The following is a 44462-nucleotide window of genomic DNA, read 5'->3' on the forward strand; positions in this document are numbered from 1 at the left end:
CTCCTCGCGCCCGCCGGCTGGCTCGCCGCCGGCGCCGCCGACGCCGACCGGCAGCAGGCCGCCGAGGAGGCGCCGCCGGTCTGGACCGCCCCCGCCCCGGCCGGCAACGGGCCGAGCCTCAGGTCGGAACTCGTGTCCGCGGGCTACGAAGACCTCGTCGGCGCCGTGGTCGACCTGCCCTCGTTCCTCCCCGGCGACGACGAGGTCGACGAGGCCTGCCCGACCGAGGAAGCGGTCGTGGTCCCCGGCTGGGCCGACACGCCCGACGAGACCGGTGCGGTGTTCCTGAAGGAGTACGCCACCGTGCGCTTCACCGAAGGCGGGGAGCAGTTCCCGCTGGCACTCCTCGGATGCGACCACGGCGACGGCACGGCGTTCCAGGTCGTGGCCCTCAGCCACGTCGACGGGCAGTGGTCGACACTCGCCCAGCTCGCCGCCACCCGGGCCGACGGCGCCGTGCCGGCGTGGGCCGCACCGGCGATCGGGCTCGATCCGGGCGTCACGATCGGCTTCACCGAGCGGTACGACCCCGGAGCGGACGACCTCGACTACTGGTTCGAGTCCGTCACCCTCGACGCCGAAGGCGAACCGGTGCGCACGCCCGTCGACGGCTTCGACGCCGAGGGCTACGCCGACCTCGACGTCACCATGGCCGCCGCGGCCACCGACGAGCCCGGCGTCTGGGACCTCACCGCGACCGTCCGCAACGACGGCCCCAGGGACGCGACCGGCTACGAGGTCTACCTGTGCGTTCGTTCGAGCCAGTCGTACATGGACATCGGGCTCCCCGACTGCGACGGCGGCGAGTGCGCCGACACCGGCGACGGCTGCCCCGACGACCGGGAACCCGCCGCGGTCGTCGACCTGCCGGTCGGCGAGCACGCCACATACGAGTGGACCGTGGCGATCGACCTCGACCGGTGGCAGGCGTACCTCGACGCGCTCGGCGACGCGGTGCTCGTCTGTCCGATGTTCCAGGTCGACGTCCAGAAGGACACCGACGACCCCGCGATCCCGCGGGCGTTCACCAGGGCGACCCTGCACGCCGAGTTCCTCCCGTAAGGCCCTGCGCCCCAACGCGATCCGAAGCGCCCCCGCGGGCCGTGCCCGCGGGGGCGCCGCCGTGCCCGCAAACTGTGAACTAGAACTCCACAACGGAGTGCGTCACTCCCGGCCCGGCGCTCGTGTATCTGATGCGGACCCCCAACCCGCAGCACCGTATCCGAGGAGCCCCTATGACGCCCACCCGCGACAGCTCTTCTCCACCGATGGAGGGAGGCGCCGCGGCGCAGCTGCTGCCCATGCGCGCCAGCCTCGAGTTCGACGACTTCTACGCCGCCAACGTCCGGGTCATCACCGGCCAGATCTACGCCTACACCGGCGACCGGGCGGAGGCCGAGGACCTGGTGGCCGAGGCGTTCTGCCGCGCGCTCGCGCGCTGGCGGAAGGTGCGCGAGTACGAGAACCCCACGGCGTGGGTGCGCCGCGTGGCGTGGAACCTCGCCACCAGCCACCTGCGCCGCCGCGGGGTCGTCCAGCGCTTCCTCAACCGGCAGCGCGAGACCCACGAGCAGGCGCCCGACGGCGACCGCGTCGACCTCATGCGCGCGCTCGCCGGCATCGGCCCGCACCACCGCAAGGCCGTGATCCTCCGGTACATGGCGGGGTTGACCGTCGCGGAGATCGCAGAGCAGGAAGGCGTCGCCGAAGCCACCGTCCGCTCCTGGCTGACCAGGGGGAAGGCCGCACTCGCGGGCCGACTCACCGTCCAAGACGAGATGGAGCAGCGATGAGCACGCCCGACGACACGCTCTTCGAAGAGGCGTTCGGCGAATTCGCCCACGCCGCCGAACTCATGGTCGACCCGGTCGACTCCGCCGTGATCCACGGCCGGGTGCGCCGGCGCCGGACCACCAAGGGCGCCGTGGCCGCCGCGCTGGCCGCGCTCATCGTGGCCGTGCCCGCCGCCTGGTGGCTCCAGGAGTCCAACGGCGACGAGGTGGACCCGCCGCCGGCGGAGGAGACCACCGGCGAGACCACCGAGGAGGAGACCTCCCCGGTCGACACCGGCACCGGCTCCGGCGAGGTCCCGCAGGGCCAGGAGACGGAGTCCGAGCTGATCCTGCCCACGTTCAACGAGCTCGTGGGCGCCGAGATCGAGCTGCCGGAGTTCTTCCCCGGCGCGGGGTCCCTCAACGACGCCTGCCCGACCGCGCCCGCGACCATCGGCACCGCCGAGGACAGCGGGTACGGCGACGGCAGGATCCGGCTGCTGAAGCTGGTGCAGGTGCGTCTGGAGGAGGACGGCCCGCTCGAAGCGGTCGCGCTCTTCGGCTGCACGCCCGGGGACGCGCTGGTCACCCAGGCCGTGGCGATCGCCGGCGACGGCGAGGGCGGCTGGGACGCCACCGAGGAGGTCGCCCTCGGCGACTCGAACTCGTTCCCGCTGGTCGACATCGCCCCCGCCGCGGTCACCGGGCTCCTCCTGCTGGTCACCGAGCCGCACGGCACCGACCATTCGGGCCCGCTCGACTACGACATCTTCCGGTACCGCACCGGCGCGACGCTGGAGGACGTCACCGCCACCGCCTACCAGTGGGGGATCACCGACCTCGGCGTCGAGGTCGAGAAGACCGACAACGGCGACGGCACGTGGACCGCGGCGGTCACGGTCACGAACAACGGCGACCACGAGCCCCAGCCGTTCGACCTGGAGCTGTGCGTCGACGAGGGCCTCAGCGTGGAGGGCGCCGACGACATGGCCGTGTGCCTGGACGGCACCACGGTCGCCGAGCGGTACGAGACGCTCGCCCCCGGCGATGCCGTGACCACCGAGTGGACGGTCGAGGCGGGTCCGGTCGACGAGTGGAGCGGCGACGCGCAGGTCGGCGGCGCGTACTTCGAGGCGCGGGTCAGCACGGACATGTACACCGTCGACACGTTCGCGTTCGACTTCGACGTCTCGAACAACTACGCCAACATGGTGATCCTCCCCGAGGAGGTCGACGCGGGGGCCTGACCGGGAACGCCGGAGCGGGCCGGGGCAGATGCCCCGGCCCGCTCTTGTCAGCGCTGTTCGACGGTGCCGTCGTCCGGCCGTGTCGGCGGCCGTGCCGCCGTCCGGCCGTGTGCCGCTCTACCCGAGGGCGACGCCCGCCTGCTCGAAGTCCTCCAGGGCCTTCGCCCGGGTCTCCTCGGCGACGGCGGCCGTGTAGTCGATGAGCACGGTGGTCGCGAAGCCCTCGGCCGCGGCGTCGAGGGCGGTGGCGCGCACGCAGTGGTCGGTGGCGATGCCGACGACGTCGACCGCGTCGACCTCGCGGGCACGCAGCCACTCCGCCAGGCCCGTCTCGCCCGCGGAGCCCTCGAACCCGGAGTACGCGGCCTCGTAGGCGCCCTTGTCGAAGACCGCCTCGGCGAGCGTGTGGTCGAACCCGGGGTGGAAGCCCGCGCCGGCCGTGCCGACGACGCAGTGCGGGGGCCAGGAGTCGCGGAAGTCCGGCTCGGCCGAGAAGTGCAGGCCCGGGTCGATGTGCCAGTCCCGGGTGGCGACCACGTGGTCCCAGCGGCCCGGGGCGGCCTTGATCAGCTCGGTGACGGCCGCCGCGACCGCCGCGCCGCCCGCGACGGGCAGCGACCCGCCCTCACAGAAGTCGTTCTGGACGTCTACCACGATCAGTGCCCGGCTCATGTCAACGATCCTAGTGACGCGGGGCCGCGACCGGTAGTGCAGGGACGCGACTGCGCGCGATTCGTGACCCGGGGAGCGCGAAAGCCCGCCGGCCGGAGCCGACGGGCTGTCGTTCGCAGGTCGCGGGCTAGTGGCCCTTGACCTCCTTGACCAGGTGTCCCCACTTCTCGTCGAAGACGGGGCGCTCCGAGCGGATGCGCGGGAGGCGGTCGAAGTTGCGCAGCGGCGGCGGGCAGCTGGTCGCCCATTCGAGCGAGCCGCCGTAGCCCCACGGGTCGTTGGTCTCGACCACGCGCCCGGCCTTCCAGGACTTGAACAGGTTCCAGATGAACGGGAGCGTCGACAGGCCGAGGACGAACGCGCCGATCGTCGAGATCATGTTCAGCGTCGTGAAGCCGTCGGACTCGAGGTAGTCGGCGTACCGGCGGGGCATGCCCTCGGCGCCGAGCCAGTGCTGCACCAGGAACGTGGTGTGGAAGCCGATGAAGGTCAGCCAGAAGTGGACCTTCGCGAGGCGCTCGTCGTACATGCGCCCGGCGACCTTCGGGAACCAGAAGTACACGCCGGCGTAGACCGCGAACACGATCGTGCCGAACAGCACGTAGTGGAAGTGCGCGACCACGAAGTAGGAGTCGGAGACGTGGAAGTCCACCGGCGGGCTCGCGAGCAGGACGCCCGACAGGCCGCCGAGGAGGAACGTGACCAGGAAGCCGATGCTGAACAGCATCGGGGCCTCGAAGGTCAGCTGCCCCTTCCACATGGTGCCGATCCAGTTGAAGAACTTCACGCCCGTGGGGACCGCGATCAGGAAGGTCATGAGCGAGAAGAACGGCAGCATGACCGCGCCGGTCGCGTACATGTGGTGGGCCCACACGGCCATCGACAGGCCCGCGATCGCCAGGGTCGCGGCGACGAGCGTCTTGTAGCCGAAGATCGGCTTGCGGCTGAACACCGGGAAGATCTCCGAGACGATGCCGAAGAACGGCAGCGCCACGATGTACACCTCAGGGTGCCCGAAGAACCAGAACAGGTGCTGCCACAGGATCGCCCCGCCGGTCTCGGCGTCGAAGACGTGCGCACCGAGGGTGCGGTCGGCCATGACGGCGAGGAGCGCGGCGAACAGGATCGGGAAGACCAGGATCATCAGCAGGCTGGTGATGAGGATGTTCCAGGTGAAGATCGGCATCCGGAACATGAGCATGCCCGGCGCGCGCATCGTCACGATCGTGGTGATCATGTTGACGGCGCCGAGGATGGTGCCCGCACCCGAGATGGACAGGCCGACGAACCACATGTCGGCGCCAATCCCGGGGGAGTTCACGGCGTTCGACAGCGGCTGGTACGCGAACCAGCCGAAGGACGCCGCGCCGCCCGGCGTGATGAAGCCGGCGACCGCGAGGGTCGAGCCGAGCAGGTACAGCCAGTACGCGAAGGCGTTCAACCGCGGGAACGCGACGTCCGGCGCGCCGATCTGCAGCGGCACCAGGTAGTTGCCGAACGCGAACACGATGGGCGTCGCGAACATCAGCAGCATGATGGTGCCGTGCATCGTGAACAGCTGGTTGAACTGCTCAGAGGACACGATCTGGAGGCCGGGGTGGAACAGCTCGGCGCGGATCAGCAGGGCCAGGATGCCGCCGATCGCGAAGAACGCGAACGACGTCACGAAGTAGAGCAGGCCGATCTGCTTGGCGTCGGTCGTGCGGAGTGTGCGGGCGAGCCAGGAGCCCTTGGGCTCGCGGCGCACCGGCCACGGACGCGCGACGATAGGCGTCGGCTCAAGCTTCGGCTCAACCGTGGTCACGTGTGGGCCTCCAGATTCATTTCCAGGTAGCGAACGCAGCATAGCCCCGCGAAACGCCGCCGACGCGGAGGGGCGCAGCCCGTGCGGCGTGGCGGAGCGTGATCGCCCGGTGATCGTTCGGTGGTTGTCGCAGGTCCGATACGCGGAGCGTCACAGCGACGGGAGTCCCCGCGCGGGCCGTCGATGGGCGCGGCCCCGCGCGGGTGAGCAATCTCCTACGGCGCCTAGAGGCCGCGGGCGTCGGGCTCGAGCGCCGCGTAGACGCGCTTGACGAGCAGGGCGGTCTCGTAGCCGACCTGGCCGAGGTCGCAGCCGGCGTTCGCGAGGACCGCGAGCTGGGCCCGGTCGCCGACGGCCATGAGCAGCAGCACGCCCTCGTCCATGTCGATGACGGACTGGCGGATGCGGCCGGCGTCGAGGACCTTCGCGGCCCCCGTCGTCAGGCTCGCGAGCCCGGAGGTGATGGCGGCGAGCTGGTCGGCCCGGTCGGTCGACAGCCCCCTCGAGGCGGCGATGGCGAGGCCGTCGACGGACACCGTGAGCGCCTCGGAGACGTCCGGCACCTTCTCCACGAAGGAGGTCAGGAGCCAGTCGAGTTCACCGACGTTCTTGTCCTTGCTATCCATCTCGCTGCTTTCTATTGGCGTTGTTCGTGCGCGGCGGCCGCCGCGATGCCGGAGGCGAAACCGGCGAGCCGGTCCCGGATCTCCGCCGGGTCGAGATCGGCGCCGCCGCCCTGCCGGGCAGTGGGGACGGAGCCGGGGAGCAGTCGGGAGCCCGGCGCGCGACGGGGCAGTTCGGCGCCGTTGGTCCTGCCGGAGTTTTCGAGTGCTCGGTTCACCTTCCTGAAGGTAACATCCAGCGTCTCGGGAGCGGGGCCCGCAGGGGCCTGCACCGGCTTGCCTCCGTTGAGTGTTCCCCCAGCTACGGGGCGTGGCTCGGGGGCCGGACCGGCCTTGCGGGGGCGCGGCACGATCGGCTCGACGGCGCTCGGCGCGGCCGTCTCGGCGCCCGTTCCGGTCACCGGCAGGTTCGCGGCGCGGGCCGACAGGGCCAGGCGCGCGGCCGACCCCGTCAGGTCCGGCGACAGGCCCACCGGGTCCTCCGCGTGGGCGCTCGCCGGGATGCGCACCAGCGCCAGCGTGCCCTTGCCCATCGTCGAGTGCAGCTGCACGCTCACCGAGTGCTCGGCGGCGAGGCGACCCACGACCAGGAGGCCCATGGTCGCGGTCAGCTCCGAGTTCAGCTGGGTCGGCTCGGCCAGGCGGCGGTTGATCGCGGCCATCGGCTCGGGCGCGAGGCCGATGCCGTCGTCGGCGATGGAGATGACGATCTCCGAGCCCGAGCGGCGCGAGGTCACCCGCACCGACTGCGTCGGCGGCGAGTACGCGGCCGCGTTGTCGAGCAGCTCCGCGAGGATGCGCACCAGGTCGCCGGCAGGCTTCGTCTCCAGCCGGACCGACACCTGGTTCTCGACCAGGACGCGGCCGGCGTCCTCGATCTCGGCGACCGCGTCGCGGAGGATCGTGTCGAGGTTCGCCGGGTGGTTGTAGCGGCGCTGCGGGTCGCCGCCCGCGAGCAGGAGCAGGTTCTCCTCGTTGCGGCGCATGCGCGCGAGCAGGTGGTAGACCGAGCGCCACTCGTCGGGCACCGCGTGGTCCGGGGCCTGGTCCACCAGGGACTCCATGACCTGCTGCTGGCGGCGGATGAGGCTCTGCCCGCGGCGGGCCAGCGTCTTCATCATCGCCTCGACGTCGATGCGCAGCAGCGCCTGGTTCGCGGTCTGGCGCAGGGCCTGGTGGTGCGCGGCGCTGAACGCCTCGGCGAGGCTGTCGAGCTCGTCGGAGTACCGCGAGTCCGAGGTCTGCACCGTCTGGCGCTTCGCGGTCTGGAGCAGCCGGTCGACCTCGTCGGCGTTGGCGGCCTGCGACACCGCGGCCACGGTCTTCGGGAGCGTGTCGTACGCGGCGGTCAGGGTCGCCTCGCGGACGCCGTCGACGCGGAGGCTGATGCGCCGCGCCAGCATCGCCGCGGAGATGATCGACGTCAGCGCCAGCACGATCACCAGCGCGAACGTGGTGAGGAGCGTGCGCGAGGACGCGTCGCGAATCGCCTCGACGTCGTCCTGCATGGCGTCGAGGACCGACTGCTGCGTGGTGTCGAGGGCCGCGACGATCGCGCCCTGCGAGTCCGAGAACTCCTTGGGGCTGATGGTCGGCACGTTCCCGCGGGCGTAGATCCCGAAGGACAGCTGCGCGAGTCCGACCGCGTCGGAGTCCATGGCCGCCTTGTACACCGAGCTCGTGTCGCTGGAGGCGTTCGCCTGGAACTCGGCGATCTGGCGGTCGAAGTTGCCCGACAGGTACGCGGCCTCGGAGAGCTCGGCGCGCCCGACCACGACCGCGTCGGCCTCCTTCAGGATCACCAGGTCCGTGGACACGGCGAACTGGATCTCGGCGGCGATGCGGCTGGCCTGCATGAGGGCCGCGAGCGAGTCGAGGTGCGCGGCGACCTCGGCGTCGTCGACGAGGCGGGGGAGGATCGCGGCGATCGCGACGATCTTGTTCGCGACGTCGCGGTAGATCAGGTAGGCGTCGGCGACGTCGTCGTCCTCGAAGCTGGCGTCCCCGGCGGCGAGCCGGTCGAACGCGGTGCGGGCCGTCTCGAGGTCGTCCGCCTTGGCGAACAGGGACTCGAGGTCGTCCTCGAGGTCGGGGAAGCGGGCGGTCACCGACGGGGTGCTCTCCTCGAGCCGGTCGAAGGCCCAGTCGGTCTCGCGGCGGGCGACCGCGGAGTCGAACGCGCCGCCGCCGCCGTTGATCACCGACTGCACCAGGGGGCCGGCCTCGAGCCGGTGCGCCTCCAGGGCGTCGTTCAGATCGGCGGAGAGTCCGGCGAGCACCTCGGCGTCGGTCGCGTTCTGGTACTCGTCCCAGACGCTGACCGTCTGGAACAGCCCGAGGACCAGCATCCCCATGAGCGCCGCGGCGATCGGAAGCATCAACTGCATCCGGATGGGGAGACGACTGGTGCGCTGCCGGGCTTTACGGGACATCTCGGGGGGCGTCCTTTCTGGGGGCGACGATCCGCGCTGCGGCGTGCTGGACACCATCTTCGCTTGTCGTCGGAGGGGCTGTTGAGGCGGGGCTCACCCCACGAGGGGGCGCGCCGATGGGTACCGGTATAGCCGTTTTCGTGCACGAAGAGCCAGCGACGCGGCGAAAAGCACCGGTCCGACGCGGCCCGTGTACATGGCGATCGTCAGCAGCCACACGGAGGGTTCGGACAGGTCGTAGGTGATGCCGGTGGACTGGCCGACGGTGGCGAACGCGCTGGTCACCTCGAACATGATCGCGGTGATCTCGATGTCGGGTTCGAAGCGCTGCATGAGGAACACGCCGAACGCGTTGCACGCCACGTAGACCAGGGCGACCGCGAGCGCCTCGCGGATGACGGGCGGGTCGATGCGGCGGCGGAACGCGGTCACGTCGGGCTCGCCGCGCACCTCCGCCCAGATCACCAGGAGCAGCAGGAAGAACGTGGTGACCTTGATGCCGCCGGCGGTCGAGGCGGCGCCGCCGCCGATGAACATGAGGATGATCGAGGCCAGCTGCGAGTCCTCGCGCATGGCCCCGATGTCGATCGAGTTGAAGCCGCTGGCGCGGACCACCGACGACTGGAAGAACGCCGGCAGGATGCGGTCGTACCAGGGCCACTGGCCGAACGTCGCCGGGTTCGACCACTCGAACGCCAGATAGAACGCCCAGCCGCCGAGGATGAGCACGGCCGAGCCGACCAGGGTCAGCTTGGTGTGCACCGACCACTGGTGGCGGCCCCAGTGGCGCCGCGTCATCTCGAAGATCACCGGCATGCCGAGGCTGCCGAGGATCGACCCGAGCGCGATCGGCACGCAGATCCACGGGTCGGTCGCGTAGCTCATCATCGAGTCCGAGAACAGCGCGAACCCGGCGTTGTTGAAGGTGCTCACCGAGTGGAACACCCCGTACCAGACCGCCTCGCCGAGCCCGAAGTCCAGCGAGGAGAACCGGATCGCGAGCGCGAGCGCCACGATCGCCTCCACGACGAACGTGAACGCGATGGTGCGCAGCAGGATCGCGCGGAAGTCGCCGAGGTTGAGGGCCTGGCTGATCTCCATCCGGGTCGCGAGCTTGGTGCGCAGCCCCAGCTTGTGGGTGACGAGCAGGGCCATGAGGACCGCGCTCGTCATGATGCCGAGGCCGCCGATCTGGAACAGCAGCATGATGACGAACTGCCCGAACCAGGACCAGTGGACGGGCGTGTCGAGCACGGCCAGGCCGGTCACCGACACCGCCGAGGTGGACGTGAACAGGGCGTCCGCGAACGAGGTCCGGTCGTCGCCGAGGTGGGCGACGGGGAGCATGAGCAGCAGGGTCCCGGCGACGATCACGCCCATGAACAGGAGCGGGATGAGGCGGCCCGGGTGGCGGAAGAACGCCTTGACCTTCGAGATCATGTGGTGGAGGCGAACGCCTCGACCTTGGTCGTGGCCCCGGAGACGATGAGGGTGTCCCCTTCGGAGACGACCGTGTCCGGGGTGGCGTACGTGAAGTCCTCGCCCGGCTGCTTGACGCCGACGACGGTGACGCCGTACTTCGAGCGCAGCCGCGACTCGGCGAGGGTCCGGCCCACGGCCTCCGTGGGGGCCTTGGTCTTGACGATCGCGAAGCCGTCGTCGAACTCGATGAAGTCGAGCATCTTCCCGCTCACCAGGTGCGCGACCCGCTCGCCCATGGCCCATTCGGGATAGACCACGTGGTGGGCGCCGGTGCGGTGCAGGATCTGGCCGTGCTTGGCGTTGATGGCCTTCGCCCAGATCTCGCGGACGCCGGCCTCCTCGCAGGCGAGGACGGTGAGGACGCTCGCCTCGATGTCGGTGCCGATCGCGACCACGACGTGGTCGAACTCGCCGATGCCGAGCTGCACGAGGACCGCCGACTCGGTCGAGTCGGCCTGCACGACGTGCGTGAGCGTCTCGGAGGCGCGCTGGACGATCTCGGGGCGCTCGTCGATGGCGAGGACCTCGTGGCCCAGCCGCGTGAGCGACTCGGCGACGGCGGACCCGAAGCGGCCCAGGCCGATCACCGCGATGGACTCTTCGGGGAGGTTCTCGCCCCGGCCGAACAGGTTCATCCGCTCATCCCTTGGCCTGGATCAGGTGCTGACACGACGTCTGATTGTGCCACCCGCCCGCACCCCGCGGGTGCCGCGGCCGCGCTCCGGGCAAAAGAATGAGGAGGACGGTCGATAACCCCTCATGACCGCCCCCCTCGAACACCCCTAACACTCTCCAAGGATGGAGGAGACTCCAATCCTACTCTGCGAGCACGGCCCTGAGGAAGTCCTGAGTGCGGGCTTCTTGCGGCTCCGAGAACATGGCGTCGGGCGCCCCCTGCTCGACGATCCGGCCGCCGTCGAACATCATCACGCGGTCGGAGACGTCCCTCGCGAAGCCCATCTCGTGGGTCACGCACAGCATCGTGATGCTGGTGGTGTCGGCGACGTCGCGCAGGACCGCGAGCACGTCGGCGACGAGCTCGGGGTCGAGGGCGCTGGTGACCTCGTCGAGGAGGAGGACGTCGGGGTCCATCGCCAGCGCGCGGGCGATCGCCACGCGCTGCTGCTGGCCGCCGGACAGGTGCGAGGGGTACTCGCCGGTCTTCTCGGCGAGGCCCACGAGCTCGAGCAGGTCCCTCGCCTTCGCCTCGGCCTCCTCCTTGCCGCGTCCGGCGACGTGGACCTGGGCCTCGGTGACGTTGCGCAGGACGTTCATGTTCGGGAACAGGTTGAACTGCTGGAAGACCATGCCCACGCGCGAGCGGCGCTGCCGCAGCCACTTCTCGTTCGCCGGGACCAGGGCGCCCTTCTTCTCCATGTGGGAGTAGGGCTTCCCCTCCAGCCACACTACGCCGCCCTCGCGCTCGGGGTCGGCCTTGGGCGTGACCTTCTCCAGCGTCATGAGCAGCCGCAGGATCGTGGTCTTGCCCGAGCCCGAGGGCCCGATGAGCGTCACGCGCTCCCCGGGGTCGACCCGGAAGCTCAGCTCGTCGAGGACCAGGAGATCGCCGAAGGACTTGTCGACGCGGTCGAACTCGATGATGGGCTCAGTAGTTTGACTTTGCAAGGCGGTTCTCCAATCTGCGCATCGCGACCGCGACCGGGTACGAGGCGGCGAGGAACAGCAGCCCGGCGAGGGTGTAGCCCTCGACCGCGCCGGTGTAGTGCTGGCCCTGGAAGGCCCGGGCCTCCGCGATCATCTCCATGACGCCGATGATGAACAGGGTCGGCACCTCTTTGAACATGGCGATGATCCAGTTGCCGACGGCCGCGGCCGAGCGGCGGAACATCTGCGGCAGGACGATCGCGCCCCAGACCCGGTGGCCCGGGAGGTTCAGCGCCGTCGCCGCCTCCCACTGGCCCTTGGGGATCGCGTCGATCCCCGCCCGGTACGACTCCGAGGTGTAGGACGCGTAGTGGAGGCCCAGCACCGTCGAGCCGACGGCGAAGGCGCTCCAGTCGGGGTTGATGTAGAGGCTCGTCGCCGTCCAGACGATGAGCACCTGCACCAGCAGGGGGGTGTTGCGGATGAACTGGAAGACCGCGCCGAGCGGGCGCCGCAGCCACACCGGGCCGTTGCGCTCGCCGACCGCGACCAGCAGTCCGAGGACGACCGCGATGATCCCGGCCACGAGGGTGACCTGGAGGACCACGAGGAAGCCGTCCCAGATGGCCGGGAAGATCTCCCGGAGGGTCTCGTTGCTCCAACCCGTCTGCATCAGTGGACGCCTCCCGCCGCCACGGTCGGGGCCAGGCGGCCCTTCACGGGCTTCGTGTCGATGCCGAGGCCGCGCTTCGCGCGGCGCTCGAGCGCCCGCATCCCGGTCCAGATGAGCCAGGCGAGCACGAAGTAGATCACCAGGACGACCGCGTAGTGCAGCAGCCGGTCCTGCCCCGGCTGCTTGCCGAGGAGCCCGGCCAGCCAGGTGATGTCGAGGACGCCGATCACCGACACCAGGGCCGAGGCCTTGAGCAGCATGATCGCGAACGCGCACAGGGAGGGGATCATCTCGGGCCACGCCTGGGGGAGGACCACGAGCCGCATCTTCTGGAGCGGGGTGAGGTTCAGGGCGGTGGCGGCCTCGAGCTGGCCTCGCGGGACCGCGGCGATCGCGCCGCGCACCACCTCGGAGGAGTAGGCGCCGTAGTTGCAGCCGAGGGCGATGATCCCGGCGACGATCAGGTAGTCGAACTGGATGCCCAGCACCACCGGCATCGCGAACGCGAACCAGAACAGCTGGACCACCACCGAGGAGCCGCGGAAGAACTCCACGAACGCCCGCGCCGGGGTCCGGATCGCGAGGTGCCGCGAGCCCGTCATGAGCCCGAGGCCGAACGCCAGCACGAGGGCCAGCGCCGCCGACGCCACGGTGACGCCGATCGTGACCAGGAGCGGTTCTCCGTATCGGGGGAGTGATTCGATGACCGCTTGCAAGTCCATGTCCCGCCTCCTACTGGTAGGTGTCCGGGCAGAGGTCCTCGGCCGTGAGGCCCTCCGGGTGGTTCTCGTCGACCGTGAACCCGTACGGGGCGGTCAGCTCCTCCCACGTGGCGGTGTCGGCGAGGAGCTTGTCGAGCTCCTCGTTGACCGCGTCGCGGAAGTCGGAGTCGGACGGTTGGAACACGGCCGCGCCGGCGCCGATGATGTCCTCGCCGGTGTCGGGGTCGACCAGCCAGAACCCGTCGGTGACCTCGACCTCCGGGTCGGACTCGGCCGCGAGGCGCAGGTTCGCGCTGGTGAGCGCGATGGCGTCGCAGCGGCCGGCCTTGAGCTCGAGGATGAGCGAGTCGAGGTTGGCCTGGACGTTGATGCGGTCCTCGCCGAAGGTCTTGTCGGCGATCTCGTGCTCGCTGGTGCCGTTCATGACGCCGACGACGCCGTCGGCGCCGGCCATGGTGTTGAAGTCGGTGTACCCGCCGGGGTTGCCGGCGAGGGTCATGAGGGCGTCGGGCATGACGTAGTCGGGGTTCGCGAACGCGACCGCCTCGCAGCGCTCGGGCGTGATGTACATGCCCGCGATGACCATGTCGTGGTTGGTGCCCAGGCCGGTGATGAGGGAGTCCCACTCGGTGAGCTTCCACTCGATCTGGTCGGCCTTGACACCAAGCTGTTCCAGCAGGTGGACCTGGGTGTCCACCGACTGTCCCGTGACGGCCCCGTCGTCGCCGGTGTAGGCGTAGGGGGCTTCGTCGGCGTAGGCGACGCGGATGGCGCCGCCGTCCTGGGCCTGCTTGAGCAGGCCCCCCTCACCGCCGCCGTCCGTGCGCGAGCATGCCCCCAGTGCGAGGGCCGCCGCCCCGGCTGAGCTGCCGAGGAGCAGATGACGGCGGTTCAGATGCAGTTCGTTCGACACGTTGGTCGCCTCCTGAGTCGGGCTCGGGGTGTCTTGCCGACCCTAACGTTCTATTGTAAGTTTGTCGACAATCAGATTATCGACGTTCGGTAACGATAGCGCACGCCGGCCGGAGCGACCCGCGAGACGGCCCGGCCGCCGGGCGCAACCGGGTCCCGACATCGAACGTGATGTACGGGTCGGCAGTAAGATGCTGCCCAGAAGCGACAGAGGGAGATCGGACAGCAGTGACGACTCGCAGCAGCGGACTGAGCGGGCTCGAAGGCGGCCGCCAAGTGGGGCGGCTCGCCCCCGTGCGCCGCGCCTCGACGGTCGACCTCATCGCCGAGCGCCTCCGCGAAGCGGTCGTCGACGGCTCCCTCCCGCCCGGCACCGTCCTCGGCGAGGCCGAACTCGCCTACCAGCTCGGCGTCAGCCGCGGCCCCCTCCGCGAGGCCATGCAGCGCCTCACCGCCGAAGGCCTCCTGGTCATCCCGCGCCGCCGCGGCCTCGCCGTCCGCACCATGACCGCCGAGGACGTCCGCGACATCCACTGGCTCCGCGCCCGCATCGAGCCCGAACTCGGCCGGCGCATCCTCACCCTCCCCGCCGCCGAGCGCCGGACCGTCCTCGCCGAGCTCGGCGCTGAGGTCAAGCGCATGCAGCGCGCCCTCCGCAAGGACGACGCCCGCGCCCTCGGCGACGCCTACCTCGACTTCCACCGCGTCCTCGCCGTCTGGGGCGGGTCCCTGCGCCTCGCCCGGATGCTCGGCACCCTCCTCATCGAGACCCGCCTGTGCACCTTCTCGATGTTCGAGCACTTCGAGGTCCACCGCGACCTCGTCCCCGAGCACGTCGCGTTCGTCGAGGCGCTGGCCGCCGAGGACGGCGAGCGGTTCGAGCTGCTCGTCCAGGCCCACCTCGAAGCCGAGGTCCGGCGGCTCCTCGCCGAGCCCGAGGCGTCCACAGAGGACGGTGCCGACCGGCTCCTGGCCGAGACCCCGGACGAGCCGCAGCCGCTCGACCGGCTCGACCTGCCCGAGGGGCTCTGAAAACCCCTGCCGCCCAGCAGCGATCGACTGGCGTAAATTTTCTGACTTGGCACATTCCGTTGGTGGACTGTGCGTTATGCGACCTATATAAATAAGGCTCCCCAGTCCGGACAAAATTCGAGACGGAGCCGAAAATGTCCCACCCCCGGCGAATCTCCACAATGGCGGCGGTGCTCACCGCCGCCGTCGTGTCGGTGCTGGCGCTGACCAGCGGTGCCGCCCAAGCCCAGACGATCGAGTACGTCGCCCTCGGCGACTCCTACGCCTCCGGCGTCGGCACCCGCTCGTACCTCGACGACGGCAGCGGCTGCTCCCGCTCCGCGTCCGCCTACCCGTCCCTGATCGCCGCGGAGCTCGGCGCCGACCTCGAGTTCGCGGCCTGCGCGGGCGCCAAGACCGGCGACGTCCTGAACAACCAGCTCGGCGCCCTCTCCTCCTCCACCGACCTGGTGACGATCACCGTGGGCGGCAACGACACCGGCTGGGCCGGGGTGGTGCAGCGGTGCGCGTACCCGTACCCGTGGACCTGCGACGCGCAGATCGACGCGGCCGAGGCCTACATCAAGAACCAGCTGCCCGCGAAGCTCCACGCCGTCTACGACGCGATCGAGACGGCCGCGCCGAACGCCGAGGTGATCGTCCTGGGCTACCCGCGCCTCTTCAACGGCGAGCAGTGCAACGCCATCACCCGCATCAGCCCCGGTGAGCAGTCCCAGCTCAACGCCGCCGCCGACCTCCTCGCCACCACCATCGGCGCGGCCGCCGGCAGCCACGGCTTCGACTACATCGACGTGCGCGACGCCTTCGACGGCCACGCGGTCTGCGACGACACCGAGTGGGTCAACGGCATCTCGTACCCGATCGCCGAGTCCTACCACCCGAACACCGCCGGCCAGCGCGACGGCTACTTCGACCTGCTGAACGACCTCCTCTGATCCGGACACGGCAAGGGCCCCTGCGGGAATCCCGCAGGGGCCCTTCGATGCGCAGGGGCCGCCTTACTCGCCGCCCAGCACCATGCTCTGGTCGCAGATCTTCCAGACGCCGTCTTCCTTCGCCATGTCGACCGTGTCGGTGGTCTCGTCGCGGGTCTCGCTCCAGCCGGTCACGTTGAACTCGTCGTCGAACTCGGGCTCCATGTAGGTGAAGCTCATCGAGTAGTCGACGGTCGCGGTGTCGCCCTCCTCCGTGGAACCGGTGACCTCGTACTGGAAGTCCGGGTCGACCTCCGGCGGCGCCTCCATCCCCATGTCCTCGTAGGCGCTCGGGTCGAAGCCCTCCTCGATGAGGGTCGCCAGCTCCTCGACGGAGGCCTGGGCGTCTGCGCACACGAACGCGCCGAGGTCCTCCACGACCGCGGCCGCGCCCTCCGCGTCGGAGTTCATCGCCGCGTCGAACAGCGCGGTCATGGTCTGGAGGAAGTTCTCCGCCACGACCTCGGGGGAGTCCCCGGCCGAGGGCGCGTCGCCCGCGCCGGAGCCCCACGGCTTGAGCACGAGGAGCACGATGGCGATGACCAGGACGAGCGCGCCGCCGCCGATGCCGAGGATCAGCGGGGTCTTCGACTTCGGGGCCGGCGGCAGTGCGCCGTACCCGGGCTGCTGCTGCCCGTACCCCGGTTGCTGTCCATAGCCGGGCTGCTGCCCGTAGCCCGGCTGCTGGGGCTGCTGGCCGTAACCCGGCTGCGGCGACCCGTAACCGGGCTGCTGTCCATAGCCCGGCTGCTGTCCGTACCCGGGCTGCTGGGGCTGCTGGCCGTACCCCGGCTGCTGCCCGTAGGGCTGTTGCTGATTGGGGTCGAACCCCGGCTGCTGCGGCGGGTAGGCCATGACGCTTCCTCGTTTTGTCGGGAGTGTGTCGCGCCAGGCTAACACGGGTGCACCATCCCTGAATCCCCAGAAAACGCCAAAGCTGCCGAGGACTGGGAAGTCCCCGGCGGCTTCGAGCGTCACGAAGCGTCAGCCTCCGGCCTCGGCCGACGGCGACTCCGATTCGTACACCGGTACCTCGGTGTCGTCGGCGTACATCTGCTTCCGGGCCTCCCGCGGGTTGAGCGCGTTGCCCTCGGGAATGAGGGTGATCATCTCCACGGGTACCGACACCGGTTTGACGTCCGTGTACCCGAGCATCTGCTGGGTCGAGTCCGTGATGCCGTCGTCCACCAGGCCGTGGCGGATGCCCTGGTCGCTGATCATGTACGTGAAGCCCTGGATCGTCGATCCCTGGTCGGTGAGGCTGTCGGCGAGCGCGGCCCGCCCCTGCGGCAGGACCGTCTGCGCCTGGAGGTTCTCCACGTCGGAGAAGATCTCGCCGTCGATGAACTCCACCGACTCGGCCGGGCCGGTCAGCTCCTTCGGAGCGTCGCTGTACATCCCGATCTGCAGCTCGTTCGAGTCCCGGTCCTGCGCCTGCGGGTCGTACACCGCGCACACCGCCGGGCGGGGCGAGTCGTCCGTCCAGAGCTCCTCGCTCAGGTCGGCGTCCGGGTAGCCCCGCTCCAGGTACTCGGCCTCGGAGCCGATCTCGCTGCGGACGGTCGGGTCGACCTCCGCGGTCGCCCCGTACTGGGATTCGAGCAGCAGCGCCATCGTCGGCGTGATGCGCGCGAACTCGTCCCCAGCAGGCGTCTTGAGCAGGGTGAACAGGTCGTTGCCGGACAGCACGGGCTGGCCGTAGTCGATGAACACCTCCTCGACGTCCCGCACCCCGGAGGGCTCGCCGAAGCCGTCCTCGACCTCCGGCGCGATGTTCGGGCCGTCGGGGATCGTCACGAGCATGCTCTCGTTGAGCGGCATGGCGTCACCGATGCTCAGCCCCAGGTCGCTGGCGAGGGTGGTGGCGGTGGCCGTGTCGGACGCGATCAGGTGCTTGTGGCCGTTCCACAGCAGGTAGTACGTGGGGACCTCGCCCTCCTCCTCCTTGACCGCGGTCTTCGCCAGCATCCAGTGGTCGTCGCCGAGCCACACGTCGGGGTCGGGCAGGTCCTGCACGATGAGCTGCGTGAGCTGGAAGCTCGCGGTGCCGCCGTCGGTGCGCGGCATCGAGCAGGTGTTCCAGTTCTCGTTCTGCAGCAGCTCCTCGGGGTCCGGCGGCTGCGCCGGGACGCTGAGGATGCCGATCGTGAAGCTGCCGCGGGGGATCCCCGCGATCGAGGACGCCTTGAGGTCCTGGACCGGCGGCTTGCCGTCGGAGCCGGGCTTCACCAGTAGCAGCGCCGAGGTGTAGTTCGCGACCTCCCAGAGCTTCGGCTGGTCCGGATCGTCCGCGTCCGCAGGGGGGTTGCCGCTCTTCGTGGTGTACACGTAGACGGCGTTCGACCCCTTGATGGTGATGATGTGCCCGATCTCGGGCAGTGCGTTGCCCTTGTTGAACAGCGTCGCGATCGCGAAGCCGCCGAACACGAGCGCCAGCACCATCACCGACACGAAGATCGACAGGCCGATGCGGCGCAGCGGCCGCTCGATCGAGTCGGGGTTGGCCAGCACCAGCGCCTGGTTCATCCGCGAGGTGATGAACTTGTGGGCGTCCACCTGCTCGCGGCGGGAACGCATCTGGGGCATCGGATTTCGCCTCTCGGGTCGAAGGGGGGTTCGGGGCTAGCCTCGCAGGGACAGCGCGATGTCGTACAGGCCGCACACCCAGCCGACCAGCGGCAGGATCGACACGATGAGCAGCGCCTCGATGATGTCGAGGCTGCGGCCCCAGGTGGGGGCGATCTTCTTGCCCGCCACGGCCAGGCCGTAGACCATCGCGATGAGCGTCAGCAGCGTCAGGGCCCCGAGGATCACCGTCAGGCGCATCAGGATGTTGCCCTCGCTGGCCACGAAGATCGCGGCGAGCGTCGCCGTCAGGCCGCCCATGCCGCCAGTGAGCATCACGATGCGCGCCGGGCGGTCCTCGATCGTGCGGGCGCGGCTGAGCAGCACCAGCGACAGGATCGTGGCGAGGATCAGGCCCGGGATCGTGCCCGAGAACGCCAGCGCGATCGCCGACACCAGGCCGGTGACGGCCGCGAAGGAGTACAGGGCCTCGAGGTAGTTCCCGGCGTGCTCGGAGAGCTTCAGGATCCGCTTGCCGTCGATGGCCTCGGTGTCGCCCTCCTTCAGCTCCTCCGTGGTGGTGGGGAGCGTCGGGGTGGGCACGGTCGCCATGGTCAGCGACAGCCGCGGCGCGGCCGGGAGGATCACCAGCGCCAGCGGCGCGGCGATGCCCGCGGCCGTGGCCGCGGTCCCGCCCGGGATGATCTCCATCAGCGCGGTCGAGACGCCGAGGACCACCGCGCCGAGGATCGTCACGATGAACACCGGCGCGGACGCCATGTCGCCCACCGCCACCATCGCGAGCACGCTGAACAGCAGGATCGCCGCGGCCGCGATGAGGACGTGCGGGCCCTCGAGCTCGAACACGCTCCGGTCGCGGGCCGCGATGAGGAGGCCGCCCACGCCGGAGTACAGGACGGCGGTGACGCCGAAGTACGTGGCGGCCCGGGAGTCGCCGACGGCGCGCGAGAGCAGCGCCGAGGCGCCCACGAGGACGATCGCGACCGAGAGGCCGACGATCGCGCTCGCGAGGTGGCCGGTCAAGAGGATCGCGATGGCGCCGACGCCGAGGGCAGTGGTGCCGACCCCGACGCTGAAGCGCTTGGTCGCGATGTGGTCCCAGCGGTTGCCGCGCTGCTCGGTGGCGGTGGCGACGGCGTCGATGACGTCGTCGAAGACGATCTCGGGCTTCGCCGCGTCCGCCGGGTTGAGGTAGAGCATCTCGCCGTCGGTGATCGCGAGCTGCGAGCACGAGTGACCGGTGTCGAGGGGGGCGTCGCCGAGCCGGGACAGGATCCAGCCGCCGTTGTCTCCCGCCTCGTCGATGTAGTACTCGCCGGCCTGGTGCAGGATCGTGGGCAGCAGGTCGGAGAGGGGGATGTCAGAGGGCAGTGCGAGGTCGATCCTGGTGCGTGGACTGACGATCGTCACCCTGGAGAGAGTGGCCGACTTGGTGCTCACCGCGCGAACCTCCGGGTCGGGTCGGAATCGGGGGGACAGTAAGAGGATAAATCCCGCATGCAACGACGGGTGTACCGGCCGAGTGGCGATGCGGTTCTACCCTGTTAGTGCGATACTCGACAGAGCGCACTTATATCTTTTATACGGCAGCGACCAAGTTACGGCTAGCACGCGCCGCCGTGGTAGGCGCATCCCCCGGTGAGTACAAGGACCCTCTGTGACGACCAAACTCTTCCGCAGGCCGCCGCGCAAGCGCGGGCCGCAGGCACCCCGAGGTGACATCCTCCTGGAGTCGCCGCCGGACATGCCCGATCCGCAGCCGAAGAACATCTCGCAGTATCTGATGATCCTGCCGATGCTCGCCGGCGCCGCCGCCATGGCGATGATGATGATGACCCGTGTCGGGACCGGCGCCACCCAGTCGGCCGGCAGCAACACCATGCGCATCGCCATGGGCGCCATGATGGGCATCTCCATGGTCGGCATGATGGCGACCAACATGGGCGGGAACCGGGCCGAGAAGAAGGCCGAGTTCAACGCCGACCGGCGCGACTACATGCGCTACCTGAACCAGGTGCGCAGGCGCGCCCGCAAGGGCGCCGAGCGCCAGTGGCGCGCGGCGCGGTGGCGCCACCCGGACCCGAAGGCCCTGTGGTCGCTCGTGGGCTCCCGCCGCATGTGGGAGCGGCGCGCGAAGGACGACGACGCGCTCGACGTGCGCGTCGGCATCGGCAAGCAGCGCATGACGATGAAGCTGGTGCCCCCCGAGACCAAACCGGTCGAGGACCTCGAACCGATGACCTCGATGGCGCTCAGACGCTTCGTCGCCGCGCACTCGAACGTGATCGACATACCCCGGTCGATGAAGTACACCGAGGCCGCGCGGCTGGTCCTGCGCGGCGAGCGGCAGACGGTCATGGACAACATCCGGGCCCAGCTGGCGCAGCTCGCCGTCCTCCACTCGCCCGACGACGCGATCATCGCGGTCGTCGCGGACAACGAGCGGATGCCCGAATGGCACTGGATGAAGTGGCTGCCGCACCTCCAGCACCCCACCGCCGAGGACGGGGCCGGACCGGTCCGCATGTTCTTCAACACCACCACCCAGCTGGAGAACTCGCTGCGCGACCAGCTGTCGAGCCGCGGCGCGTGGTCGCCCGGCGCCACCGTGGGCGAGGGCCAGGCGCACCTGGTCGTCATCCTCGACGGCGGCGAGGTCGACCCGACCGGCATCATCGCCGCCGACGGCATGGCCGGCGTGACCGTGTTCGACTTCTCCGGCTACCTGCCGCGCAAGCCCGGACCGCAGGTCAAGCTCTACGACGTCACCGACGAGGAGATCTACACCGACCAGGCCGGCCGGCGCCGCGTGCTCGGCAAGCCCGACTCGCTGTCGTACAACCAGGCGGAGGGCATCGCCCGCTCGCTCGCCCCGTGGCGGCTCACCCTCAAGGGCGCCTCGGGCGCGACGGAGTCCGGCGACGAGGACGCCTCGCCGATGGCCGCCCCGTCGAGCCTGGCGGAGATGCTCGGCTTCAACGACTCCGCGGCGCTCGACCCGGCCGTGCACTGGCGCGAGAAGCCCGTCAAGGACTACCTCAAGGTCCCGATCGGGCCCGGGCCGGACGGCGCCATCGTCGACATCGACTTCAAGGAGTCCGCGGTCGGCGGCATGGGCCCGCACGGGCTCCTCATCGGCGCCACCGGCTCCGGCAAGTCCGAGGTGCTCCGCACCATCATCGGCTCGCTGATCGCCACGCACTCCTCCGAGGAGCTCAACTTCATCCTCGTCGACTTCAAGGGCGGCGCGACGTTCGCGGCCCTCGACGAGCTGCCGCACGTCTCCGCGGTCATCACCAACCTCGCCGACGAGATCGAGCTGGTCGACCGCATGGCCGACGCGCTCGAAGGCGAGCTGGTGCGGCGCCAGGAGGTGCTGCGCGCGACCGGCAACTTCACCAACCGGTGGGAGTACGAGAAGGCGCGCAAGGCCGGGCAGCCGATGGATCCGATGCCGACGCTGCTCATCATCGCCGACGAGTTCTCCGAGATGCTCGTCGCGAAGCCCGAGTTCATCAACCTGTTCCTCCAGATCGGCCGCATCGGCCGCTCGATCGGCGTGCACATGCTGCTCGCCTCGCAGCGGCTCGAAGAGGGCAAGCTGAAGGGCCTGGACACGTTCCTGTCGTACCGGGTCGCGCTCCGCACGTTCTCCGCGCAGGAGTCGCGCACCGTCATCGGCTCGGGCGCCGCCTACGAGCTGCCGCAGGCCCCCGGCCACGGCTACCTCCAGGTCGGCACCCAGGACCTGGTGCGCTTCCGCGCCGCCTACGTCGGCGGGACGTACAAGCCGCCGAAGCGGGTCGCCTCGCGCGCCGAGCGCATCGCGGCCGTCCAGCACAAGGTGCAGCGGTTCCTGCCCGGCTTCGTCGAGCTCCCCCCGGAGCCCGAGGTCGAGGAGGAGCCCGAGGAAGAGGTGGTGGAGCCCGACGTCGAGGACGAGAACGAGAGTCTCTCCGACCTCGAGGTCATGGTGAACAACTGCCTCGGGATGGGCCGCCCGGCCCACCAGGTGTGGCTGCCGCCGCTCGCCGAACCGCCGACGCTCGACCAGCTGCTCCCGCCGCTGGAGGCCGACCCGGTCCGGGGCCTGTCCCCGAAGGGCTTCTCCCTCAACGGGAAGCTCCACGCCGTCCTCGGCGAGGAGGACCGCCCGTTCGAGCAGCGGCGCAGCCCGTTCATCGTCGACCTCTCCGGCGCCCAGGGCACCGTGGCGATCGCCGGCGCCGCCCAGTCGGGCAAGTCGACGATGCTCCGGTCGATGATCGGCTCGCTCTCGCTGCTGCACACGCCGCGCGAGGTCCAGTTCTTCTGCCTCGACTTCGGCGGCGGCACCCTGCGCGGCATCGAGGACCTCCCGCACGTCGCGGGCGTCTTCGGCCGGCAGGAGGAGGAGGGCGTGCGGCGCACGATCCAGGAGGTCACCACCATCCTGGACGAGCGCGAGGCGTTCTTCACCGCCAACAAGATCGACGGCATGGGCTCGTACCGGCGCATGAAGGAGCAGGGGCGGTTCCAGGAGGACCCGTTCGGCGACGTGTTCCTCGTCGTCGACAACTGGATGACGCTGCGCGAGGACTTCGACCCGTTCGTCGACCAGGTCCGCGCCATCGGCAACCGGGGCCTGGCCTACGGCGTCCACGTCATCGTCACCTGCACCCGCTGGGGCGACATCCGCATGAACATGCGCGACATGTTCGGCCTGAAGCTGGAGCTGAAGCTCTCGGACAACATGGAGTCCGAGATCGACCGCAAGGCGGCGGCGAACGTGCCGAAGAACCGCCCCGGCCGGGGGCTCTCGCTCTCGAAGCTGCACATCCTCGCGGCGGTGCCGCGCGTCGACTCGATCCGGGACGGCGACGACCTCCAGCCCGGCGTCGAGGACTTCGTCAAGAAGGTCAAGCAGGCGTGGCGGGGCCAGCCGTGCCCGCCGGTGCGCCTGCTCCCGAAGCAGCTGCACGTGGCCGACTTCCTCAAGGCGGTCGACCGCTCCAAGCCGGGCATCCCGATCGGCCTCAACGAGGCCGGCCTCAAACCGGTGTACCTCGACTTCCAGAACGAGCCCCACATGCTGGTGTTCGGCGACTCGGAGTCGGGCAAGACGAACCTGCTGCGGCACATCGCGCGGCAGATCCAGGCGACGTACACCGCCGACGAGGCCAAGATCATCATGGCCGACTACCGGCGCGGCATGCTGGAGGAGATCCAGAAGCCGACGCTGCTCGACTACGCCATGGCCGGCAAGCACTTCGAGGGCTCGGTGAAGAACCTGAAGGGGCCGATCGAGAAGCGGCTCCCCGGGGACGACGTCACGCCCGCGCAGCTGCGCGACCGGTCCTGGTGGACGGGTCCGGACCTGTACCTGATCGTCGACGACTACGAGATGGTCGCCCAGCGGGTGAACCCGCTGACGGCCATCCAGGAGCTCATCCCGGTCGGGCGCGACATCGGCTTCCACGTCATCATCGCCCGCCGCGCCACCGGTGCCGCGCGGTCGCTGATGGACCCGGTCGTGGGCACGATCAAGTCGCTCGAGTCCCCCGGCCTGCTCATGAGCGGCAAGCGGGAGGAGGGCGCGATCTTCGGCAAGCTCCGCCCCAGCCCGCAGCCGCCGGGCCGCGGCACCCTGGTGCGCCGCAAGGACGGCGAGCAGCTCATCCAGACGACGCTGCTCCCCCCGAACGGACAGGCCTAGTACGAGAGCCGCAGGGCCGCCCTCCCGGTGCAACCGGAGGGCGGCCCTGCGGCGTACTACGCTCGTACCGGCGCGAATCCCCCTCGCGCCTCCGCACACCGAAGGCCCGCATGAACCCACTGCTCACGCCCCCCGGCGTCGACTCCGCGCCGCTCGCGACCCGGAGCCGTCCGGCGTGGCCGCCGCTCGGCGTCCTCGCCCTCCAGGCGCTCCTGCTCGCCGAAGCGGTCGCCGTCGTCGCGGTCTGGCTGTGGAGCTGGCGCGGCGTCCAGGCGTACGCGTGGCCCGGCGTCGACAACGGCCTGGCCGAACGCGGGATCTCCTACCTGCTGGTGCTCGCGCCCTCCGTCCCGGTGAACGTGCTCGCCGCGATCTGGCTCGGCCGCGGCGGCCGCCGCGCCCGCCTCTACCTCGCCGCCGCCGGCGCGCTCGCCCTCGTCCAGGTCGTGCTGCTGCTGACGCCCTCGGCGATGCCGGTGCGCGAGGCCATGACCGACGGGGCCGCGAACGTCGGCATCGCCCTGCTCACCGCGACCGCCCCGATCCTGTTCGCCGGCGCCGTCCTCGCCGTCACCGCGAAGGCCCGCGCCTGGCTCGGGGCCGAACCGGACCGCCCGCGCGGCCGCATCGCCGGGATCGAGACCGCCGTGTGGTCCCTCGCGCTGCTCCTCGCCGTCGCCGCCGGCGCCGAGGTCCGCCAGTGGGCCCTCGCCGCCGCCGAACCGGGGGAGCCGCGCGGCGAGTACACCGAGGCCGGCACCTGGCAGCGGCTCGAGGACGCCGCCGCCGAGACCACCGGCGCGCTGCCCGCGTTCTCCGGGTTCGCCGCGCGCACCGTCGACGTCGCCGCCTGCGGCTACCACACCCCGGCAGGGCTCGCGACCTACCGGTACACCGTCACGTACGAGCTGCGCGCCGCGGACTTCGCCGCCTACGAGGCCGCCGTGCGCGCCCGCTGGGCCGACGGCGACTACGAGCTGACCTACGACGGCGCGACCCTCGACGGGGTCCGCCGCATCACCGCCGAGCGCGCCGACGAGATCGCCCTGGGCTACACCGGCGGCGACGCCCCGGCCCTGACCCTCGCCAGCGGCTGCGTCGAACGCGTCGGCGAACCCGAGTGCGTGCCGGCCCAGGGGGAGCCCACGACCGACCGCGTCCTCGGCATCGCCTGCCGGGAGTTACAGCCCCGAGTAGTCCGCCTCGCCGTCCTCGACCGCGCCCTTCGGCACGCCCTCGGGGAAGTACGCGCCGACCAGGTCGCCCTCCCCGCCCGGCTCGATCCCGCCGGCCGGCGGCACGTACTCGATCTCGCCGGGCTCGCTGCGCAGCACGCAGCCCGACTGGACCACCAGGCCCACCACCCCCGACACCCGGTACCAGAGGTTCAGGCCGTCCTCGGTGAGCGCCTCCACGTTCCGGTCCACCCGGCCGCTCGCCAGCGCCACCGAGTCGTCGCGGTGCACGTCCAGGCCGTCGGCCTCCCACTGCCCGCGCAGCGCCTCCGCGTACGTCTCGCGCACCAGCGGGTCGCCCCACAGCGGCTCGGCGAACATGTACGAGATCTCCACGCCCACATGGTCGGCGTCGTCGATCCCCTCGTGGCTGCACGGCAGCTCGTGCCAGGTCCTGGTGGCGAAGCCGGGGAAGTCCGGCAGCGCCGCGACCGCCTCGGCGGCGGCGGCCTCCATCGGGGCGTACACGTCGGCCTGCGCGGCCAGGTCGGGTTCGGTCATCGAGCATCCTGCGAGCAGTAGTGGGACAGCGAGCACGGCACCGGTTCTCACCGGACGCCGCTGGTCTGACCGGTGACGATATAGGCCATGTTGTCGCGGGCGACGTTGCGGGGATGGCCGTTGTCGCCGTCCCAGTAGGCGGAGTGGTTCTCCGCGTTGTCCTTCCACAGCTCCTCGATCCCGTCGGCGTCGCGCGTGGCGTCGCTCTGGAAGGTCCGGCCGCCGAACGCGTCCGAGACCGGGTCGGTGCCGTGGATGAGGTCGTCGTGGTCGGAGGTGAAGTACCCGACCGCACCGCCGATGAGCCCGCCCACCGGCCCGCCGATCAGCCCGCCCGCGCCGCCGCCCACGATCGAGCCGATCGTGTCCTCGCGGGCCCAGCCGATGATGTCCTCCTCGTTCCTGGTGGCCCACACCCGGTCCGGGTCGATCCCCAGGTCGGACGCCGAGTCGACGCCCACCCCGGGGGAGCCGACGAACACCATGTCGTCCACGTCCAGTCCGGCGTCGCGCGCGGCGATGCCGACGGTCGTCGACCCGTACGAGTGGCCCGCCATCGTGACGTGCGACCGCCCGTCCTCGTCGACCGCCCGCAGGCCCGAGGCGAACGAACTCAGGTCCTTCGCCGCGTCCTCGGCGTACTGCTTGTCCATGGCCTGCGGCACGATGTCGTCGGGGGCGTCGTACCCGAGCCACAGCACCGACGCGGTCGACGCGCTCGGGTCGGCCCAGTACGCGTCGCCCGCCATGAGCTGGGCCCGGTCCAGGTCCCCGGTGGCGTTCCCGAGGTCGGCTCCGGTGCCGGGCACCAGGACCGAGACGTTGTCGGCGGTGTCGGGGTTCCCGACCGCGACGATCGCCCGGCCGTCCTCCGCGGAGGAGTACCCGAGCAGGTAGTGGTCGAGCGCGGGCCCGCCGGCGCCGACCTGGTACGGCTCGTCGATCCGGTCCCGCAGCCGGGTCAGGTCCTCCTGCGTGCCGCGCAGGCCCTCCAGCCGCTTCTGGAGGTCCTCGTTGCCTGGGTCGGCGGCGAGCCGGTCCTCGACGGCCTCGATCTCGCTCTCGCGCCGGTGCAGCTCCCCGTCGAGCAGGGTCCGGTTCGCGGTGTCCCTGACCCCCGTGGGGATCCCGTCGACCTGCGCCAGCAGCTCCGGCCGCGCCTCCAGCAGCCCCTGCTGCTCGAACGGCGACAACCCGTCCCACCACGCGTTCACCTCGGCCGGGCTCGCGTCCCGGTCGAGCATGTCCTGGAAGTCGTCCGCGAGCGCGACCCCGCCCGCGAGCTCGGCCCGCTCGTCCGCGTCGGTCGTCCCCGCGATCGCCGCCACCGCGGCGTGCAGGGTCTCGTCCGCCTCGCGCACCGCGTCGAGGATCGCCTCGATCCGCTGCTCGAACGCGGCCGCGTCCGCGGCCGAATCGGCCGTCACATACCCGTCGGCGTCCACCGACAGGCCCTCGGGCAGCGCCGAGAGCAGCTCCACGAGCTCCTCCTGCCGGTCCTTGAAGACCGTCACCGCGTCCTCGATCGCCGCCGCGATCCGGCGGCACTCGCCGGCACGCTCCACGGTGTCGTCGCCGATGAGCTTCACCCGCGACCGCACCTCCTCGGCCACGGTCCCGGTCCACTGGGCCTCGCCGATCTGCCTGCGCCGCAGGTCGTCCAGATCCGACTCCCGCTCCTCGAGCCGCCCGGCCTGGGCCCGCCACTGCTCGCCCACGGCCTCCAGCGGCCCGAAGTCCGCCTCGCGCAACGCGCTGTACGTGACACTCATGGCCTACTCCGGCGCCGGCGTCGTGCGCGAGCCCGGATCGACCGGGAACACCTCGGGATCGGCGTACTGCGCGAACATCTCGGCGGTCATCCCGTCGAGGTCCACGTGCTGCACCGAGTACACCGCCAGGAACGACCCCAGCTCCTCCACCCGGCCTCGCAGCCCGGGCACGATCGCGCCCTCCCACCGCTCGACGGCCTGGGCCACCTCGTTCACACCGGTGAAGGCCCCGGTGTCCACCGAGCCCGCCAGCGCGCCGCCCTCACTGGCGACCTGTTTGAAGTCCTCGTACATGCCGTCGGAGGCCGCGAACATCGAAACGCCCCCCTGTTTGATCTCATCTGGATCCAATGACAGATCAACCATGTTGTGTCCCAGGGGAAGAGGCGTGGACAGGGCGGGGTGTGACCGATGGGGCGCTCACGGGGGTCCAATCTCTCGTGTGCCGATCAACACACAGCGTACAAATCCCTGGCAAACCGCCGATAGTGGTGACGCACGGATCGTCCCGACCGTTATCGGATTGTTATGAAGGGATCGCGATCCTCCGTGTCTCGCGGGGCTGAAACAGGTCCGGTATGTTGTGGGGCAGAGCGGACAGCGCTGTAACGACCGGCACACAGAAGGGGTCCAACCCTATGGCCATACCTCTCACGCCAACCCCCGCCGAACCCCGGTCCCCACACCGCGGCCTCCGCGCCGCACTGGGCACGGGCTTCGCCGCGCTCGTGGCCGTCGGGGCTGTTGCGGTCACTCCCGGTGCGGCGCTGGCTCAGGACACGACCTTCTACGACGAGAACGGGTGGGTCCCTGATCTGATCGGGGCCCCCGCCGCGTGGGAGACCGCGAGAGGTGCGGGCGTGACCATCGCGATCATGGACACCGGCGTCGCCGATCACCCTGTGTTCGAGGGCAAGGACGTGCTTCCCGGGTTCTCGCTCCTGTCAGGGGAGACCGACGGCCGCACGGACGTGGACGGCCACGGGACTGCTGTGGCCGCCGGCGTGCTGCTGGCCGCGCCCGAGGCGACGATCATGCCGGTGCGGTTGGACTCCGGCTCCACGGACTTCGGCGGTGCTTTGGGCGAGGCCGAGTACGGTGCTTTCCGGCGCGCCGCCGATGAGGGCGCCGACGTGCTCGTCGTTCCCTGGCACATCACCGGTGAGGCCTTCGAGGAGGACCTGGAGACCATCCAGTACGTCATCGACAAGGGCGCCATCGTCGTCGCCTCCTCGGGAAACGAACCCGGTGAGCAGATCGGCTTCCCCGCCTCCACTCCCGGGGTCGTCGCGGTCACGGGCGCGGACGAGAACGGCGACTTCCTCTCCGCCACCAGCACCACCGGGCCCGAAGTGGTCCTGTCGTCCCCGGCAGACGAGATGACGGTGCCGGTGCCCTCGACCGGAAGCCTTGGAGGGGACTCCTCCGGATACAGCGTGGTCACCGGAGGCACCTCCATGGGTGCGGCCGTTGCGGCCGGCGTCGCGGCGCTGACCTGGTCCGCTCATCCCGACCTCGACGCCAGCAACGTCATTCAGCGGCTCATTCAGACCGCCGGAGACGGCAGCGGCACGCGGGGCGGCGACACGGGCTTCGGCCTGGTCGACGCCGACCAGGCGGTCAACGCCGGCGACATCGAGCAAGTGGACGAGAACCCGCTCGGATACCCGATGGGCGAGGCGGGCGCCAGCGGCGCCACGCCCGACGACCCGACCTCCGAGGCCCCCGAGGAGGAGCAGGAGCCCGGAGCCGTTTCCGGTGGCCCCTCGACCTCGGCCGGCGGCAACAAGGAATCGAACCTGTCAGGCATGATCGTGGTCGCCGCGGCGGTCGTGCTCGTCGGCGCCGCGATCGCGGTGTGGCTGGTGCTCCGAGGCCGCGGCCGCAAGGCCGCGCAGGCGCAGCAGCCGGGGTTCAACGCGGGCAACGACCCGACGCAGGTCGGCTACCAGCAGCCCGCGCCCAACCCGACCTACGTCCCGCCCATGGGCGGCGGACAGCAGGGGTACGGCGGCCCCCCGCCGGGACAGCAGGGCTACAGCAGCCCGCCCCCGGGATACGGCCAGCCGGGCCACCAGGCCGAGCCGAGCCCCTGGCGACCGGGCGACCCGAACCAGCGCTAGACGTCGCAGGGCCGCAGCCGAACGGCTGCGGCCCTGCGAATTTCCAACCCGGACATGAAGGAGGGGCGAGCGGCTCTGCCGCTCGCCCCTCTTCGATTCTCGAGAGCCGTCCGTCAGTCCTCGTCGAGTTCGTCGTCGCTGACGCGGTTCCGGCCCCAGTCGACGTCGTCCTCCCGCAGCCAGGTCTCCCTGGTGTAGGTCTCGTCGTCATCGTCGTAGTAGCCCGACCGGGAGCCGCCACGACCGCCGGCGCCGCTCCCGCTGCCGCCGCGGCCGCCAAGGCCGCCCGGACGGTTGCCGCCGCCGCTGTTCAGGCCGCCGCGACCGCCGGTGCCCGAGCCGGAACGGCCGCCCGTGCCCGACGAGGCGCCGGCGCGAGCGGGGCTCGAACCGGTGCCGCGACCCGGCGTGCCGCCGGTTCCGCGACCAGGCGTGGTGCCGCTGCCGCCGCCCACCGGAGTGGTGCCGCGCGCGGGACCGAAGAGCCCGGCGCCGGCGGCGATGGTGGCGCCGCCGCCCCCGCCGCCACCCATGCTGGGCGTGAATCCCGCGCCGCCGCCCGTGGGGACGGTGGCTCCGGCGAGACCACCGGCAAGATCGCCGTCGGTGTCGTCGTACGAACCGGGGGTCCAGCCGCTGTCCACCGGATCGAGGTCGTCGTCGGTGCCGACGATCCCGTCCTCACCGGCGGTGTCGTTGCCGCCCGGGGTGTCGTTGGGGGAGTTGCCGATGTCGTTCGAGTTCGAGAGCGCGTCCTCGGCGAACACGCCGCCGGTCGGCTTCTGGTACGTGGAGTTGCCGGGCATGTCGCTCGGGGGCGGGGGCGGCGGCTCGCTGAAGTCCTCTTCCTTGGCCTTCGCGTACCGGTCGCCCAAGTCCGCCACGATCTTCGCCATCAGCTCGTGGCGCCCGTCGACGTACTCCTCGTACTGCCGCTCGTACTGGGTCCTCTTGGCCTCGTACTCCGGCTTGGTCTTGTCGATGCTGTTGCTCTCGAGCCAGTCGTCGTAGTTCTCGGTCGAGCTCGGGTAGAGGTCGGCGCCTTGAGCATCGGACTGTGCGGTCTTGAGCAACTGGGCGAGCGCGGGAATCTTGAGCTCGCCGTACGCCTTCATGCCGTCTTCGGAGACGATGCTGTAGTCCTCGACGACACCCATGCGGTACTCGAACTCGTCGGAGGCGGAACCGGTCCACTGCGTGCGGAGCGACCGCACGTGGACGACCATCTCCTCCCGGGCGGCCTTCATGCCGCTGGCGGCGGTGACCCAGACCGAGGCGCCCTGCTCGACGGCCCAGTCGTCACCCTCGTTGAGCATGTCCCACAACTGCTCGTGGGTGTACGTGCTCTTGTAGAAGTCCTTGCCTTTGCCGGCCATCTTCAGCTCCTTCCTAGGGGTTCTTGACTGGGCTACAACAGGTCGGGCTTGTCGTCGTCACCCGCCGGCTGGTCGCCGGCCGGTACGTCGCCTGACTCGTCCGCGTTGTCGGTGCGCGCTTCGTTCACCTCGGACTCGGTAATGCCGCCGCCGCGCGAGTCGAACTCGCTGCCGATGCTCGCGACGCTCGCAGTGACGTTGCCGTCGGACTCGAGGTAACCGGTCTTGATGTCCTCGCTGATGACTTTGCCGGTGTTCAGACCGTGCGTCACGCGGTCGAGCTGCTCGGCCCGGGAGGGGTAGAAGACGGACTTGTACGCCTCCGCGAGCTCCTTGGCGTCGTCGAACCCGCCGAACGGGAGGTTCACCGTGTCGACGTCTCGCAGGCTGCTGGCGCTCATGTACTCCGGGTTGGCGTTCTCGCGCATGCGAACGACCGACCCGCCCAGCACCTGGCTGCGGTAGAACTCGAGGTCGGTGAGCGTGAGGCCCATCTGGGAGATGAACTCGTCGAAGGACTCCTCGGTCATCTGGAACCGGGTGCCACTGGAGTCGGTAACTGTGTAGGAGCCGTCCCTGTTCTGGACCGCACCGCCACCCATGTCCTCGGGAAGCAACGTCATCACCTCGATGGGTTGAGATTCGTCAGGGGGTATGGTCGGGGCGCTCGCGAGACGTCACGCCGTGCGGTGGGCACGCGGCTGCTCCGATCTGTGCTCCTCCCAGCATACCGATGCACCGCAATCCGGACGCCGTTGGCGGCACGGCATGGCACGAACGGGGGAGACCGGGACACAAGGGAGCCCGTCCGGACCGCGCGACCTGTGGTGAGACCCGGCGGCCCCGTGGCCGCCGGCCGCGGCGGCTCGCCCCTTTCGACCCGACTACCCCAGGGGTCGCCCTGGTTGCCCCGTTCGCCCGAGGTGGCACTAAGTGGGGATACACGGGCTCCGTCACTACTAGTAAACTCGGAACCGCACCGCCAACCCGGTGAGTTTGCACGGACGGGTTATGGTGACTGCGGAATCGATGAAAAACTCACTGGGATACCCCTGACGGCCTAGATCTCTCGGCCGCAGCCCCCGGTTCAATTATCAGGAGGTGTACCGATGGTCCAAATGGATGCCGACACAGTCCACCAGGCTGCCGTTGACACGTTCAACACCAAGCAGGACGTCGACGGGGTCCTCGCCGACCTCAAGTCGCTGGTGGAGAGCCTCATCGAATCGTGGCGGGGCGCCGGCTCCACCGCGTTCAGTGGTGTCATGGAAGTCTGGAACACGGAGTCCGCCGACCTCATGGAGGCGCTCCAGGGCATCGGCGAGATGCTCGACTCCAGCGGTACGGCCGCCACCGAGACCGACGAGACCGACGCCAGCTCCTTCGCCAACCTGCTCTGACAGAGACCCCCGATACCCCAAGGAAAGAGGTGACCACATGGTGATCGCACTTAACTACATCGAGATGGAAGACGCCAGCCAGCGCATCCTCGCGGGCTCGCAGTCCATCAACGACTCTCTGAGCGACCTCGGCAACAAGCTCGACGCCCTCGACTGGGAAGACGAAGCTGCCGTGGCGTACCAGGACAAGCGGGCGGAGTGGACCCAGTCCCTCCAGAAGCTGAACGAGATCCTGGAGGCGGTCGGTAACGCCGTCAACACCGCGAAAGAGAACTACCAGAACACCGAGGCCGCCAACAAGGCGAAGTTCGCGTAACGAACGAGCCGACGGCTTCAGTTTTCTGCGAAGACCCGGGAAGATCCCAGCGATCACCCGGGTCTTTTGCCGTCTCCTCCCCGGGACCGCCGCCAAGGCTGGCACCCTCGGAGGGACCCGCCGCCCGGGTTGAATCCTCGAGGAAGTTCGCGTGAACTACAGCGGGGGTGGAGGCCGATCGGCCTCCACCCCCGCTCAATGCGTCTTAACCCGCTCGCGAGCAGCACGCTTGGAGAGCGACCCCTACGTGATGTCCGTCTTCACCAACACTCGCTCAGGGTCCCGCGTCCCGGCCCGCCAGCGGCGCTTGCGGCCCTTCGGGATGATCGTGCGGAGCACCAGGACGAGGACGACCAGCACGATCGAGCCGCCGACACTCGCCCAGGCGATGGTCTTCTCCAGGCCCAGCGGGTCGTAGTCGACGTCGAGCGCGCCGATCTCCTGCCGGTCGCCCTCCGCGAGCGGCAGCCCGGCGGAGGCGTCCTCGGTCGGCACGGCCTGCACCTCCGTCGAGGTCACCTCGGACTCGTCGTACGGCGCCGTCAGCGCCTCGGCCACGTTCAGGACCCCGTAGCCCTGGTAGATGTTGAAGCCGTCCGGCGGGTGGATCGCGGTCTCCTGCAAGCGGGCCTGGATCCACTCCGGCGTCGCCTCGGACCCGAACTCGCCCTTCAGGAGCGCGGCCGCACCGGCCACGAACGGGGACGCGAAGCTCGTGCCCGACGCCTCCTGCCAGTCGCCGCCCGCGTAGGGGAACGCGAGGTTCTGGCCCGGCGCGAGCAGGTCGATGTTCTCCCCGAAGTTGCTGTCCGCGTACCAGTTCCCGGACGGGTTGTGCGCGCCGACCGCGAGCACCCCCGGATAGTTCGCCGGGAAGAACGTCTGCTGGTCCGCCTCGATGGAGGTGTCGTCCATCTCCTTGTTCTCGTTGCCCGTCGCCCCGACCACCACCACGCCGGCCGCGAGGGCCGCCTCGACCGCGGCCTGGAGCTCATCGGTGTGCACCACCACGAGCGACAGGTTGATGACGTCGGCGCCGTTCGCCACCGCGTCGTTGATCGCGCCCGCGGTGACCCGGCTCTTCTGGTCGTCGCCGCCTTCGTCCTTCGCCCCCGAGAACACCCGGATCGGCAGGATGTTCGCCTCCGGCGCGACCCCGACGAAGTCGTTGTCGCCGACCACGCCGCCCGCGGCGATCGCCGCGACCGCAGTGCCGTGGTAGAACGAGTCGCACTGGCCGTTCCCGTCCGGGTCCCACCAGTCGTAGCCCGGCAGCAGCCGGTCGCCGAACACGTCGGACCGACCGGCCTCCACGCCCGAGTCGATGATCGCGATCGTCACCGGCTGGCCCTGCTTCTCGCCCCGCTCGAACGTGCCCCGGTTGTACTGCTGGGCGTCGTCGAGGCCGATGAAGTTCTTCGCCCACGGCCGGGTGTTCAGCGGCTCGCCGCCGCCCTCGAGCGGCACGCAGTCGAACTGCTCGTCGGCCAGCGCATGTTCGAGGGTGAACTCGGCGTGCGCGGGAGAGGTCGCCAGCAGCACCGTTCCGGCCGTCGCCATCGCGACCGCTGCGGAATAGAGAGGAATACGCGGGAGGAATCGCACCCGCACAGTCTAACGCCGCAGCGCCAAAGGGCCGGTGCGCCGTATACCGGCGCGAAACACCGCAAGGGCGGGGGACCAAGAGGTGGACTCGTCCGCTTACGATAGGTACGACCACTCACCTTCATGATGGAGACGTCGCCAATGACGATGCTTCAGGGGCAGCAGCAAGCACGCGGTACCGCGTCCGTGCAGGCCCAGCAGCAAGGCGGCCCTGTCGCCGGCGAGTCGGTCGTGTTCACGACCCGCTCATCGGGCCGGCTCGGCCCGCTCACCGTCGCCCAGCTCATCGCCGTGGAGCTCGCGCTCACGATCGCGTTGGCGTGCTTGGCGTTCGGGATGATCGCGCTGGCCGCCGGAGGCGGCGTGGCGCTCATCGTGCTGATCGTCGTGTTCTGGCGCAAGGGCGACTACTGGTGGTACCAGACCTGGCCGCTCAAGTCCCGCATGCGCCGGCGCATCCGCGCCCTCGACCCCCAGCAGCTCACCGAGGTCCTCCACCGGATCGCCCCCGACCTGGGCATCACCGGCGTCGAGGACCGCGACGAGAACGTCGGCATCGGGCACGACAACGGCGGCTGGTTCGCGGTCATCGAGATCGGCTCCACCGACGAGGGCACCAAGGCCGTCCCGCTGGAGCGGCTCGAACGCCTCTTCGACGAGACCTCCGTGCCCGTCTCCGCCGTCCAGCTCGTCGGCCACACCACCCCGGTCGGCCTGGCCGCCTATGACAACAGCCCCTCCTCGCGGTCCTACCGCGAACTCCTCGGCGACTACCCCGCCGTCGTCCACCACAAGGCCTGGCTCGCCGTGCGCCTCGGCGCCCGCGACGCCCGCGAGGCCACCGCCGAGCGCGGCGGCGAGGTCGACGGCGTCTACAAGGCCCTCGCCTCGACCGCGCAGCGCGTCAGCAAGCTCCTCGGCAACGTCGGCGTCCCCAACCGCATCCTCGACGCCGAAGGGGTCCGCGAAGCGGTCCAGCAGTCCCTCGGCGTCGCGTTCGCACCCGTCCCCGGGGAGCGGACCGCCGAGGAGTGGAACCACTGGTACGCCGACGGCCTGCGCCACGTCGCCTACCGGATCACCAAGTGGCCCACCGACGCCGTGGCCCTGCACCGCACCGTGGACGCCCTCTCCGGCGTCCCCGCCGCCTTCGTGACCGTCTCGACCGTGGTCACCGCCGGCGCCAACGGCAAGGTCAACCCGGACGGCCGGGTCACCGGCCGCCAGCTCGCCGTCGACGCCATCGTGCGCCTCGCGCTCGACCAGGCGTCGTGGGAATCGGCGCAGAACCAGCTGCTCAACGTCGCCGACCAGCTCGGCGTCCGCCTGCAGCGCCTCGACGGCGAGCACGGACCCGCCGCCTACGCATCCGCTCCGACCGGAGGAGGACCCCGATGACCGACCGCGGCAACGTCTACGGCGGCGGCACCTACCAGGGGGGCTCGTACCAGGGCGGGAACTACCGCCCCGGCGGTCGCCACTCCGACGACGATGACGACCAGCGCCCGGTCGACGACGACCAGGGCGGCACCCTCAACGTGCCCCGCGCCGGCCAGCCCCCGGCCTCCCCGCCGCAGGCGCCGTCGAGCCCGTCCGGGCACCCGCAGGCCCCGGCCTACGGCCGCCCGCCCGGCCAGACCGGCCAGCAGCCCGCCCAGCCCGGCGGCGTCTACGGCGCCCGCCAGGGCCAGCAGCCCCCGCAGCAGCCCGCGGCCCGCGGCGGCGCGCAGCCCCCGCACCCCGCCCAGGCCCCGCAGGGCCCGCCCTCGCAGCAGCAGCGGCCCCAGCAGCCGCAGTACCAGACCCCGCGGCCCCCGGAGATGCGCCCGCCGCAGCCCCCGGGACCCCAGGGCCAGCCGCCGTCCTCGCCGCCGCAGTACCAGCAGCAGCGACCGGTCGCGCCCCCGCCCGCGACGCCGCCCCAGGGCCAGCCCTCGCAGCAGCAGCGCCCCCAGCAGCCGCCGTACCAGCCCCCGCAACCGACGTCCCCGCAGCAGCGCCCGGCCCAGCCGCCCGCCGCCGCCCCCGTGTCGGCCGCCCCGGTCTCGGCCCAGCCGGTGTCCGGCCAGCCCGTCTCCGGCAGCCCGATCTCGGGCGGACCGATCTCCGGCGGCCCCGTCTCCGGCCAGCCGTACTCCGCGCAGCCCGCGAGCGCCCAGCCGTACTCGGGCATGCCCTACTCCGGCGCCGCCCCGATCACCGGCGGCCCGATCAGCTCCCTGCCGACCTCGGCCGGCCTGTTCGGCGTCTCGCAGGTCTCCGCGGGCCCCACCGAGGGCACCGTCTACGGCCTCCCGGTCACCGACCGCGCGGTCGAGACCGCCCGCGACGCGGGCAAGCCGATCGAGCCGGTCAAGTCCGTCTCCCAGATCCCGACCGCCCGCGCCCTCGAGCTCATGACCTCCGCGAGCCCGCCCGCCGGGCTCGTCATCGGCCGCGACGCCGAGCAGGTCCCGGTCGTGGCCCCGTTCTTCCGGCCCGAGGAGACCCGCATCAACCTCATCGGCGGCGTCTACCTCGCCCGCCTGCTGGTCTTCCGCGCGCTGGCGATCGGCACCCGCGTCGCGGTGTGCACGACCCGCCCGCAGGAGTGGAACGGCCTCGGCGAGACCGCGACCGGCCGCAACGACCGCCTCGCGGTCCTGCACGGCGACCAGCCGGTCACCGTCGAGGCGAGCCAGCACTCCCCGGCCCTGTACGTGTACGACGTCGGCGAGCGCGGCTCCCAGACCAAGCCGGTCCTCGGCCCCTGGCGCACCCAGCTGACGGTGCTCCCGCGCCTGACGAACTACGCCGACAGCCTCACCGGCGAGGCCCACATGACGGTCCTCCAGCGGCTCACCGCCGAAGAGGCCCAGATCGCCCGCTCGGCGATCCGGGTCAACCAGGAGGTGCTCCAGTGGCTCCAGATGCTGCACGACGACATGATCGCCATGCTGCGGAAGGGCCAGAAGGAGCGCTACCTGTGGTGCGCCCCGACCTCCATCGAGTCCCAGATGTTCGGCGCCCCGATGCGCACGTACTAGGCGACACGCCCGGAACGACGAACGGCCCTTTCACTCTTTCGAGTGAAGGGGCCGTGTCGTGTCAAGAGGTCAGCTCGCGTCGCGCCAGTTCGCCAGGTACGCCTCGGCCAGCTGCGTGGTCATCTCCGTGAGGCTCGCCTCGTCGACCCCGGCCTCCTTCGCCACCGAGAGCCGCAGCACCAGGTAGACGTTCGCGTCCTGGAGGTGCAGCTGGTAGTTCGAGGTCCCGTCGGTCACGACCCGCGCCACCGCGGCGGCCTGATCGCCGATCACCGGCGCCGGGTCGACCGGCGTCCACAGCTCGGCCAGGTCGCCCAGCTCCCCGGTGCCCAGCTCGAAGTTCACGCTGGCCTTCGCGTCGCTGTCGAACACGGTCCCGTCGACCTCGAGCAGCGCGGCCGCCTGGTCCGCCTCGCCGTACGTCAGGGTGCACAGCTGCACCCAGCCGCGGCTCTTCTGCTCGGCCTCGGCGGCCTCGGACGGCTCCGCGCCGTTCACGGCGGACTCCAGCGGACCGGCGTCGACCAGCGAGCACGGCGACTCGCTGCCCGCGTAGACGAGGCCCGCGTCGGCGCCGTCGCCGCCGCCGTCGTCCGAGTCGCGGTTCACGAACCACCACACGCCGCCGCCCACCAGCGCGAGCGCCACGACGCCCGCGACGATCTTCGGCCACGGGCTCGACTTGCGGGCCCGGCTGCGCACCTTCTGGAAGTCCGAGCGCCGCCGCGGCTCCTTCGGCATGTAGCCGAGGCGCCCGATCGTGGTGGTCTCGGCGCCGCCGCCCCACTCGTCCCTGCCGCGCTCGTCGACGAACGCGGCCTCCTCGAACGGCTGGTCCTGATGCTGCGGGGAGCCCTCCGGGGCCGCGCCGGGGCTCGGCCGGTACTCGCGGCCGCCCTGCGGCGCGCCCGTCCGCGGCGTCGACCCGGTCACGGGCCCGCTCGGCCGGCGCGACTCGTAGCCGCCCGGCTGCGCCTCATAGCCCCCGGGCTGCGGCGAGAACTGCTGCTGGGGGGACTGGTACTGGCCCGGCTGCGGCCCGCGGCCCGCCGAGGGGCCGCCCGCCCGCGGCGCGCCGCCCTGCGGCGACGGCCGTCCGGCCTGCGGCGAGGGACGCCCCGCCTGGGGCCGCCCCTGCCCGTAGCCGCCCTGCTGGGGGCGCTCGGGGTTCGGCTGTCCGCCCTGGCGGCGGCCTTGATCACCTTGAGCAGAGTACGGCTCGCCCGATCCCTGCGGCCGGCCCGCGCGGGGCCGCCACTGGCCGGAGCCCGACCGCCGCCCGTCGTCGGGCTGCTCGTCGTATGCCGGGCCAAAGGGTGGTGTGGCGCTCACGATGATCCTCCGCGAATGGTTGCGGCGTGTCGACTTGACGCCGCGGTAGTCACGGTCAGCTTAAAGGGAGCCGCCTAATTCCCCGCCCGGGGGAGTGAGTCGAGGAGACCGGAGGACAGGCTTTGGGCCAACGCCGCCACGTCGCCGCCCTCGGGCGGCGTGCCCGTGACGAACACGTTCAGGCTCAGCGTGGTGTTCGCCTCCTGGGCGTGGAGGCGCACTTCCGTCTCCTCGCCCTCGGCGATGACCGCGGTCGCCGCCTGCTCGCCGACGTCGCCCACGCCCTCGGTGGTGTGGCCTTCGGACGCCTCGAACTCGAGCACGCCGGCGTACGCCGCACGGGCCTTCGCCGCGTCCTCGTACACCTGGACGGTCGCGAACAGGGTCACCAGCCGGTAGGCGTCGCCGCCGGCGTACTCGGCCGAGTACGTGCAGTCGAACGCCTGGACCTTCTCCTCCGAGGACTCCTCGGGGCTGCGCGCCTGCTCGGTGTCGGCCCACGGCGCGAGCAGCTCGGGGTCGACGACGCGCTCGCACAGGTCGCCGATCTCGCCGGCCTCGACCAGCGGCGCCTCGTCGCCGATGCCGGAGCTCCAGAAGAGCACCGTGCCGCCGGCGAGCAGCAGGACCGCGACGACCGCGAGGACCCATCCGACGCTCGTGAGCTGGCGGAACAGGTCGGCACCGCGATGCCGCCCCTGGTAGGTGGCCGGTTTCCCGTCCGCCCGGGGCTCCTCGGACTTGTCCGAGTCGATCACCTGGAGTGCGATGGCTCTGTCCTTAACATCCGTGGCCGCTGCTGGCGCGCCACTGGACAGCTTATCGAGTACATGGGACACGGGCCACGCTCGATTCGTGCCAACCACGAGGAGTCGTGTTTTCTCACCCGATCGTGACGGCTCCCACTGAGAGGGAGGGCACCGGCTTGTCCACCTGTTCGGCGAAAGACACAGAGTGTGCGATACTCGACCTTGTCGTACCGCACATGTCTACGGACGGTGCGACCCGCAGATGTCCAGTCCGCGCCCCTCACGACGGCGACGGACTTGACGACTCGGCTGGGGGCAGAGGTGTTTCCCCAGCGCGAGTTGAGGCTTTACAGAGCGGCCCGAACAACTGGGGACAGCGCCGGAACAAGGCTCGCGAGCCTGATGGGCGACGCGAGCCGGACGCCGGCCCCCGCCCGGTCGGGAGGACCGCACTGCTGATGCCGCGCCCGTGCGGCAGCGGACGCAAACCGCGTCACGCGCCCGGGCAGCGGCTGGAATGGAGATTTATTCGTATGCGCGAGAATGAGCCGCGCGAACAGGTGCCCGCGATCGCGGTGACCTTCATGGCTCCTCAGAAACCCAAGAGCGACGAACCGGCGCCCGAGGCGCCGCGCAGCGAGCGGCCCCGGGCCTCCGCTGCGACCGCCGCGATGTTCGCACCCCCGCCCAAGGCCGCCCCCAAGGCGGACGAACCCAGGTCCGAGCGGACCCGGTCCGACTCCCGCGACCACCAGGACGACGGCGACTCCCGCCGCGGCCAGGACGCCGAGCCCCGCCGCCAGGCGAAGAAGACGCAGGCCAAGAAGGCCCAGCCCCAGCAGGAGCAGCAGCCGACGCGCAAGCGCACCCGCAACCGCGGCGAGCAGCGCTCCGGCGACAAGCCCGCCGACCGGGGCCCCGAGGACAAGGCCGCCGAGCGCGAGCCGAAGGCCGAGGAGCCGGTCGCCGAGGACTTCGACGACGACGAGTTCGACGACGATGACGACTCCGAGGCCGGGCGCCGCAGGCGCGGCCGCCGGGGCCGCCGCGGCCGCGGCCGCGGCAAGGGCGTCGACGGTGCCGAGGGCTCCGACGACGATGACGACGACGAGGACGAGCAGTCCGACGAGGACGACGAGGACTCGGGCGCCGACGGCCCCGAGGTCACCCGCCGTCGTCGCCGCCGCCGCAGGCGCGCCGGGTCCGAGGACTCCGACCGCTCCCGTCCCGACGACTCCGACGACGACGCCGAAGTGGTCGTCAAGGTCCGCTCCCCGCAGCGCCGCCCCTCCTCCAACGAGGAAGTGCGCGGCGTCTCCGGCTCCACCCGGCTCGAGGCGAAGCGCCAGCGGCGCCGCGACGGCCGCAAGACCGGTCGCAACCGCGTCCAGGTGGTCTCCGAGGCCGAGTTCCTTGCCCGCCGCGAGGCGGTCGAGCGCCAGATGGTCGTCCGCGTCCGCAACGGCCGCGCCCAGGCCGCCGTCCTCGAGGACGGCATCCTCGCCGAGCACTACGTCTCGAAGTCCGGGGCCCAGGGCCTGGTCGGGAACGTCTACCTCGGCAAGGTCCAGAACGTGCTCCCGAGCATGGAGGCCGCCTTCGTCGACATCGGCCGCGGCCGCAACGCCGTGCTGTACGCCGGCGAGGTCAACTGGGACGCGACCGGCCTGGCCGGCCGAGCCCGCTCGATCGAGCAGGCCCTCCGGCCCGGCGACTCCGTGCTCGTCCAGGTCACCAAGGACCCGGTCGGCCACAAGGGCGCCCGCCTGACCAGCCACGTCGCCCTCTCGGGGCGGCATCTGGTCTACGTCCCCGGCGGCAACGCCTCGGGGATCTCCCGCAAGCTCCCCGACCGCGAGCGCACCCGCCTCCGCGCGGCGCTCAAGAAGCTGGTCCCCGAGAGCGCGGGCGTCATCGTGCGCACCGCCGCCGAGGGCGCCGGCCCCGAGGAGCTCGCCCGCGACATCTCCCGCCTCCAGATCGAGTGGGAGGAGATCCAGGCCAAGGCGAAGAAGAGCAGCGCCCCCGCGGTGCTGCACTCCGAGCCCGACGTGCTCATCCGGGTTGTCCGCGACGTCTTCAACGAGGACTTCAAGGAGCTCCTGGTCGAGGGCGACGAGGCCTACGACGAGATCCACAAGTACCTCGAGTCGGTCTCGCCCGAGCTCCTGCCGCGGCTCAAGCGCCACACCGGCACGAAGGACGTCTTCGCCGAGAAGCGCGTCGACGAGGGACTGCTCAAGGCGCTGGACCGCAAGGTCTACCTGCCGTCGGGCGGCTCGCTCGTCATCGACCGCACCGAGGCGATGACCGTGATCGACGTCAACACCGGTCGCTTCACCGGAGAGGGCGGTAACCTCGAGGAGACCGTCACCAGGAACAACCTGGAGGCGGCCGAGGAGATCGTGCGCCAGCTGCGCCTGCGCGACATCGGCGGCATCATCGTCATCGACTTCATCGACATGGTCCTGGAGTCCAACCGCGACCTGGTGCTCCGCCGCCTGACCGAGTGCCTGGGCCGTGACCGGACCAAGCACCAGGTCACCGAGGTCACCTCGCTGGGCCTGGTGCAGATGACCCGCAAGCGGGTCGGCCAGGGCCTCATCGAGGCGTTCTCCGAGCCCTGCGACCACTGCAAGGGCCGCGGCGTCATGATCCACACGGACGAGATCCTCGGCAACGGCCGCAAGAAGGGCAACGGCGGTGGCGGCGGCAACGCCGGCCAGCACCAGGGCCAGCAGCACCAGGGCCAGGCCCAGGGGCAGAACGGCGGCGGCAAGAAGAAGAAGGACAAGTCCAAGTCCGGCCGCCAGCAGCAGCAGGACAAGTCCGAGCCGCAGGGCAAGTCCGTCGCCGACGCGACCGCGAAGATCGCGGCCGCCTCCGACCACGGGCCCGAGGACGACCACGACGACACCGTCGAGATCGTCGACGAGACGACCTCCGAGCCGATCGCCGAGGCCTCCGAGCCCGACGCCGCGCTCGTGGTCGAGACCGAGACGATCGACACCGCGGCCGCGACCGAGGAGGCCGTCCCCGCGGACGCCGACCAGGTCCTGGCCGAGGAGCAGCAGACCCCCGCCGCGTCGGACTCCGACACGGCGGACCCCGAACCGGACTCCGGCGACGCCGGCGCCGATTCGGACCGGTCTTAGGATCGGGCGGCGCCGCGGACTGTGACGTTCGCGGCGTCCGCCTGATCCCCATGCCGGAACCAGCGGGTACATGACGTACCCTAGTGAGCGGCCTATAGAGCCCTCAGCTTTTCGTCCTCGCGCAAGCGGGGACGAGCGCGGAGCTCGATCGGCGGGCCAGCCCAGGCGACGTTCGCGAAGCCGGAGTTGGCACGGTGCGTGACACCGCGAAATTGACAGACACCGTTCCCCTGCGGGGAACTGACAGCTATGTCCCCGCATCGGGGAGGACCCAAGGAGACCGCGTCGACATGTACGCAATCGTCAAGACTGGCGGAAAGCAGTACAAGGTCGCCGAGGGCGACGTCCTCGAAGTCGAGAAGCTTCAGGGCGAGTCCGGCGACACGCTTACGCTGCCCGCGGTGTTGCTCGTCGACGAAGGCACTGTGGTCACCGACGCCTCCGGCGTCACGGTGAGCGGTGAACTTCTCGAGCACACCAAGGGCCCGAAGATCAAGATCCACAAGTACAAGAACAAGACCGGCTACCACAAGCGCCAGGGTCACCGCCAGCCGCTGACCCGCGTGCGCATCACCGGTATCACCAAGTAAGGGGTTGAACGATGGCACACAAGAAGGGCGCATCCAGCTCCCGCAACGGGCGTGACTCCAACTCCAAGCGACTTGGCGTCAAGCGCTTCGGCGGCCAGCACGTCAGCGCGGGCGAGATCCTGATCCGTCAGCGCGGCACCAAGTACCACCCGGGCGACCTCGTCGGCCGCGGCGGCGACGACACGCTCTTCGCCCTCGCCGAGGGTGAAGTGCTGTTCTCGCAGAAGCGCGGACGCAAGCTGGTCAACATCGTCCCGATCTCCACCGAGGTCGCGGCGTAAGACCAGAGCGGCAACGCTCACCAGCACGAAGGGGCCGGGCCCGTCTTTCGACGGGCCCGGCCCCTTTCGCGTACCCGCCGGCCGGACTCCGCACCGCGCCGCCGACAGGCTCGCGTCCCACGCGACCGGGTCAGTCTCCCGGCAGCGGGCGGTGTGCTCGGCGCCGGTTCTTCTTCCTCCTCCCTCCTCCGCGCAACGCGCCTCCTCCTTCCCCCTTCCCTGGCGTTCCGCGCTGTCCTTCTTCCCTCTCCTTCTTCCATCGCTCTCTCCCCTCCTTCTCCTCCGTCTCCTCCGCGCACCGAACGACACCATCCGTTCACAGCGCCGACCCCCGGATGTCGTACCCCTCCCGTAGGTTCGAAGTCGGGAACCCCCGAGGCGCCGCGCGAATCCACGGCCGGCGCCGATGGCGAACGCAGTCGGCTCAGGCCGACTCGACTGCGCCGCAGCGGTAATGCGGCAGGTCAGCGCCGTCGCGAGCGGAAAGGGACCCCCCTGATTCGTGCGCTCAAAACCCCGTGTATATTTGTCTTTGCCCGCGGGGGAACGGAACAGAACCGAGAAGGTCTGGTCCGGAAGCCGCCGGAGACCAGCGACAGATTCAATGAGTCAGGCGCGGTCCGGTAGCTGAATCGCGGGACACTCAGAGACTCACCAGAGGCTCGCTCGTGTGTGACACAGGTTAATCGACCTGAAGTTTGCAGAGCGATCCGAGACTGTTAGAGTTGAGAGGTTGCTCCGGCGGAGAACGAAATCCTGATGTGGATGAG

At 70.7% G+C, this 44462-nt stretch carries 34 protein-coding genes and 1 pseudogene; 15 read left to right on the forward strand and 20 right to left on the reverse strand.

The window, feature by feature from the left end:
• The 3 genes from ABD419_RS22580 to ABD419_RS22590 form a co-directional block, all read left to right on the forward strand.
• Nucleotides 1-1062 (forward strand): hypothetical protein (locus ABD419_RS22580; RefSeq protein WP_344491574.1); only part of this gene is annotated, 1062 nt, incomplete at its 5' end.
• A 173-nt stretch (nucleotides 1063-1235) separates the two neighbouring features.
• Complete coding sequence (locus ABD419_RS22585) at nucleotides 1236-1793, forward strand: RNA polymerase sigma factor (RefSeq protein WP_344491577.1); 558 nt, start codon at nucleotides 1236-1238, stop codon at nucleotides 1791-1793.
• A complete protein-coding gene (locus ABD419_RS22590) occupies nucleotides 1790-3019 on the forward strand; it encodes a hypothetical protein (protein WP_344491580.1) in 1230 nt (409 codons plus the stop codon). Before ABD419_RS22585 ends, ABD419_RS22590 begins: the two co-directional genes overlap by 4 nt.
• A 117-nt stretch (nucleotides 3020-3136) precedes the next feature.
• Here ABD419_RS22590 and ABD419_RS22595 read toward each other — a convergent pair whose 3' ends face one another.
• The 10 genes from ABD419_RS22595 to ABD419_RS22640 form a co-directional block, all read right to left on the reverse strand.
• Entirely contained in the window at nucleotides 3137-3691 is a 555-nt protein-coding gene (locus tag ABD419_RS22595; RefSeq protein WP_344491583.1) for an isochorismatase family protein, read from the reverse strand.
• Nucleotides 3692-3818: 127 nt separating this feature from the next.
• Nucleotides 3819-5495 (reverse strand): aa3-type cytochrome oxidase subunit I, encoded by a 1677-nt coding sequence (ctaD, locus tag ABD419_RS22600; RefSeq protein ID WP_344491586.1) that lies wholly within the window; start codon nucleotides 5493-5495, stop codon nucleotides 3819-3821.
• A 224-nt stretch (nucleotides 5496-5719) separates the two neighbouring features.
• Complete coding sequence (locus ABD419_RS22605; RefSeq protein WP_091052626.1) at nucleotides 5720-6121, reverse strand: roadblock/LC7 domain-containing protein; 402 nt, start codon at nucleotides 6119-6121, stop codon at nucleotides 5720-5722.
• 11 nt (nucleotides 6122-6132) lie between these two features.
• The gene (locus tag ABD419_RS22610) at nucleotides 6133-8496 is read right to left on the reverse strand and encodes a sensor histidine kinase (RefSeq protein WP_344491592.1); all 2364 of its coding nucleotides are present in this window, start codon (nucleotides 8494-8496) and stop codon (nucleotides 6133-6135) included.
• Between the two features lie 147 nt (nucleotides 8497-8643).
• Complete coding sequence (locus ABD419_RS22615; RefSeq protein ID WP_344491595.1) at nucleotides 8644-9990, reverse strand: TrkH family potassium uptake protein; 1347 nt, start codon at nucleotides 9988-9990, stop codon at nucleotides 8644-8646.
• The gene (locus ABD419_RS22620; RefSeq protein ID WP_344491598.1) at nucleotides 9987-10667 is read right to left on the reverse strand and encodes a potassium channel family protein; all 681 of its coding nucleotides are present in this window, start codon (nucleotides 10665-10667) and stop codon (nucleotides 9987-9989) included. The genes ABD419_RS22615 and ABD419_RS22620 overlap by 4 nt, the downstream gene beginning before the upstream one ends.
• Nucleotides 10668-10848: 181 nt before the next feature.
• Nucleotides 10849-11634 carry an ectoine/hydroxyectoine ABC transporter ATP-binding protein EhuA gene (gene ehuA / locus ABD419_RS22625; protein ID WP_344491661.1) on the reverse strand — a complete coding sequence of 262 codons (786 nt, stop codon included), beginning with the start codon at nucleotides 11632-11634 and terminating at the stop codon, nucleotides 10849-10851.
• A 4-nt stretch (nucleotides 11635-11638) separates the two neighbouring features.
• Entirely contained in the window at nucleotides 11639-12310 is a 672-nt protein-coding gene (locus tag ABD419_RS22630) for an amino acid ABC transporter permease (protein ID WP_344491601.1), read from the reverse strand.
• Nucleotides 12310-13032, reverse strand: coding sequence for an ectoine/hydroxyectoine ABC transporter permease subunit EhuC (gene ehuC / locus ABD419_RS22635; RefSeq protein WP_344491604.1), 723 nt, complete (start codon nucleotides 13030-13032; stop codon nucleotides 12310-12312). The genes ABD419_RS22630 and ehuC overlap by 1 nt, the downstream gene beginning before the upstream one ends.
• Nucleotides 13033-13042: 10 nt before the next feature.
• A complete protein-coding gene (locus tag ABD419_RS22640; RefSeq protein ID WP_344491607.1) occupies nucleotides 13043-13945 on the reverse strand; it encodes a transporter substrate-binding domain-containing protein in 903 nt (300 codons plus the stop codon).
• Between the two features lie 227 nt (nucleotides 13946-14172).
• Between ABD419_RS22640 and ABD419_RS22645 the strand changes: the two genes are divergently transcribed.
• Together ABD419_RS22645 and ABD419_RS22650 are read left to right on the forward strand one after the other, a co-directional pair.
• A complete protein-coding gene (locus tag ABD419_RS22645; protein WP_344491609.1) occupies nucleotides 14173-14976 on the forward strand; it encodes a GntR family transcriptional regulator in 804 nt (267 codons plus the stop codon).
• 161 nt (nucleotides 14977-15137) lie between these two features.
• Nucleotides 15138-15911 carry an SGNH/GDSL hydrolase family protein gene (locus ABD419_RS22650; RefSeq protein ID WP_344491664.1) on the forward strand — a complete coding sequence of 258 codons (774 nt, stop codon included), beginning with the start codon at nucleotides 15138-15140 and terminating at the stop codon, nucleotides 15909-15911.
• 63 nt (nucleotides 15912-15974) lie between these two features.
• Here ABD419_RS22650 and ABD419_RS22655 read toward each other — a convergent pair whose 3' ends face one another.
• From ABD419_RS22655 to eccD, 3 genes are all read right to left on the reverse strand, one after another.
• On the reverse strand, nucleotides 15975-16805 hold the full coding sequence (locus ABD419_RS22655) for a nuclear transport factor 2 family protein (protein WP_344491611.1): 831 nt from the start codon (nucleotides 16803-16805) through the stop codon (nucleotides 15975-15977).
• Nucleotides 16806-16934: 129 nt separating this feature from the next.
• The gene (locus ABD419_RS22660) at nucleotides 16935-18536 is read right to left on the reverse strand and encodes a type VII secretion protein EccB (protein ID WP_344491613.1); all 1602 of its coding nucleotides are present in this window, start codon (nucleotides 18534-18536) and stop codon (nucleotides 16935-16937) included.
• A gap of 36 nt (nucleotides 18537-18572) precedes the next feature.
• Entirely contained in the window at nucleotides 18573-19976 is a 1404-nt protein-coding gene (gene eccD, locus ABD419_RS22665; protein ID WP_344491616.1) for a type VII secretion integral membrane protein EccD, read from the reverse strand.
• A gap of 217 nt (nucleotides 19977-20193) precedes the next feature.
• Between eccD and eccCa the strand changes: the two genes are divergently transcribed.
• Together eccCa and ABD419_RS22675 are read left to right on the forward strand one after the other, a co-directional pair.
• Nucleotides 20194-24231: a type VII secretion protein EccCa gene (eccCa, locus tag ABD419_RS22670; protein WP_344491619.1), complete on the forward strand. Its 4038-nt coding sequence runs from the start codon at nucleotides 20194-20196 to the stop codon at nucleotides 24229-24231.
• Between the two features lie 110 nt (nucleotides 24232-24341).
• Nucleotides 24342-25988 (forward strand): hypothetical protein, encoded by a 1647-nt coding sequence (locus ABD419_RS22675; protein WP_344491622.1) that lies wholly within the window; start codon nucleotides 24342-24344, stop codon nucleotides 25986-25988.
• Nucleotides 25989-26014: 26 nt separating this feature from the next.
• On the opposite strand, the gene ABD419_RS22680 is transcribed toward ABD419_RS22675, so the two are convergent.
• Nucleotides 26015-27739, reverse strand: coding sequence for an alpha/beta hydrolase (locus ABD419_RS22680; RefSeq protein WP_344491625.1), 1725 nt, complete (start codon nucleotides 27737-27739; stop codon nucleotides 26015-26017).
• Between the two features lie 3 nt (nucleotides 27740-27742).
• Nucleotides 27743-28054, reverse strand: coding sequence for a hypothetical protein (locus ABD419_RS22685; protein ID WP_344491628.1), 312 nt, complete (start codon nucleotides 28052-28054; stop codon nucleotides 27743-27745).
• A gap of 545 nt (nucleotides 28055-28599) precedes the next feature.
• Here ABD419_RS22685 and ABD419_RS22690 point away from each other — a divergent pair.
• A complete protein-coding gene (locus ABD419_RS22690; protein ID WP_344491631.1) occupies nucleotides 28600-29862 on the forward strand; it encodes a S8 family serine peptidase in 1263 nt (420 codons plus the stop codon).
• A gap of 113 nt (nucleotides 29863-29975) precedes the next feature.
• On the opposite strand, the gene ABD419_RS22695 is transcribed toward ABD419_RS22690, so the two are convergent.
• Both ABD419_RS22695 and ABD419_RS22700 read right to left on the reverse strand, forming a co-directional pair.
• On the reverse strand, nucleotides 29976-31238 hold the full coding sequence (locus tag ABD419_RS22695; RefSeq protein WP_344491633.1) for a hypothetical protein: 1263 nt from the start codon (nucleotides 31236-31238) through the stop codon (nucleotides 29976-29978).
• 32 nt (nucleotides 31239-31270) lie between these two features.
• On the reverse strand, nucleotides 31271-31861 hold the full coding sequence (locus ABD419_RS22700) for a hypothetical protein (RefSeq protein ID WP_344491636.1): 591 nt from the start codon (nucleotides 31859-31861) through the stop codon (nucleotides 31271-31273).
• Between the two features lie 495 nt (nucleotides 31862-32356).
• Between ABD419_RS22700 and ABD419_RS22705 the strand changes: the two genes are divergently transcribed.
• The gene (locus ABD419_RS22705; protein WP_344491639.1) at nucleotides 32357-32638 is read left to right on the forward strand and encodes a WXG100 family type VII secretion target; all 282 of its coding nucleotides are present in this window, start codon (nucleotides 32357-32359) and stop codon (nucleotides 32636-32638) included.
• 37 nt (nucleotides 32639-32675) lie between these two features.
• On the forward strand, nucleotides 32676-32954 hold the full coding sequence (locus tag ABD419_RS22710) for a WXG100 family type VII secretion target (RefSeq protein ID WP_344491642.1): 279 nt from the start codon (nucleotides 32676-32678) through the stop codon (nucleotides 32952-32954).
• Nucleotides 32955-33197: 243 nt separating this feature from the next.
• Here ABD419_RS22710 and ABD419_RS22715 read toward each other — a convergent pair whose 3' ends face one another.
• A complete protein-coding gene (locus ABD419_RS22715) occupies nucleotides 33198-34514 on the reverse strand; it encodes a S8 family peptidase (protein WP_344491644.1) in 1317 nt (438 codons plus the stop codon).
• 186 nt (nucleotides 34515-34700) lie between these two features.
• On the opposite strand from ABD419_RS22715, the gene eccE reads away from it, so the two are divergent.
• Entirely contained in the window at nucleotides 34701-35957 is a 1257-nt protein-coding gene (gene eccE / locus ABD419_RS22720) for a type VII secretion protein EccE (RefSeq protein ID WP_344491647.1), read from the forward strand.
• Complete coding sequence (locus ABD419_RS22725) at nucleotides 35954-37585, forward strand: hypothetical protein (protein ID WP_344491650.1); 1632 nt, start codon at nucleotides 35954-35956, stop codon at nucleotides 37583-37585. The genes eccE and ABD419_RS22725 overlap by 4 nt, the downstream gene beginning before the upstream one ends.
• A 69-nt stretch (nucleotides 37586-37654) precedes the next feature.
• Here the strand turns inward: ABD419_RS22725 and ABD419_RS22730 are convergent, their stop codons facing one another.
• Together ABD419_RS22730 and ABD419_RS22735 are read right to left on the reverse strand one after the other, a co-directional pair.
• On the reverse strand, nucleotides 37655-38917 hold the full coding sequence (locus ABD419_RS22730) for a hypothetical protein (protein WP_344491653.1): 1263 nt from the start codon (nucleotides 38915-38917) through the stop codon (nucleotides 37655-37657).
• 74 nt (nucleotides 38918-38991) lie between these two features.
• A complete protein-coding gene (locus ABD419_RS22735) occupies nucleotides 38992-39675 on the reverse strand; it encodes a hypothetical protein (RefSeq protein WP_344491656.1) in 684 nt (227 codons plus the stop codon).
• 557 nt (nucleotides 39676-40232) lie between these two features.
• Between ABD419_RS22735 and ABD419_RS22740 the strand changes: the two are divergent.
• From ABD419_RS22740 to rpmA, 3 genes and pseudogenes are all read left to right on the forward strand, one after another.
• Nucleotides 40233-42519 (forward strand): annotated as a pseudogene (locus tag ABD419_RS22740) (Rne/Rng family ribonuclease); the annotation flags it as partial.
• A 592-nt stretch (nucleotides 42520-43111) separates the two neighbouring features.
• Entirely contained in the window at nucleotides 43112-43411 is a 300-nt protein-coding gene (gene rplU, locus ABD419_RS22745; RefSeq protein ID WP_091052684.1) for a 50S ribosomal protein L21, read from the forward strand.
• 11 nt (nucleotides 43412-43422) lie between these two features.
• The gene (rpmA, locus tag ABD419_RS22750) at nucleotides 43423-43692 is read left to right on the forward strand and encodes a 50S ribosomal protein L27 (RefSeq protein ID WP_091052687.1); all 270 of its coding nucleotides are present in this window, start codon (nucleotides 43423-43425) and stop codon (nucleotides 43690-43692) included.
• The last annotated feature ends 770 nt before the right edge of the window (nucleotides 43693-44462 follow it).

The sequence above is a fragment of the Glycomyces endophyticus genome, from assembly GCF_039531525.1.
Taxonomy (GTDB): Bacteria; Actinomycetota; Actinomycetes; order Mycobacteriales; family Micromonosporaceae; genus Glycomyces; species Glycomyces endophyticus.

Excerpts from the sequence above, each read along its gene's own strand:
- ABD419_RS22715 (WP_344491644.1), bottom strand. The coding sequence starts at position 34,514 with ATGGCGACGGCCGGAACGGTGCTGCTGGCGACCTCTCCCGCGCACGCC.
- ABD419_RS22615 (WP_344491595.1), bottom strand. The coding sequence starts at position 9,990 with ATGATCTCGAAGGTCAAGGCGTTCTTCCGCCACCCGGGCCGCCTCATC.
- ABD419_RS22610 (WP_344491592.1), bottom strand. The coding sequence starts at position 8,496 with ATGCTTCCGATCGCCGCGGCGCTCATGGGGATGCTGGTCCTCGGGCTG.
- ABD419_RS22705 (WP_344491639.1), top strand. The coding sequence starts at position 32,357 with ATGGATGCCGACACAGTCCACCAGGCTGCCGTTGACACGTTCAACACC.
- ABD419_RS22680 (WP_344491625.1), bottom strand. The coding sequence starts at position 27,739 with ATGAGTGTCACGTACAGCGCGTTGCGCGAGGCGGACTTCGGGCCGCTG.
- ABD419_RS22685 (WP_344491628.1), bottom strand. The coding sequence starts at position 28,054 with ATGTTCGCGGCCTCCGACGGCATGTACGAGGACTTCAAACAGGTCGCC.
- ABD419_RS22710 (WP_344491642.1), top strand. The coding sequence starts at position 32,676 with ATGGTGATCGCACTTAACTACATCGAGATGGAAGACGCCAGCCAGCGC.
- rplU (WP_091052684.1), top strand. The coding sequence starts at position 43,112 with ATGTACGCAATCGTCAAGACTGGCGGAAAGCAGTACAAGGTCGCCGAG.
- ABD419_RS22620 (WP_344491598.1), bottom strand. The coding sequence starts at position 10,667 with ATGAACCTGTTCGGCCGGGGCGAGAACCTCCCCGAAGAGTCCATCGCG.
- ABD419_RS22595 (WP_344491583.1), bottom strand. The coding sequence starts at position 3,691 with ATGAGCCGGGCACTGATCGTGGTAGACGTCCAGAACGACTTCTGTGAG.
- rpmA (WP_091052687.1), top strand. The coding sequence starts at position 43,423 with ATGGCACACAAGAAGGGCGCATCCAGCTCCCGCAACGGGCGTGACTCC.
- ABD419_RS22675 (WP_344491622.1), top strand. The coding sequence starts at position 24,342 with ATGAACCCACTGCTCACGCCCCCCGGCGTCGACTCCGCGCCGCTCGCG.
- ABD419_RS22630 (WP_344491601.1), bottom strand. The coding sequence starts at position 12,310 with ATGCAGACGGGTTGGAGCAACGAGACCCTCCGGGAGATCTTCCCGGCC.
- ABD419_RS22605 (WP_091052626.1), bottom strand. The coding sequence starts at position 6,121 with ATGGATAGCAAGGACAAGAACGTCGGTGAACTCGACTGGCTCCTGACC.
- ABD419_RS22660 (WP_344491613.1), bottom strand. The coding sequence starts at position 18,536 with ATGCCCCAGATGCGTTCCCGCCGCGAGCAGGTGGACGCCCACAAGTTC.
- ehuC (WP_344491604.1), bottom strand. The coding sequence starts at position 13,032 with ATGGACTTGCAAGCGGTCATCGAATCACTCCCCCGATACGGAGAACCG.
- ABD419_RS22695 (WP_344491633.1), bottom strand. The coding sequence starts at position 31,238 with ATGGCCGGCAAAGGCAAGGACTTCTACAAGAGCACGTACACCCACGAG.
- ABD419_RS22700 (WP_344491636.1), bottom strand. The coding sequence starts at position 31,861 with ATGACGTTGCTTCCCGAGGACATGGGTGGCGGTGCGGTCCAGAACAGG.
- ABD419_RS22650 (WP_344491664.1), top strand. The coding sequence starts at position 15,138 with ATGGCGGCGGTGCTCACCGCCGCCGTCGTGTCGGTGCTGGCGCTGACC.
- ABD419_RS22585 (WP_344491577.1), top strand. The coding sequence starts at position 1,236 with ATGACGCCCACCCGCGACAGCTCTTCTCCACCGATGGAGGGAGGCGCC.
- eccE (WP_344491647.1), top strand. The coding sequence starts at position 34,701 with ATGACGATGCTTCAGGGGCAGCAGCAAGCACGCGGTACCGCGTCCGTG.
- ABD419_RS22725 (WP_344491650.1), top strand. The coding sequence starts at position 35,954 with ATGACCGACCGCGGCAACGTCTACGGCGGCGGCACCTACCAGGGGGGC.
- ABD419_RS22655 (WP_344491611.1), bottom strand. The coding sequence starts at position 16,805 with ATGGCCTACCCGCCGCAGCAGCCGGGGTTCGACCCCAATCAGCAACAG.
- ABD419_RS22590 (WP_344491580.1), top strand. The coding sequence starts at position 1,790 with ATGAGCACGCCCGACGACACGCTCTTCGAAGAGGCGTTCGGCGAATTC.